The sequence below is a fragment of the Bacillus sp. FSL K6-1006 genome (assembly GCF_038593175.1).
GTDB classification, from domain to species: Bacteria; Bacillota; Bacilli; order Bacillales; family Bacillaceae; genus Bacillus; species Bacillus safensis.
Map to the genome: position 1 here is coordinate 3336800 of NZ_CP151970.1, position 57496 is coordinate 3394295.

Sequence of the window (57496 nt, forward strand, 5' to 3'; positions counted from 1 at the left end):
TGTTCCACATCATGTGTAAATAGAAGTGGTTCTGAATTCCTCTTTTGTAGAATGCGCTTCATCCTATGTGATTTATACCACGACATCTGATTCATCTATTTCAAAAGGTGCCGGATCATATGCGCGACTCCGTGTTCATCATTTGATAACGTCACGTGATCAGCGATTTCTTTTATATCCTGTCTCGCATTCCCCATTGCAACCCCAACACCAGCAGCTTGAAGCATTGATTCATCATTTAAACTGTCTCCTACAGCCGCTGCCCTACTTAAAGGAATACCTAGTCTTTCTGCTAGCCTTGTTAATGCCTGCCCTTTAGACGCGTCCTTTGAACCAATTTCAAAGTTATGATCAGCCGAACTGACCAATGTTACATCTGAATCATCACCAAACATATCCCATCCGGCTTTCAATCTGTCTTGAAAAAAAGAAAAACCTAAGATATTGTAAAATGAAAGCTTTCGATCCTCACGAAACAATTCTTTATATGTATCAATATAAGAAAAACCCGACTGGCTGTATTGAACTTCTGCCGCTTGTTTTAAGACATTTTGATCCGTTTCTGGATTTGCACTTTTTAAACGGTCCATTTCAATCGCAAGAAGCTCTCTTCCGCGATTTGGTGTGAAAATGGCTTCGTTTGTAAAGACTTCATAATAATAATCACGTTCTTCAAGCCATGACAATATATGTTTAGCCTTTTCTTCTTGTAAAGCAGCTGAATGGTACACTTGTCCAGTTGGATCATGAATCACAGCTCCATTGGCACTAATCACCCATGTATTCATACCAAGCTGGTCAAAAATAGACCTCACATCAAAATACGCTCTCCCTGTTGACACGACAACCTCAATTCCATTCGCAGCTGCTTCCTTTAATGCCTGCTCGTTTTCCTGACTCACTTTGTGTTCACTGTTCAATAAAGTTCCATCTAAATCCGTTGCGATTAATTGAATGTTTGTCATCGTTCTCTCCTTTTTGTCTTTATTTTCAACCGACATACCGTTAACAAAATCCATCATCATTATGAAATGAGTATCCACTATTTGCAAGAGCTGATCGGTTAAACAGTGAATAAAAGGGTATCCGGCCACGCAAATATGACCGGATACACACAAAGGGGATTCACAAGGGGACACATGACCTATACAAAGAAGCATTGGTTCTATATTACGCAGTGTTCATATGAACAAGGCAGCATCTATCAGCTTTAGCTAGAGGGGGGCTGTCAGATGATAGACATTACCTTTTGATTCGGGACTTGCCTCCTTTCCTTTCAGCTACCCCTAGTCTACGGAGAAAGGCCGTATGTGACAAAACAGGAAAATAGCAAAATAGGCCTTCAAATTCTCTATATCCTCATTAATTTCTGTTTTTTACCGCTTGCGTATAAAACATCATCTTGTTTTGTTTGATAAAATACTTATTTTTCATAAATTGATAAAAAATATCTGAATGAATCCAATTACTAGAAGGCATGTGAATATAATCAGATCCATCCCACGCAAACCAATAAAAACAAAGCCGGCCATCATGAACCGACAACTGAAACTCAAAACAGTCCATTTGATCCTCGGTGACATATTGAAACGTGAGTGACTCTCCTTCTTCCATATACACATCACAAAATGAAAGAATATCTCCCCACGAATAAACACGTATATCACTCTTTGCCTTGTCGTCGCCAATATGAATGTTTCTCAATTGATAGGACTCCATAAAACATCTCCTTTCACTCATGTGCAGCTAGTTCTAAGCAGGCAGCGGTTTCATTTATACAGATGTTGTATGCTATAATAATACTTACGAATAATGAACGCTTGTGAGGTGATAAATATGAAAACCTTTAGGCTGATTGATTTAAAAATTGAACTTGATCCACAGCAAGATAAAATGTCCAGCATTCCCCTTCGTGACGGTTTAATCATTAATAAAGAAGACGGTGAAAATCACTGGATGATCGAGGCACTCATTCCAAAGAAACATAGACAGGTGTTTGAGGTACTCTTTCAGCAGCACACAGAAGTGAAGATTCTTGTAACGATCACTAAAGAAAACAACCGCCCTGTTCATCTATCTGTCCAAGTCAAAAACATCGTTGCCTTAGAAGAAAACATTTCTGTGTTACTCGATGGTAAAATGATTACAAATCGTTACAGAACAGAAACTGAAGAAGTATTAAAAGACCTCGTCAAAGAGGGGCTGTCAGGAGAAAAACTACTGGATGCTTTTAAACAAAACACATAAAAAAGAGCGGGATCAGCCGCTCTTTTTCTATTGCACATCTTTAGACTGGCTTTGATTTTTCAATAAATCTCTAATTTCAGTTAGCAAAACTTCCGTTTGATCCGGCGTTTCCACAACCTCTTCTTCCTCAACCTTTTTCCGTTTTAACTTATTCAAATAACGAATAAAGATAAAAATGGAAAACGAGATAATTAAGAAATCAACCACTGTTTGAATAAAGTTCCCATATAAAATTTGAGCGGCTCCGATTTTAATGGATAAACCGCTAAAATCATGCCCTCCAATAATAATACCGACAAGCGGCATGATTAAATCATTCACAAGAGAAGTGACAATTTTGCCAAATGCTCCCCCAATGATGACACCTACTGCCAAGTCAATGACATTGCCCTTGACGGCAAACTCTCTAAATTCTTTCAGCATCCTTTATCACCTTCATCTTTTTTTGTCTAATATGACGTTTTTTTGTCAAAATTGCAAGTCCTTATCCGTTCTAACTGAACGTTTCTAAATAAAAAAGCGATTCATGCTTGATGAACCGCCAGAAAAATCATGATACTTTAGGACCAATAGAAAATGTCAGTTCTGCTTCACATGCAACCTCGCCATCTACCGTCGCTACTGCTTTTCCTTTTGCAACCGGCCCGCGGAGGCGCGTCACTTCAACCTCTAAACGAAGCTGGTCTCCAGGCTTGACCTGTCTTTTGAAGCGGCATCCGTCAATCCCTGCAAACAAACCGATTTTTCCTTTGTTTTCTTCCTTGCCTAACATAATCACACCAAAAACCTGTGCGAGTGCTTCTACTATAAGCACACCCGGCATGACTGGGTAACCAGGGAAATGGCCATTAAAAAATTCTTCATTCACTGTGACATTTTTAATTCCAACCGCTCTTTTTTCTCCCTCGACCTCTAAAATACGGTCGACCAATAAGAATGGATAACGGTGTGGAATAATGTCTTGAATTTGCTGAGCATCAAGCATATCTTGATCTCTCCTTCTTTTCTATATCGCTGATCTTCATTTGATTCCTATAGAAGTATATTATGAATGCTGGCATTTTTCAATATTCGCCTTATGCATATGGTAAAAAATAGAATCTACCATTACCAATTGTCATCAAATATAATCCACACTACACTCAATGTTTTTTCACAAATATGGTAATATATATTACATCATTGATTGAATAAGAGGGTAAAAATGAATTTTATGAGCGATAAATCCGTAAAAAAACTTCTCCATTCCTGGTATACAATGCTAAAGCATCGACATTTTTCGAAGGCTGAAGAAATCAAAAAAACACTGCTAAAATATAAACGGAAATTATCAAAAAAACAAGAACTCTATTTCCATTATCAGCTGATGCTTTTCCGTCACCAGCTCTGGATGAATCAGACAGAGGACTTAGAAAAACTCAAACATGAACTGCTGCCCCACAAAGATGAAATGAACGAAGAACTGCAATATTATTTTTATTTCTTTCTCGGATTATATGAATCTTTAAAAAGTGATCAAAATGATGCGATTCATTATCTCGAAAAGGCTGAGGAACGACTGCCATTACTTAACGATGAGCTGGAGGAAGCAGAGTTCCATTTCCGTACAAGCGGTGTTTATTATAACAACCGTTACTCGTTGTTATCGATTCGTCATGTTCAAAAAGCCATGGATATTTTTGCAAAGCACGGTGATATCCATAGCATCTATCGGTGTAAAATTGTGCTCGCTCTCAACTATAGCGACCAAAAAAAATATAAGGAAGCGGAAGATATTTTCATTGAAATTATTGATTACGTGAAAAAGATTGATGATCAAGAGCTGCTCGGTATCGTTTATTATGATGCTGGCTTTATTCAGTCAAGACAAAACCGTCATAAGGAAGCGCTGGAATACTTCAAAAAAGCGCTTCGTCTTCCAGCATACCGAAAGTCAGCACACTCCTATGTATCGTGCCTATACGAAACTGTGCGTTCCTGTTTTAAAGAAAATTTAACCGATGAAGGGATGAAGTATATTCAAAAAGGTCTGAAAGAAGCTGTTGCTTCCCAGTTTGATATATTAAGAATGAAGTTTCAAATCTTATCTCTTCTCTACAGCCAAACGCCAAAGGCAGATGAGCAGATCGCCACGCTCGTCACATGTCTTGAACGAAAAGAAGCCTGGATTGATCTTGAGGATCTTCTTGCTGATGTCTCAGATTTTTATAAAAAAAAGGGCGACTTTGAGCGAGCCGCCTTTTTTATCATGAGAGGCTGATACCAGCCTGCTGATTATCGAATTGTATTAATTAATCCCAGCATTTGATCGCCCATCGTAATCGTTCTTGAATTCATCTGATAGGAACGCTGTGTTGTCATGAGGTCTGTTAATTCTTTCGACATGTCCACATTTGATGTTTCCAGTGCACCTTGCTGAAGCTGAATCGCCTCTCGGTTTGCTCCATTTAGTGCTGTTAATGCACCTTGATAGGTTCCATCGACTGAGAACAAATTATCTCCTTCAGAGACAAGTGCTGACGAATTATTGACTTGTACAACGCCCAGATTCACTTGCTGATTGGGTTGATTGTCTCTTGAAATCGCCGTAAGCCGTCCATTTTTATCGATTGAAATATCACGGAAATTTGCATTTAAGACGATCGCATTTCCGTTTTCATCAAGAATCGGATAGCCTTCGCTCGTGACAAGCTGCACTTGATTACGATTATTGCCCGGCTGCAAGTAAAGTGAACCATCTCTTGTATAACGGATATTACCGCCGGCATTGACCTGCAAATACTGCGACGGCGCTCCGAAGGCAACATCAAGATCACGTCCTGTTTCTTTAATAGAGCCTTGCAGCGAGTTAATGGACGCATTGACCATTGTCCCCGTGCCAAGCCTTAACCCAGCAGGTGTCAGACGACTGTTTGCCACCTGCTCATTTTTTTCATCTACCTGATTAAACTGCTGTCTGATCAGCTCTGAGAAACGGGTGTTTTTCGCGCGGTACCCTGTTGTTTCACTGTTCGCGATGTTGTTGCTGATGATGTCAAGCTGCTTTTGCACTTCATTCATCGATACAGCTGCGTTTATCATCGTTCTAAGCATGAGAATCCTCCTTTCTTTTTCATTTCTTGATTAGTACACTCTGCCAATTTCATTCACTGCTTTTTCTAAGCTTTTATCATACGCCTGAACCACTTTTTGATTTGTTTCAAATGCTCGGTAGGCCGTTGTCATATCTGTATATGATTTCGTCACATCCACGTTCGAGAGCTCCGATACGCCTTGGCTTAACGTATAGGACATTTGACCGTTATTGACTGCACTTGGCAGGGGCTGGTTATCAGCTGTACGGTATAAATCATTTCCTTCACGCGCTAGGTTTCTTGTATCCATCGCAACACGTACATCGATTTGACCAAGATTTTGCCCATTTTCAGACACAGTACCATCTGCATTCACTTTGAAATTCTCACTCTGAACCGTAATCGGCTGACCCGTCACGGAAAGAAGAGCACGGCCATTAATCGTCAATTGATTTTGTGCGTTCAATGTAATGGAGCTGCTTTTCGTATAACGAACGCCTTCTGGTGTGTTGACCGCATAAAATAGCGCTGATTTCTGATTGGTCTCCGGATTGATCGGCACATTATTTTCAACTAGTGCTACATCTGTTGTTTGATCTGTTGTTTTTAAAGTTCCCTGTGTAAATTGAGGGATTAATTCCTGCATATATGTCCCAGTATTGATTCCACCAATCGGCGATTGCAGTGGAACGCTAAAGCCTTTGCCTGAGGATGTTTGGAAACGTCCTGATTCCATTCGGCTCAGCAGCATTTCTGGAAATGCACGCATTGCCCCTTCATCCGCTTTATAGCCTGGGGTATTCGCATTTGCGATATTATTTGAAAGCATTTCTGTCCGCCGCTCTTGAGCGATCATGGCAGATGTTGCGGTGTATAGTCCTTTTAACACGTGCTCACCTCATTCAAATTCTTTCACATGACCTAAACACAATCTTCTATGAAATATATCGGCTGATTAGCAGGGTTCTTTAATAAAAATCCCCCATTCTTTCTAAAAAGAATGAGGGAAATCATTAGCTGAGTTTACGCTTTGGCAGCTTGTCCATATTATCTAGCATCACGCCAGTACCAACTGCTACACAGTCCATTGGATTTTCAGCAACGAAAACTGGTACTTTCAGCTCTTCTGCAAGCAATTGATCAAGCCCGTTTAGAAGAGCTCCGCCACCTGTAATGATGACGCCGCGATCGATAATATCAGCTGATAATTCAGGCGGTGTTCTTTCAAGAACTTGTTTCGCAGCCTGAACAATCGCAGATACAGATTCACGCAATGCTTCTTCTACTTCTTTGCTTGTGACGGTAATCGTTCTTGGTAATCCTGTCACCATGTCTCGTCCACGAATCGAAATCTCTTCGTGACGTGCGTCTGGGAATACCGTTGCAACTTGGATCTTAATATCCTCAGCCGTGCGCTCACCGATCAACAGCTTGTACTCTTTTTTAATGTAGTTTAGAATTTCCAGATCAAATTTGTCTCCAGCCATTTTAATAGAAGAGGCGGTTACAATGTCACCCATTGAGATGACAGCGATATCTGTCGTTCCGCCTCCAATATCTACGACCATGTTTCCACTTGGCTGAAAAATATCCATACCAGCACCAATCGCTGCTACTTTTGGCTCTTCTTCAAGAAATACATGCTTACCACCGCTTTTTTCAGCAGCTTCTTTGATCGCCTTCTGCTCAACAGATGTAATATTTGTCGGGCAGCAGATGAGCATACGCGGCTTAGAGAACAGCCCTTTCACATTTAATTTGTTAATAAAATGCTTGAGCATCGCTTCAGTTACTTCAAAATCAGCGATTACGCCGTCTTTTAATGGACGAATCGCAACAATATTCCCAGGCGTACGTCCAACCATACGTCTAGCCTCTTCTCCAACAGCCAAAACTTTTCCGCTGTTTTTGTCAAGAGCTACCACAGATGGTTCATTTAACACAATTCCTTTTCCTTTGACATGAATCAGTACATTGGCAGTACCAAGATCAATTCCAATATCCCTAGCAAACATCTATATATATCCTCCTTGAAAATCTGTTTCCATAGCAAATACCACATTCTGCCCTAATTATATATTCTATCATAATTTGCAGAAAAAAAGATATTTCTTTACAAAAGTCTTTACAAAATTTGTGGTTAGAAACTACCGATATGAGGAAGATATATATATCATGTTTATGAACAAAGAACTAAGCTTACTGTTTCACAGGTTCGCCTTCTAAAATTTCTTCTTTTTTATACTTTAACTTGGTGGCTTCTCCTCCTCGCAAGTGGCGGATTGATTTATGATAATCCAGTATCTCCTTTACTTCATTAGCCAGATCTGGATTAATTTCTGGCAGTCTTTCTGTTAGATCCTTGTGTACAGTACTTTTAGAGACTCCAAATTCTTTCGCAATAACACGAACGGTTTTCTTTGTCTCCACGATATACTTTCCTATCTTGATTGTTCGCTCTTTGATGTAATCGTGCACACCACTCGACCTCCCTAAAATGGATGTGAGAAGTGTGAAATGAGATCCGTATGAAGATTATCCATTTTCAGCGGCGCTTGTTCGTCGTAATTTCTCATCCATTAGGTAGTAAATGCCAAACACGATCCCTCACCTCAAACACTCTCTTTGTCAGGTTTGTAACAGTGTATTAGCATTGAATAGGGAATATGCTAAAAATGAAGATGGGACAAGGGATTTATCAGAAAAGGCAAAACAAAAAATCATTTCGGGGCGCGAAAATTTTCACTTTACAAGAAAGAGTTCAGCACGTAAAATAGAAAAGGTGAATTTATTTACCTAGCTAAATATTTAAAAAAGGTGAGCATATGGATACGTTAAATAGAGAGTGTTTACATCAAATACATCAAGGCGCACGGCTGCTGTCTAAAAAGGCGAACGAAGCGCTTGCTGCTTATGACTTGTACATGTCCCAGTGGACTGTGCTTTTTTGTTTGGATACATTCGGCCCAAAAACCCAAAAAGACATCTGGACATATTTGAACGTCGAAGCACCGACCATCACCAGAACCGTCACCCGTTTAGAAGCAAACGGCTGGGTGAAACGTGTACAAGGCAAAGACAAACGTGAGAATCTGATCGTGATGACAGATGATGCAAAAGCCCGATTTGAAGAAATCAAACGCACGATGGAACAATTTGAAGAAGAATGTCTTTCAGATTTTACCTACGAAGAAAAACAACTCCTCCATACACTTTTACACAAATTATCAACTGAATAGGAAGTGACATACATCATGAACGAACGCATATGGACAAAAGACTTTATCATGATTGTCCTGGTGAATTTATTTACGTTCACCTCTTTTTATGCCCTTTTGACATTACTGCCCATTTATACAATGGATGAACTAAATGGAACAGAATCACAGGGCGGTCTCCTTGTGACGGTCTTCTTATTGTCTGCTATTGTGACAAGACCGTTTTCTGGAGCCATTATTGAGAAATTCGGCAAAAAACGGATGGCGATTTTCTCTTCTACGGCCTTTGCCTTACTCACTTATTTATACATCCTGATTGATCAATTCCAAACACTTCTTATGCTGCGTTTCGTACAAGGGATCTTTTTTAGTATTTTGACGACAGTTGCCAGTGCCATTGCGGCTGATATGATCCCGAAACATAAACGCGGGGAAGGACTCGGATACTTTGTGATGTCCATGAACCTCGCTGTTGTCATCGGTCCGTTTATCGCACTGAATCAAGTAGGTAAAATAGGATTTCATTCATTATTTCTTCTCTTTTCCATTATCGTGACCATCGGAGCCGCTTTTACGATGCTGATTAGACAGCCAGAGCCTGAAAACGGTGGAAGCATTGTCTTCCGATTCACGTTTTCTCACCTGTTTGAAAAAGGCGCATTAAAAACAGCGGCCGTCGGCATTATTATTTCCTTCTGTTATTCGCCGATTATTTCATTTATTTCAGTTTATGCCAATTCACTTCATTTGATGGGTGCAAGCAGTTATTTCTTTATTGTATTTGCGGCTGCAATGCTTGGATCACGTCCATTTACAGGCAGACTTTTTGACCGGGTTGGAGCTCACGTTGTGATCTATCCTTCGATTGCCCTTTTTGCCATTGGTTTATGGATGCTGACAGCGACACATTCAGCTACAATGCTTCTTCTATCAGGCGCTGTGATTGGACTTGGCTACGGTTCGCTCGTGCCATGTTTACAAACACTTGCGATTCAGCACTCACCAGCTCATCGTACGGGATATGCGACGGCTACTTTCTTCACCCTGTATGATACAGGTATTGCTGCCGGCTCATTTGTCTTTGGACTCCTTGTCAGTTTCACAGACTTTTCAAATGTGTACCTCATTGCGGGTATTGTGGTCTTACTGAGTATGGGCGTTTTTTATTGGAGCGAACGAAAACCTCAGGAAGCAAAAGCACAAAAGGTCTCCCTTTCAGAGTAAAAGGGTACTATTTTAAACTTCGCCGGAAACATGCTAAAATATAGGATATTCCAAATAGAGCATACAGGCTTTGTTGAAAAATAGTTAGCATTAAGCGAAAGTATAGGTGATGTTTTGAATTACGAATTGTTTAAAGTCATACACGGGATGGCTCACCATTCTGAGTTTTTAGATCAGGCCATGATCTTTATTACGAAAAAGGCCATGCTTGTGTACGCCCTTGTCTTATTGATTTGCTGGTTTTTAGGGAATCACAAATTTAAGAAGCATGTCTTCTTTTCCGGTGTAACAGGCATTGCAGCACTTATCGTCAACTTTGCCATTACATTGTTTCATTATGAAGAGCGGCCGTTTGTGGCGCATAAAGTCGACACACTCATCCCGCACTCAGCAGATGCTTCCTTCCCAAGTGACCATACAACAGGTGCATTGGCTCTTTCACTTGCCATTCGATCCCGTAATAAAAAGCTTGGCAACATCTTGCTCGTCTTTGGATTACTTACAGGATTCTCCCGCATCTGGGTCGGCCATCATTATCCATTTGATGTTTTAGGCAGCTTGGTCGTATCGATTGTGGTTGTCTTTATCATGAATAAATTATGGAAGTTCTTTGACTCTCCTATTGATCGTATCGTGACATTTTACGAGACAATTGTAGGGAAAATTTTCAGAAGGAAGACAAAGGATCAGGGCTCAGACCTGTCCAACTCTTAAGCGGACTTGCGATAACGTGATGAAGATTCTTCTTCCACTTATCGCGCCGCTTTTTTTATTGGCTTTCCCCCTCTAACCATACTCGAAAAATAAAGACTGACACCAATGCCAATAAGAGAAATGATGATCAATGTCCAGCCTAACTGCGCAAAGTGAGCACCAGCAATTTCATCCCCAAACAGCATACCAAGCACAGCAGACGACAGAATAGAACCAAGGTAGCGGCATGTTTGAAAAAGTCCAGAGGACGTGCCAATCATGTGCTGAGGACTTGCCTTGAGCATCGCAGCTTGGAGCGCAACATTCCCAATCCCATAACTGAGCCCAAGCAGAGCTAGAACCAATCCTTTCCCCCATAATGGCGCAGGAATAAAAAAGAAAGTCATGGCAGACGCTCCAGCCAGCATCAATACAGCACTCGCTAAAACTGGATGGCGTTCATCCCCGCGATCCACCCACTTTCCAGTCAGCGGTGACACAATAATACTCACCCCTGACATACACAGCATAAAAAGACCCGTCATCTCCACACGCCAGCCTAACTCATCCTGAAAATAACTCGGCAAACCAAAAAAGAGACAATAGAAAAAGATATTTAAAATGATAAATTGCACATACACAAGTGACAGCCGCTGCTTCTCCCTGAACATCCGTATTTGAATAAACGGTTCATCCACCTGATACTCCCACCAGATAAAAGCGCCTGCACTCAGGAGACAAAGAATACCCTGAACATATTGAATGCCATCACCCAGTGATAATAAAAATGAAAGCAGGAGAACAATGCAGACGGTAAAAAGAAGCATCCCTGGCAAATCGAGTGTTCGCACAGTTTCGCCTATGCGGAGCTTTTTCTTCTTCTGCTCCTTCGGAAACAAAAATAGGCCGAGAAAGAAACTGATCAAAATAAAAGGCAGATTCACTAAAAAGACAGCCGGCCAGCCGCCAATGGTCATCAAAAATCCGCCAAGCGTCGGTCCAAGCGCCGTCATCGCTGAAGCAAAAATGGATAATACCGCTAACGCCGAAGCCTGTCTTTCTTGAATATGATCCCGAATGAGTCCGACCCCAGAAGGATAAATGGCACTGCTTCCCATCGCCTGTAACAAACGGATCACAATCAGCACCGCAAACGTTGGGGCAAACGGCGCGCAAATGGCTGAGACTGCGACAAGAACCAGACCGAATAAAAATAAGGTTCTCCGGCTCATGACATGATCCCCAATCCGGCCGCTCACCGGCTGCGTCACTGCACTGGCTAAATAAAAAGAAGAAATAAGCCAAGATACGGTCGTAAACGACAAACCGAATTCATGCTGAATTTGATGCAAGGCCAAAGAAATCATTGATGAATTCAATGGATTCAACATCGTGCCAAAGGCAATAGCGGTTAAAAAAACTTTTCGGTTGTCTCTCCACTTGTTCATACACTGACCTCCTTTTTGCAATCCTTTCGTTATTATGAGATTCATTTCCCCTTTTTACCCTAATCAATTCAAGTTCTCTCTTAGAAAAGCAAGACATACATTCTAAAAAGGACGATTGTTGGAATAACACATATAAAATTGAGAATATGAGGAACAAATGGTAAGATGCTACACATATTGAAAAGCCTACTTTCTCCTTATATGGAGAACGGCTGAAAAGGGGGAGAAGCTTATTATTAAAAAAAGACGGTTTTGGGTCCCAGCCCTTTTCTCGGTTGCAGTATTACTTCTGTCTTCGTGTGGTTCAAATGAAACAAATGGGAACGGAGATAAACGTAATTCTACAGCGAAAGGGTCGCCAATTTTGGAGGATGGAAAATTTATTTTTGCAGCATCAGGTGAATTTCATCCGTTTAGTTACATGGATGGAAATCAGATGTCCGGCTTTGATATCGACGTAGGCAATGCGATTAGTGACAAACTAGGTCTCGCACCTATACAGAAAAAATATAAATTCGCAGGCATCGTCGAAGGCGTGAAAGCAGGTAAATTTGATGCGGCAGTTGCAAGTCATACCATCAATGAGGAACGAAAAAAACACGTCCTTTTTTCTAAGCCATATTACTACTCTGGTCCGCAAATTTTCACAAGACCCGGATCAGACATTCAACATGCGGATGACTTAAAAGACAAAGAAATTGCTGTATCCAAAGGGTCGTCCTACGCTGATATTGCCAAGGAACATAGCGGGCAAGAACCAAAATATTATGATAGTGATGTCGTCGCCTTAGAAGCACTGGCTAACGGAAAACACGATGCAGTCGTGACAGATTTCGCCACAGGCGCAGAAGCGATGAAGAAAAAATTAAAAATCACAGCGCAGGAAAGACTCGGACAAAGTGAGCAGGCAATTGCTGTTTCAAAAGAAAATGAACAGCTCATAAAAGAGATCAACAATGCGATTGACGCACTAAAAAAAGACGGAACATTAAAACAAATTAGCGAAAAGTACTTTGATGAAGACATCACGGTCAAACAAGATTAAAACCACGATTGTGCGCCCTTTTTATAGGCGCACTTTCTTCAAATGGAGATGATTGTTTTGCCTACCCTATCACACTTTTTTCAGACACTCATTGATTCAAGAGGTATTTTCTTAGAAGGAATGCTAATCACCTTACAGCTGACGGTGATCAGCATCTTCATCGGTATGTTCATCGGGCTTTTCTTTGCTTTATTGAAAATATCCCGCATAGCCGTTTTCGGTTATATCGCCAATGCTTATATCTTTCTTGTACGCGGAACACCACTTATTGTTCAGATTTTCATCCTATATTTCGGCCTCACAGAATTGAATATACCCGACTTCTGGGCTGCTTCCATTGCGCTCGCCTTTCATAATGGCGCCTATATAGCCGAAATATTCAGAGGCGCCATCCAATCCATTGATCACGGGCAAAAAGAGGCAGGACGATCTCTTGGTATGGGTCGTTTTTTAACAATGAGGCGTATCATTCTCCCTCAAGCGATGCGGCGTGCTCTTCCCCCTCTTGGCAACCAGTTCATTATCGGCTTAAAAGACTCATCACTCGCCGCCTTTATCAGTGTCAATGAACTATTTAACATCGCCACCACGCAAGGCTCCAACAGCTTTGACAATATGACGTATTTACTTGTTGTAGCCGTCTATTACTTAGTTCTTGTCCTGCTGTTAACATTCGCTGTCCAAACCTTTGAGAAGAAACTATCAGCCAGTGACCAATAGGAGGAGAAGCATGACAGAATCAAAGGAAATCATTCGTGTTGAAAAACTCAATAAATACTTTGGAGAGCTTCATGTTTTAAAAGATATCGATCTCACCGTATATGAAAATGATGTGGTCGTCTTAATTGGTGCAAGCGGTTCTGGAAAAAGCACCTTGCTCCGCTGTATGAACTTTTTAGAAATAAAAAATGATGGAGATATTATCATTGAGGGCAGCCCTGTTCATCCAAAGCGAGATCAATTAAACGAAATGAGACAAAAAATAGGAATGGTGTTTCAGCATTTTAATCTTTTCCCGCACAAAACTGTGCTTGAAAATATCATCGAAGCGCCTGTTATGGTGAAAAAAACAAAGAAAGCGCAAGCCATCGCTGAAGCCAGCACCTTGCTAGAAAAAGTCGGACTTGCGGATAAAGCCAACGTATATCCTTCTAAACTATCAGGCGGCCAAAAACAGCGTGTAGCCATAGCCAGATCTCTCGCCATGAAGCCTGATGTCATGTTATTTGACGAACCTACGTCTGCCCTTGACCCAGAACTTGTAGGCGAGGTGCTGCAAACGATGAAAAGCCTCGCAAAAGAAGGCATGACCATGGTCATTGTCACACATGAAATGGGCTTTGCGAAAGAAGTTGCCGATCGTGTCGTCTACATGCACGAAGGCCGCATCGTCGAAGAAGGCGTCCCTTCGGAATTGTTTGATTCTCCTAGGGAGGAACGTACAAAACTGTTTCTCAGTTCCATTTTATAGGTCAAACGCCCTTCATTTTTAGTGCTTAACTTACGTTTTTGCTCATTTTTTACGAACTTTTCATCCATTTATATTGAACTTAACCAAAAACCATGTCAGATAAACTTCCATGTATATGTTATATATGACTTTTCTCTCTATAATGAAGAATTAAGAAAACAATAATTCTGAATGATTCGGGGGAATGCAGCATGCAAATGGGTGATACAGTATTTATGTTCTTCTGCGCACTACTCGTGTGGTTAATGACACCGGGTTTAGCTTTATTCTACGGAGGACTCGTGAGAAGTAAAAACGTGTTAAGCACAACCATGCACAGCTTAACGTCACTAGCGATCGTTTCAATCGTATGGATCGTATTCGGTTATTCCTTAGCTTTTGCACCAGGCAATGCATGGATCGGAGGATTAGACTGGGTGGGCCTGAAAGGCGTAGGCTTTGAGCCTGGTTCCTATAGTGAGACCATTCCACATTCATTGTTCATGATGTTTCAAATGACCTTTGCCGTCTTAACAACAGCCATCATCTCAGGGGCCTTTGCTGAACGGATTCGCTACTCAGCAGTCGTTGTATTTACACTCCTTTGGGTCACATTTGTATACGCTCCAGTCGCACACTGGGTATGGGGCGGCGGTTGGATTGGCGAGATGGGTGCGCTTGACTTCGCAGGCGGAAACGTGGTTCACATCTCATCCGGTGTTGCAGGTCTTGTCGTGGCAATTGTGCTCGGGAAGCGTAAAGAAGCAGCAAGCTCTTCTCCGCATAACTTGATCTACACCCTTCTTGGCGGAGCTGTCATCTGGTTTGGCTGGTTTGGTTTTAACGTGGGTAGTGCTCTTACATTAGACAGCGTGGCCATGTATGCCTTTATTAACACCAATACAGCTGCTGCTGCAGGAATCATCGGCTGGCTGTTAGTAGAGTGGATGATCAACAAAAAACCGACCATGCTCGGCGCGATCTCTGGAGCCATCGCAGGTCTTGTCGCCATTACACCTGCCGCAGGCTTTGTTACACCGTTTGCTTCTATTATAATAGGAATCATTGGCGGGATCGTCTGTTTCTGGGGGGTCTTTTCACTCAAAGCCAAATTTGGCTATGATGACGCACTGGACGCATTCGGCCTTCACGGAATTGGCGGTACTTGGGGAGGAATTGCAACAGGACTCTTCGCCACAACTTCTGTCAATGACGGCGGAGCCAATGGCTTATTTTACGGAGATCCCAGCTTACTTTGGAAGCAAGTGGTCGCGATTGTTGCCACGTACGCTTTTGTTGCCGTTGTGACATACGTGATCATCAAAGTGGTCAATGTCTTCTTCAAAATTCGTGCAACCGAAGAAGAAGAATCAGTGGGTCTTGATTTAACCATGCACGGTGAAAAAGCTTATCAAGATTAAAGAAAAAGGGGTGTCTCTATGAGCAAAATGTATAAAGTGGAGATTGTCACACGTCCAGCTAATTTTGAAACATTAAAGGTGGAGCTTGGAAAGATTGGTGTCACCTCGATTACCTTTTCAAATGTACACGGCTGCGGCTTACAAAAGGGACATACAGAGCTATACCGCGGCGTCAAAAAAGAAAGCAACGTGTACGAACGATTAAAGATCGAAATCGTCCTAAGCAAAGTACCTGTCGAACAGGTCGTTGAAACAGCTCAAAAGGTACTTCGGACAGGCGAACCAGGGGATGGGAAAATTTTTATATATGAAATAGCGAATACAATCAACATTCGGACAGGTGAAGAAGGACCTGCCGCCCTATAGTGTATCCTCCGCCGAGTGGCGGAGGATCTTTTTAAGCAGAAAAAACCTCTGCATATTTATATACACAGAGGACCTTGTAAAACATTAAGATTGTTTTGTTTCTTCTGACTGACTGCTGTCTTTAGAGGAATCAGAAGACTTTTCTTGATCAGAGGATTTCCCCTTCTCATCAGACTTTTCTTCAGATTTTTCTCCAGCTGGCTCTTTGGCTTTATCTTCAGCAGCAGGTTCCTTCGTTTTTTCCTCAGTCTTTGGCTGAGCAGGTTCTTTTGCTTGTTCCGTCACTTCTTGCGCTGCTTTTTCAATTGTAGAAACAGGCTTGTCAATGAAGCTAAGCGGATTAAGCGCTAAACCTTCCATACGAATTTCAAAATGTACATGGTTGCCGCTTTCAGCACCATATAGATTTTTACCAGCAGCACCAATGACATCATTCTGCTTGACTTCATCGCCTTCTTTGACACTCACTTGTGACAACGATTGATAAACAGTCGATAATCCATCTTCATGTTCAATTTCAACAACGTGACCGAGGACTGGATCTTTTTTCGCTTGAACCACTGTTCCACTAAGAGCAGCTGTGACGTCAAACACTTTGCCATCTTTATCTGCAAGATCAATACCTTTGCTCAAGGTATAGGTGTTATTATAGTTTACAAGTGCTGCTTCTTTTTCTTTTTGGTCAGCATCTGCTTCATAGAACTTTTTCACGACAGAAACATTATCAGAATTCTGGACCGGCATTGCGACATTTTCAATTGGCTTTCCAACTTCAACGGCATCATCGCGCTGTTCTTGCCCTGTTTGATTTCCATCAGATAGTTGGTCTTTTACATCTTTTGATACAGCTTGATACCAAAGAACGGCTGTTAACACGACCGCTGCGCTGACCAAGTAAATAGCAGGGAATACCCAGCGCTTACGGAAAAATTGCTGAACTTTTGTGATTTTGGAAGTACGTTTCTTTTCTTCCTCTCTCATTTTTCATCACCTCAGCAACATTCTGAACACTTTTCAAAAAATATATACACACGAAATCATTTTTCTTTTTATTTTGCGCAATCGCATCAATAATATGTATGATAAATGAAAAAAAAGATGGGGGACTTAATTGTGAAAACTTTCAACCGCATAGCAACAGAAGATGACCTCAAAGCCATCGTTGATATCTACAATTCAACCATTGCTTCAAGAGAAGTGACCGCTGATACAGAACCAGTTTCTGTCGAGGACCGCCGGCAATGGTTTTTGAATCATTCCGAGAAAAGACCTCTCTATGTGAAAACAGATGAGGATGGAAATATCTACGGCTGGCTGAGCTTTGAAACGTTTTACGGAAGGCCTGCATACAACGGGACCGTTGAAATGAGTATCTATTTAAACCAAGACTATCGAGGAAAAGGCCTAGGATCACTTTTCTTGCAAGAAGCCATTGATTTAGCACCCTCATTAGGCATTCGAACGTTACTTGCCTTTATTTTCGGGCACAACGAAGCCAGCATTCGACTATTTAAAAAGCACGGCTTTGAGACATGGGGCCACCTGCCACGCATCGCAGAAATGGACGGCAGCAGATACGATTTAGATATCCTAGGAAAAGAATTATAAAACGAGCGTCTCCCTGAAAAAGAGACGCTTTTTTTATGACGCAAGTAACAGCTGTAAAAAAAGTGAAGTGAAGAGAGAAACAATTGAATCAATCAACATTCACTCTTCCTAAAGCACTACTTACTCAAGTATGATAAAGAGTGAATACATAAAGGAGTGAACACCATTGCAACAAACTGAGAAAATCATTCAATCTCTTCATTCAATCGTAAAGTGGGGAAAGGTTGGTAGTATCTTTCTCTATATTTCAGGCGGTCTGGCTATTCTTATTGGTTTTTGGCTTGTTCTTCCTGCAGCCCTTGGCGTCTTCCTCATTATGATGGGGATCCATGTACAAAAATCTGTAAAAGCGGCTGAACACTTGATTCAGGCTCCAGATACTTCTTACGAAGAATTATTAGAACAGTACGCTAAGATGATGAAAATGCAAACACTTTTTGCCATTTCAAGTATTGCCGCAGTTATTCTTTCATTCATTGCCATCGTTTTGATACTTATACTAGGCGGGTTAGCCTTCCTCCAAGAAATTCCTTATGATGTCCAGCAGTATGAGGATGATTACGAACAAGAACTCGGTGACTTTTATTAATGGGGAGGGGTATCAATAGTCATTCGATACCCCTTTTGTTTTTATCATTTGGCTTGGATCCTCCTCCTCTGCTTGACATTCAGTCTTGATCATTTTAAAATACAAATCGTAACTATTACGAATTAAAGGAGGATCCTATTACTTATGCGCGTGAAAATTACGTTGGCCTGTACTGAAACAGGTGACAGAAACTACATCACAACAAAAAATAAAAGAACGAATCCTGACCGATTGGAGTTAAAAAAATATTCTCCTCGATTAAAGAAATATACCCTTCATAGAGAAACAAAATAAATTTTTTAGATCATAAATCGTAATGATTACTTTTTAAGTGAGGCGGAAAACAAAATGATCGTTTTCAAAAGGACAAAAACAAATGAATAAGCGTATACCTGTTACAGTATTAAGCGGCTTTTTAGGAGCAGGAAAAACAACGATATTAAATCATGTTCTTCAAAATCGCAAAGGATTAAAAGTGGCTGTGATCGTCAATGACATGAGCGAAATTAATATTGATGCAGAACTAGTCAAACAAGGCGGCGAGCTTTCTCGATCAGATGAGAAACTCATTGAATTATCTAACGGCTGTATTTGCTGCACTTTGAGAGAAGATTTGTTAATCGAAGTAGAACGCCTTTGTAAGGCGGGTAATATCGATTATATTGTCATTGAATCAACCGGTATTAGTGAACCAATTCCCGTCGCTCAAACGTTTTCTTATATTGATGAAGAAATGGGCATAGATTTGACCCGCTTTTGCCGTCTAGATACGATGGTCACAGTAGTAGATGCAAATCGTTTCTGGACTGATTTCCAGTCAGGAGAGAGTTTATTAGATCGTAAAGAAGCGGTTTCCGATGACGACGTGCGAGAAATTTCCGATTTACTCATTGATCAAATTGAATTTTGTGACGTGCTTATTATCAATAAATGTGATCTAGTATCTTCCTCTGAATTAGATCGACTTGAGCATGTGCTGAACAAACTACAACCAGAAGCATCTATCATCAGAACCTCAAAAGGTATAGTACAGCCAGATGACATTTTGAATACTGGTTTATTCGACTTTGAAAAATCAAGTGCTTCTGCTGGGTGGATCAAAGAAATCAACGCAGGACATGTTCAGCATACACCGGAAACAGAGGAATACCAAATTTCATCTTTTGTTTACGAAAGAAGACTCCCTTTTCATACTGGCAGACTGAATGCTTGGTTAGATCAAATGCCTGAGCAGATCGTTCGTGCGAAAGGTTTTACTTGGCTTGCCACACATCATGATTTAACCATTTTAATTTCACAAGCTGGGAAATCTGTTGCGATTGAACCAATTGCATACTGGATTGCTGCTTTGCCTGAACAAGAAAAAGCACGGATATTAAATCAGGAACCAGAGCTTCTAGATGAGTGGGACGCAGAGTTTGGTGATCGCCATACAAAACTTGTGTTTATCGGTGTAGATTTACCTAAAGCAGAAATCATTCGTACTCTTGATCAATGCTTGCTTACACCTGAGGAATTTGATCAAGATTGGACTACATTTGAGGACCCCTTTCAATGGAAAATACAAAATTAGGCCAGGAGGGTTTTAATTGGCAAAGAAATCTAAGATTGCTAAAGAAAAAAAACGACAGCAGCTTGTATTGAAATATGCAGAATTAAGAAAAGAGTTAAAAGAAAAAGGTGACTATGAAGCTTTACGAAAATTACCTAGAGACTCTTCCCCTACCCGCTTAAAAAACCGCTGTGAATTAACGGGCCGTCCCAGAGGTTATTTACGAAAATTCAAAATGTCTAGGATTGCTTTTCGTGAGCTTGCCTATAAGGGTCATATCCCTGGAGTGAAAAAGTCGAGCTGGTAAAGAATGATTTGATCTTATCACAGCACTCGTAAAAGTAAAGCCGCACACAATGAGGGAAAATCTATTTTCCAATCTTATCTCAATCTTTTTGAGGTGCAAAATAGCAATTTAAAAACCAGCAGAGATTCTGCTGGTTTTTTATAGTGACTGAGTTCATAAGATAAAAAGACCTGTTTTCAAGAAAGGATTTTCAACAACGATTATGACATTTTCTCTTCTTTTCAAAAATACAAGATCATGATACTTTATTGTCATTACCCACCGATGTATGACATCTCAACCTTTTTCTGATCTTTTTTCTGCTCTCTCTCGGCCGAATATTGGTCATGTCTGTTCGACCATAATTTCTTTAACCTGTTCGTTAATTCTTCATTATTTTTTGTCGTACGAATCATCTGTTTCAGATCAAAACCCGATGAAGCAAACAGACATGTAAACAATTCCCCCCGTGCAGACAGCCTTGCTCTGTTACATGTGCCACAAAAAGCATCTGAAACGGAAGAAATAATACCTATCTCTCCTGAACCATCTTTGTAAAAAAATCGTTTGGCTACTTCACCTGTATATTGAGGAGGTTCTGGTTTGATAGGATATGTTGAATCAATTAATTCAATTATTTCTTTCTTTGTCATGACATGTTCTAGATTCCATTTATTCGTATTACCGACATCCATAAATTCAATAAATCTGAGAACGTGTCCTTCTTTTTTGAAGTAAGCTGCCATTGGTAAGACATCCTGATCATTCACACCTTTTTGAACAACCATATTAATCTTGATAGCAAGTCCAGCCTTTTTTGCAGCCTCAATACCATCAAACACTTTTTGGATAGAAATATGCCTTCCGTTCATTTGCTTAAAACGGTCGGGATTTAATGAATCTAAACTAATGGTGACTCTATTGAGACCAGCTCTCTTCAACTGATCAGCATATAAAGGTAAAAGTGTTCCGTTGGTTGTCATCGCAATGTCTTCAATCCCTGGAATGTTTGCGAGCTTTTCTATTAAGACAGGCAGATCCTTCCGCATTAACGGTTCTCCGCCCGTGATGCGTATTTTTACCACTCCTAGGTTCTTTACAAAAAGGGTAGCAAGTCGTTCAATTTCTTCGAAACTAAGCAGTTCTTCTTTTTTCAAGAAAGGATAATCCGGCCCAAAAATTTCAGCAGGCATACAGTACGTACATCTAAAGTTACAGCGATCAGTTACTGATATTCTTAAATCGCGCAATGGTCGATGTCTTTTATCTAAAATACTGACCATACTTTGCCTCCTATTCTGTAATACGATGAGGATGCGTGTAAATGTTAAAGGATTTTCCTCTGACGAATCCAACTGTCGTAATATTTAATTCTTCTGCCATTTTAAGCGCCAGCTCAGTAGGTGCTGATTTTGAAATGACGATAGACACTCCTAGTTTTGCTGCCTTCAATAGAACTTCTGACGATATCCGGCCGCTAAAAACAAGGATTTTATCTCTAAGTGGAATTCGCTGAAGTAAACAGTATCCATAAATTTTATCTAAAGCATTATGTCTTCCTATATCAGTTCTAGTGATGAATAGCTTCTCTGTGTCACACAGTCCAGCATTATGCACTCCGCCAGTATGTTGAAATAATTGGCTTTCTTCTTGCAAACACTTCATGAGATGCATACAGGTTTCAGCAGAAATACTGATTCGATCAATGGCTGTTTTTGCCGTCTTCACATCTTGAAGGAAATAAAAGTGTCTTCCTTTCCCGCAGCATGAACCAATCACTCGTTTTGTAAAATCTGATGAATCAAATCCACTTGAGTGAACTAAATCAACATAGGCAAAACCCATACTTTCATCTATTGTAAACCTTTTAATCTCTTTTTCAAATCGAATGACCCCTTCTGAAGCCAAAAAGCCGATAACCAATTCTTTCAAGTGCTCTGGTGAACAAACAAGGGTCACAAATTCTTCTCCATTTACCATCACAGTTAAAGGATATTCTTCTACAATTTCATCAGTTTTGCAGGTAAACTGGCCTTCATTGTATTGGTGTATGACTCGTTTCTTTTTAACAGAAGGATTCATTGTATGATCTTCCTTTCAATGCAAATTTAGTTATATGATCCAATCAAATTGTGATATTATTTTAAAAAGTCATAAAAATGTAACATATTTCTATCTTATCAAACTTCTTGACTGCTTTATATGGGGGGAACAAAATGAACAAATCGAAAAATCGCTGGCTCATCGCAGCAAGTGCTGTAGGAATTCATTTATCTATTGGGTCTGTTTATGCTTGGAGTGTTTTTACGAATCCTTTACATGAAGCCTTTCAGTGGTCATTAACAGAAATAAGTCTCACCTTCAGTATTGCTATTTTATTTTTAGGTTTATCTGCTGCTTTTATGGGACATTTCGTTGAAAGGTATGGTCCAAGGGCATCGGGGCTCTTCTCAGCTATTTTCTTCGGCATCGGAATGACTGGGTCAGGATTCGCTGTCCACATGTCATCACTGCCTCTCCTCTATTTATTTTATGGTGTACTCGCTGGAATAGGGTTAGGGGTAGGCTATATTGCACCTGTATCAACTCTAGTCAAATGGTTTCCGGATCGAAGAGGTCTTGCAACCGGCTTAGCCATTATGGGGTTTGGGTTTGCTTCTCTTATATGCAGCCCAATTATTCAATATCTCATTGAAAAAGTGAATATCGCAAATACTTTTTATATTCTTGGAATCTCCTATTTTATCATCATGGTGATCTCATCTCTTTATTTATCACCACCAACACCTGATGACGTCAAACAATTTGATGTATTCAAAATAAAGAAAAGAAAAATCCCTCAAGATTTATCACAGCTTACAGCAAATGAAGCGATCAAAACAAGACGTTTTTATTATTTGTGGCTTATGCTTTTTATTAATATCACATGCGGAATCGCTATTATTTCAGTAGCGTCACCTCTTGCTCAAGAAAGTGTTGGGTTCACTGCAGGTGCTGCAGCTACTCTTGTGGGCATTTTAGGTGCTTTTAATGGTTTAGGACGCATTGGCTGGGCATCGTTTTCAGATTATATAGGAAGACCGAATACGTATACGATTTTTTTCAGTATCCAGCTCATTGCTTTTCCTTTACTCCCCTATTTAAAAGAACCGTTCATCTTTTCAATCGTCATGGCGATCATTTATACGTGCTATGGAGGAGGATTTGCTTCAATTCCAGCCTATATTGGGGATTTGTTTGGTACAAAGCAGCTTGGTGCCATACATGGTTATATTTTGACTGCTTGGGCCGCTGCGGGATTAGCAGGACCACTATTTTCATCCTTCATCCGAGATATAACAGGTAATTACACACAAAGCCTTATGGTGTTCTCTGGCTTATTTTTCATTGCTTTTATCATATCACTTCTGATTCGAAAGGATATTCAGCAGCTAAGAGAAAAAAACCTATCTGCTGCTTCCTCTGTCTCAGCCCGATCTTAATTTGAATTTGACAGAATCACAATCTAAAGGTAATTTTTAGATATGAAAACGCTTTACAAAGTATTAGGAGGGTGATGATCTCATGGGGAAAACAAAACATAAGGGGCCTGTAAAACTCAATAAAAAACCCTCACCAAAGCTATGGGCGTCTTTTGTACCAATGGGGCTTGGCAAAGTGAAACCGAAACACATTCGAGATACGATGAAAGTGGCATGGGAGAACAAAGATAACCTTCCCTACGCGTACCGTATTTTAACGCAGGGTGTTTGTGACGGCTGTGCCCTTGGCGTCTCAGGACTGTATGATCAAACGCTCGCAGGACCTCATATATGCACCACAAGACTAAATGTGCTTCGTCTTAACACAATGCCAGCTATTGATCCAAAATGGTTTGAAGATATTCATCAGCTAAAGCAAATGGACAGCACCTCTCTTCGCAAGCTTGGGCGGATTCCTTATCCATTGATCCGAAAAAAAGGTGACAATGCCTTTACACGTATTTCTTGGGATGATGCACTAGATCAAATCGCAGCTAAAATCCAATCAATTGATAAACGGCAGCTTGCTTTCTATTTAACCGCCAGAGGAATTACAAATGAAGTTTATTATACGGCTGCAAAGGCTGCTCGATTTATAGGGACGAATCATATTGATAATGCTTCTCGCATTTGCCATTCACCAAGTAAAACCGCTCTTAAACGGTCCCTTGGCATCGGTGCTTCCAGCTGTAATTACAGTGATTGGATTGGAACGGATGTATTAATTTTTTGGGGATCTGTCGCAGCAAACAATCAGCCTGTTTCCACTAAATATATGTACGCTGCTAAAAAGAAGGGAACAAAAATTATCGTCATCAATCCGTATAAAGAGCCTGCTATGGAAAAGTATTGGGTTCCTTCTATTCCAGAGAGTGCTTTATTCGGTACAAAAATTGCAGATGATTTTTACCAAGTCAATATAGGCGGAGATATTGCGTTTATGAACGGCGTCATCAAGCATTGGTTTGACATGGAGCAGCATGCTCCCCATTCGGCTCTTGATCACGAATTTATTCAAAGACATACAACAGGCATACAGGATTTAAAGCAGCATGTCGCACAATTGAAGTGGGAGGACCTAGAAGCATCATCAGGTTTATCAAAAGAAAGAATGAAGGAATTTGCGACACTTCTTGCCAATGCTAATTCAGGCGTTTTTATTTGGAGTATGGGCCTTACTCAGCACCGCTTTGCAACTGATAATATATCACAGGTTGCCAACCTTGCCATGCTGCGCGGATTTATCGGCAGAAAACATTGTGGTGTCATGCCAATTCGGGGACATAGCGGCGTCCAAGGTTCTGGTGAAATGGGCGCTGATCCATTCGTTTTGCCGGGTAGTGATTTTGATGAAGAGAATATTGAAAGAATCGAACGTATATGGGGGTTTGACATTCCTAAATGGCATGGTGACACCATTGGGCAATCCTTTGAGAAGATGGCTCTCCCAAAAGACCATCCACAAAAACTCAAAATGCTGTTTACGAGTGGCGGAAACTTTTTAGAAACGATGCCAAATCCGGAAGCGATCGAAAAAGCATTATCTGAACTTGAACTCCGTGTTCACCAAGATATCATTTTGAATACCTCTACGCTGGTAGACGCTGAAGAGGCGGTGATTGTGCTGCCTGCTATGACAAGGTATGAACAACCAGGCGGCGGCACATCAACCAGTACGGAACGCATGGTATATTTCAGTCCAGAAATTGAAGGACCTCGTATTGAGGAAGCCAGAGCGGAATGGGACATTTATGTTGATCTTGCGAAAAGAGTCCGGCCAGAAGATGCCGAGCTGATACATTTTGAAACAGCTGAAGACATTCGTCGTGAGATTGCGGTCGCCAACCGAAATTATGATGGCATCCAGCATTTACGTCACAAGGGAGACGTTTTTCAATGGGGAGGCGCATGGCTTTGTGAAGATGGCGTGTGTCCAACACCAGACGGCAAGGGACATCTTCTTCCTGCCCAGCTGCCTCAATATCGAAAAACCGAAGGACATTTCAATATCACGACAAGAAGAGGAAAGCAATTCAACTCCATGATCTACAGTGAAAAGGATGCCTTTAATGGTGGAAAACGTCATTCTATCCTAATGAATGAAGAAGATGCAAAAGAGCTTTACGTCCAAGAAGGTGATCCAGTTGTTCTCTTTAATCAATATGGATCCTATCAAGGAGTGGCTCAATTCGGAGAGTTGAGACGCGGCAATATCGCAGTTTATTGGCCGGAAGGGAACGTTTTAATTCCTAAAGGTGTGTATGAGAGCTACTCACAGATTCCCGAGTATAATACGGCTGCCATATTAGAAAAAGCCGAAACCTTCCATGCAAGAAAGGATCAGCATTATGTGGAGAAACGAATTGATGAATTAGAAACGACTTTGAATTAATCGTCAACTTAAAAACAGCTGGGGTTGTTTTCCCCAGCTGCCATTCACTCTCTACCGACCAAAAGCGCTCGCTTCCTGTTGAAGAATATGGTTCAATTCTTCGGCATTTGCAGCCGGTCGATATTGTCCTCCACCCGCTTTTGCAACAGATTTAAGACTTTTTGCTTCCTTTTCATTCACATCGAAGCCAATGATATTGACGATTGTATCTATTCCGTCTTCATGTAATTCCTTTGCTGCTTGTGAAGGGCTTCCACCACAAGTTTCTTCACCATCACTGACAACATAGACAATATTTTTCCCTTCAGCTTGGTGATCTTCAAAATCTTGTTTCGTATCCGTTAATGCTTTTGCAAGTGGTGTCCAGCCAGTTGGCTTATACACATTCAGTGCTTGCTGAAAGGTTGATGGCTCATATGATCCAAATCCGTAAACAGCTTCAGAACTTGAACAAGAAACAGCTTTCCCTGCATTTTTATTGGTTCCTTCATGACCAAACACACGAAGCAGAACTTGTGTATCTTCTGATAAAATGCTTGCAAAGCTTTGAATAGACCGTTTGGCGATTTCAATTTTCTTTTCACCTTCAACTGATTGTGCCATGCTTCCGCTTAAATCGAGTAATATCACCACATGCGCAGGCGGCTCCTGTTTTGTTACAGCATGAGCTGGTGAAGAAAGAAGCAGGACAAGACTAGCCAAAATGGTTAATACGATGTTTTTTTTCATCAATAAAAACCTCCCTTTTTTACTTTTGTACAGAAAAAGAGAAACGAAAGCATGAATCAATCGTTTCCCTTTTGTTCAGCAAGTTATTCGTGTAGTTTTAATGATTCTGCTGAAAAGATAGAACCCATTTCTTTACCAGTGCTTGCTTGGTAGTAATGGCCTTTACCAGCTTTGGCTACTTGCTTCAATTGACCTTCATAGCCATCGTTAAAGTCTAATCCGATCACATTTACAACAGTTGATCCTTTTGAGTTATGCAATTCTTTTGCTACTTTTACTGGATCTCCGCCACAAGTTTCCTCACCATCAGTGATTAAGTACACAATATGCTTTGTTCCTGCAGTAAGCTGCTCATCCGCTTGCTTTGCATTTTCAAGTGCACGTGCAATCGGTGTCCAGCCAGTTGGCCCAAGTCCGTTTAAAGAGTTTTCGAAGCTGTCCTTTTCATAAGGCTGTACGCCGTAAACGCCTCTAATGACTTCACATGATTGAGCTTTACCTGAATTTTTGTTGTTTCCTTCAGAACCAAACAAGCTCATACGAATTTTAGCGTCTTTTGGAAGTGACTGAGCAAATTTAAATACCTCTTGTTTAGCGAGATCAAATTTGCGCTCTCCCTCTACTTTTCTTGCCATGCTTCCGCTTGCATCAAGCAAGATTGTGACTCTTACATCTTTATTATGTTTTTTGACTGTAGATGCTTCTGCAAATACTGGTGAAGAGATTGACATAGATAATGTCAATACAGCTAAGGTTACGAGTGAGAATACTTTTTTCAACATAATTTTCCTTCCTCCTTATGTATTTGATTGAAACATCTTAATCGTAAATTATTCTGTCTTGGAATGGTATAGGACTCGGTCCCTTTTTCTCTTTCATCAAAATCACTAAAATTCTGTCAGATGTCTAGATATTTTCACCTAACACACCCATTATTCTCTCGTTTTCTCTGTCTTTCGAGGGACTTTGTATCAGCCATCAGTTCTTGTCAGGACATAAATGTTTAAGATTTCCTGGTCTGCGTCTTAAGTCGCGATTTGACACATTCTGTTCAAATCTCTTTGAACACACAAAAAAATGCCTCATTTCTGAGGCACCTTTGCTTTATTTTTTAGCCATATACGTGTTGAGAAAACGATCGGCTGATTCGATTTGAATTCCTTTATAATAATGCTTCACGATGGCATCTACTTTTTTGCCTGCCTGCGCCATATAATGCGCACCATATTGACTCATGCCTACACCATGACCATATCCTTTTGTTGTAATGACAATCTGCTGGCCCTGGCGTTCCCATGTGAAGTCCGCTGAATGAAGGCCTAGTGATTCTCGAATGTCTCGGCCTGACATTGTTTTACCGTTGATCACGGCTTTCGCTACCTGATTTCCTGGTGTCCGTTCTACAATCTGTCCGACCTGAGCCTGCTGAGTGAGCGTCACACCTAATTTTTGCTGAAATTCACTGACCGAGATGGTTTTCTTATTTTGAAATTTTGGCGATTTTTCGTCCCATTTACTTGAGACACTTTTCAAATAAGGGATTTCGTTTTTCCAATAGGCTTCGGCATTTTCCGTTTTTCCGTTACTTGTTGAAAAGAATGAAGCATCAATTGGTTTCTCGTCATAAGTCAGCACTTTTCCTTGTGTGCTGGCGACAGCTTCCGTGACCTTTTTTAATTTCCAATTGTACGCTTTCCCCCAAATTTTCTTGAGTTCCTGTTTGTTTTTGTAAACTTGGAACATTTGGGTATCATCTACAAGAGAGCCCTTAGGTGATTTGACAGTCTTATCACTGATCATTTGTCTGACGATATACGTTCTTGCTGCGAGCGCCTGTGCCTTGAGTGCTTCCATTTCAAAATCAGCTGGCATTTCAGATGCGACGACACCGATCACATACTCTTCTAAGGGGATGTTTTCTACCTGCTGATGAGCTGAGCGATAGACGGGGATAGCGACGGGTGATTGCTTCAATTTGACTGAACCCTTCACTTCTTTTTTAACTGATGGTTCTGCTGCTACGTGCTGGCTGGCCTCCGGCTTTCCTTGGAACGTCGGCAACACAAGTAATGTTGGAATCATTAAAATGATGATGCATATTCCTGCGATTGTCCATATCATTGGTTTCATATTTGGCTGCCCCCATTTGTCATTGAATCTCTTTTATCTTATGGGCAGGGACAAGCTAATATGACAGCTTCTTTCATTTAGTGGACAAGTCTTTTATGAAGATATGAGGCTGTTCTTCGATGGATTTTACTGTTCGTCTGTATGAATAAAATTTAAGATGGTTGGATACACTAATGATAAGCTTCGTGAAATGAGGCATTCTATGATTCTAAAAAAAAATCAGCATGCCCCAATGGACACACTGATTTCTTTCATGATTAAGCGTTCAGATCTGATACAACTTGTTCTTGTGTCACATCTGCTGATTCATCGTTTACTCTTTCAATATCTGCACCGATTGCTGCAAGCTTTTGGTGGAAGTTCACATAACCACGGTCAATATGCTTCAACTCAGTGACACGTGTATGACCTTCTGCCACTAATCCAGCAAGTACAAGTGCTGCTCCTGCTCTTAAATCAGTCGCTGCCACTTCAGCACCTTGAAGTTGAACCGGCCCATTGATAATGACAGAGCGACCCTCAATTTTAATATCGCCATTCATGCGGCGGAATTCTTCAGCATGCATAAAGCGGTTTTCAAACACCGTTTCTGTGATCATGCTTGTTCCGTTCGCACGAAGCAATAGCGCCATCATCTGAGATTGCATATCCGTTGGGAACCCAGGATGCGGCATTGTTTTTAGATCGATTGGCTTGAGCTCAGATGGTCCAATGACTCTTAAACCTTCTTCTTCTTCAATGATCTGAATACCCATTTCTTCCATTTTTGCCACAAGTGATGTCATGTGCTCTGGCACTGCGCCTTTTACAAGAACATTTCCTTCTGTAATGGCTGCTGCCACCATGAAAGTACCTGCTTCAATTCTGTCAGGGATGATGTTGTGTTTTGCACCGTGAAGTGTTTCCACACCTTCGATTTTGATTGTACCAGTACCAGCACCGCGAACCTTACCGCCCATGGCATTGATGTAGTTTGCTAAATCAACAATTTCAGGTTCTTTTGCTACGTTTTCTAAAATCGTTGTTCCTTCAGCTAATGCTGCTGCCATGATGATGTTTTCAGTTGCCCCTACACTTGGGAAATCCAAATAGATTTTTGCACCTTTTAAACGGCCTTTTACTTCAGCCTCGATGAAACCATTACCTACTTGAATTTTAGCTCCCATTGCTTCAAAGCCTTTTAAATGCTGATCAATTGGTCTTGAACCAATCGCACAGCCTCCAGGTAATGCAACTCTTGCATGACCTGTTCTTGCTAAAAGTGGTCCCATGACAAGCACGGATGCTCGCATTTTACGGACATACTCAAACGGAGCCTCAGTTTCTAGTGCATGAGATGCATCAACTGATACTTCGTTATTTTCAAAATGTACTTCTGCTCCTAAATGACGTAACACTTCATTGATTGTATATACATCGGAGAGCGTAGGTACATCACAAATTACGCTTTTTTCTGTACTTGCTAACAAAGATGCAGCGATTACTGGTAAAACGGCATTTTTTGCGCCTTCTACTTTAACTGTGCCGTTTAACTTTTGACCGCCGCGGACGATGATTTTTTCCAAGGTCTTCCCCTCCGCGTCCCAAATTCTCTATATTAATATTCAGTCGTTACGATTGGTGTGCCAACCGTAATCGTATGATTTTCGTTCATTTCCGAACTTCTGATGGCAATTTGAACATTCATTTTATCATTTGAAGTCATAATGAACTGTTCCCACTTATCTGTGTAAGCGGAAAGCGACACAAAATTAGACTCAACGAGATACTCAACTGGTTTTGCTTGAAATTCATTTGCTAACATTTCAGCTTTTTTTTGCAAAACAACATCCATCATACCATTTACATGACCATCGAGACAAGTAAAAATTACAATTTTCTCTTGTAATATGCTTTTTGCATGACGTACGAACTGATCATATGTATGCTCCCAGGTATTCAGTGGGCGAGCACCTTTTTGCTCATATAATAAATACGACTTTTGATTGGATTTTGTGTCGGTCTTCACGAGTAAAATTTTCGATTCTGTATCATTTTTTTCATCTTTGTAAATTCCTGTGACTTTGGTGACATGTTGTTCTTTTTTTTCGGTCCACTCATACTGTCGTAGTTCGTCTTTCAAACGTTTCACTTTTTTTGAAAATTGTTCGGATGTAATATCTACATTTGTCTTGGCATGAAGGGTCCATCCATCGACTTCAATTTGCTGGTTTTTTAGACCTTCTGCTATTTGAGCGAGCGGGGAAGATTCTTCCGCACGAACACCTTGAATCATCAGAACAAAAAAAAGAATAAACGCAAATAATGGCCAACCTTTCAAATACTTTCTCACTTGTCATTCCCCCTTGCTACAAGTGTTGCCGCAAGGAGGTCAATGCATACGTGGAAAAGTCAACAAAAGGCGAGCCTTTTGACCCTTCTTTTTACGTTCCCGCAGAAGGCTGTGACCAAACCTTTTATGTTAGAACATATAAGGAATTTGTCTCGAGAAATTTAAGTAATCAAGGAAGAAATTGCTGACTGCAGATGCGATAGCAATGGTAATGAGCATCATCAGCAGCCTTGCTTGAACGATTTTCCCTTTTTTAATGAGTGGATCAATATTTACAGCAAGCAGTGCCCACCATGTAACCGCGATGAAAAATAGGTGGATCACAATGCCCACGATTGCTTGTTGTCCTACGTCTTCCATACAGTTGAATCCTCCTTTTATTTATTTCTGTAAAGGAAAACTCCCTTTCATTATATCCTCGAAAATCGGAAAGATGAATCATTTGGAAAAAAGAGCTACATTTAGTGTGAATCCCCTCTTATCCTGATGCCAAGGAGATGATATACTGCGTGTGGAAGGAGCTGAACACATTGAAAGATTCTTTTCCTGACTTTGTTGATTTGTACGGAGAATTGGTTCCCTCATTTGATCATGAATGGGAGGCCATTGCTTTCTACTTTGATTATAGACAGACACAGCTAGAAGAATTAGCACAATTGTGTCATTTTCATAACATTTCTTTGGATTACTCTGAGGAAAGCTTGTATCAGTTAGAATCACTATACTTTGATGCATTGACCAAGCAGCTGTTCGCTGAGTGGAAAATGCCGATAGATGCATTAGAAGCGATGATGAGTGTGTATATAGGAGAGGTTGTCATCCGTCATCATTCAGATGCTGACTGGGTGGTGCGGCCTTATATGGATTCTCCGCACAAATATACGCTTGGCTTACGCAGAAATAATAAAACATGGCATTGTAGTACGCAATTTTGCGAGCACTTATATCTAGAAAAGCAAGCATCTCATCCTTATGTGTCGATGTATCAATCTCTCATGTCATCCTAAAAAAAATCCTTCTTATCACAGTGATAAGAAGGATTTTCTGTTTTATTTCCCTGCTACATTTAAACGGTTTAACGCCCGTTTTAATGCGAGTTCCGCCCGGCGTACATCACTTTCATTCGGGTGGTTCAAATGCTCTTCAGCACGCTGCTTCGCTGATTTAGCACGATCGACATCAACTTTATCTGATGTTTCAGCGGCCTGAGCAAGAATCGTTACTTGTTCAGGGCGGACTTCAACAAATCCGCCACTTACTGCAACCAATTCAGTTGATCCACTATGTTTTAAGCGAACTGCACCGATTTTTAGCGGAGCAACCATTGGAACGTGGCCAGCTAAAATACCAAGCTCACCGCTTTCTGCTCTTACACTGACCATTTCCACATCCGCTTGATACACTGGGCCGTCGGGAGTAACGATATTGACTTGAACGGTCTTCATGCTTTTACCCTCCTAAGGACCAGATTAGGCCTCTACACCCATCTCTTTGGCTTTTTCAATCACTTCTTCAATGCGTCCAACTAAGCGGAATGCATCTTCTGGAAGGTGATCGTATTTACCAGACAAGATTTCCTTGAAGCCTTTAACAGTTTCTTTCAATGGCACATAAGAACCCTTTTGGCCAGTGAACTGCTCTGCTACGTGGAAGTTTTGAGATAGGAAGAATTGAATACGACGCGCTCTGTGTACCACAAGCTTATCGTCCTCAGATAATTCATCCATACCTAAAATGGCAATAATATCTTGAAGCTCTTTATAACGCTGCAATGTTTGCTGCACTTCACGCGCAATCGCATAATGCTCTTCACCAACGATCTCAGGTGCAAGTGCACGAGATGTTGAAGCAAGAGGATCAACCGCTGGGTAAATACCCATTTCAGTCAGCTTACGCTCAAGGTTTGTCGTTGCATCAAGGTGAGCGAATGTCGTTGCTGGAGCTGGATCCGTATAGTCATCCGCAGGTACATAGATCGCTTGAATCGATGTAACCGATCCTACGTTTGTAGACGTGATACGTTCTTGCAGCTGACCCATCTCTGTTGCAAGTGTCGGCTGATAACCTACCGCTGAAGGCATACGTCCAAGAAGGGCTGATACTTCAGAACCTGCTTGTGTAAAGCGATAGATATTATCGATGAAGAACAATACGTCTTGACCTTGTTCATCACGGAAATGCTCTGCCATTGTCAAACCAGTTAGGGCAACACGCATACGTGCACCTGGCGGCTCGTTCATTTGACCGAAGACCATGGCTGTTTTTTCGATAACGCCAGAATCTTTCATTTCGTAGTAAAGGTCGTTTCCTTCACGTGTACGCTCTCCAACACCAGCGAATACAGAAATACCGCCGTGTTCTTGTGCGATGTTGTTGATCAATTCTTGAATCAGAACGGTTTTACCTACACCAGCTCCACCGAATAGACCGATCTTTCCACCTTTGATGTAAGGAGCAAGCAGGTCAACAACTTTGATACCTGTTTCAAGAATTTCAACTTCTGTAGAAAGTTGATCAAAAGAAGGCGCTTGTCTGTGGATTGGATCTCTTTGAGCTTCCACACCAAGTGGCTCATCTAAGTCAATGTTATCTCCCAGTACGTTGAATACACGTCCAAGTGTTACGTTACCAACTGGTACTGAAATTGGTTTTCCAAGGTCTACAGCTTCCATACCGCGCTTCACACCGTCTGTTGATGCCATTGCGATGGTTCTCACTGTATCGTCACCTAAATGTAGTGCTACTTCTAAAGTTAAGTCGATATCAACTTCACTTTCGCTTTCCGCTTTATGCGAAACTTTGATCGCATTATAAATCTCAGGCAAGTGACCGTCTTCAAAACGAACGTCTACGACTGGTCCCATGATCTGACTGATGCGTCCTGTTTTCATTGCATTCCCTCCTGACAATTATTTCTATTCTAAGGCAGCTGCTCCGCCGACAATTTCTGTAATCTCTTGTGTAATCGCTGCTTGACGAGCACGGTTGTAAGAGAGTGTCAGGCTGTCGATCAATTCTTTTGCGTTGTCTGTTGCACTCTTCATTGCTGTCATTCTTGCAGCATGTTCACTTGCTTTGCTGTCAAGAAGCGCACCGAAAATCAAACTCTCTGCATATTGAGGAAGGAGAACTTCAAGAATTTCTTCTTCAGAAGGCTCAAACTCATAAGATGCGGAACGTTTATTTGGTGTCGCTGCGGCCGAAAGGTCCGTTAGCGGCAATAATTTCTTCTCTGTTACTTCTTGTGAAATCGCACTGACAAAGTGGTTGTAGAACATATAAAGTTCGTCAAACGCTTCATCAGAGAACATTTGAACTGTACTGCTTGCTAATTCTTTAATATCAGCAAACGCTACTTCGTCTCCAAGCCCTGTTACTTCAGAAATAACTGGAATACCACGCTTTTTGAAGAAGTCGCGTCCGATTTTACCAATGACAATCACCGCATATTCATCAGCGGATTGATGACGAGATTGAATGGTTTGGTAAGCGGCACGCAAAATCGAGCTGTTAAAAGGTCCTGCAAGCCCTCGATCAGATGTAATGACGAGATACCCTGTTTTCTTGACAGGTCTTGAAAGAAGCATTGGGTGCTTAGCACTTGTTCCAGTTGCGATTGCAGCAACCACTTCCTGGATTTTCTCCATGTAAGGAACAAAAGACTTCGCATTGTTTTCAGCACGATTCAGTTTCGCAGCTGATACCATTTGCATCGCTTTTGTGATCTGACTCGATTTTTTCGTTGACGTGATCCTTGACTTTATATCGCGTAATGAGGCCAAAGATTTCACCACCTTTTTTCAGGAATCCGTGTTCATTTACGTGAAAAGAGAGAAAAAGAGAATCTTTTTCTCTCGGAAAGATTACTAATTAGTTGCTTGGTGCAAACGTACGTTTAAAGCCTTCGATTGCTGTCTTCCACTCTTCATCAGCAGGCATATTTCCTGTTTGAGAGATTGTGTCAAACAAGCCTTTATGGTTTTCTTCAATGTACAAGAATAACTCAGCTTCAAAACGTTTAACATCAGCAATGGCTACATCGTCTAAATATCCTCTTGTTAGTGCGTAAAGAATCGCTACTTGTTTTTCAACTTTAAGCGGTTTGTTCAAGTCTTGTTTTAAGACTTCAACTGTTCTTGCACCACGGTTTAATTTCGCTTGAGTGGCTTGGTCTAGATCAGATCCAAACTGAGCGAATGCTTCAAGCTCACGATAAGAAGCAAGATCCAGACGAAGTGTACCTGCTACCTTTTTCATCGCTTTGATTTGTGCAGAACCACCTACACGGGATACAGACAATCCTGCGTTTACCGCTGGACGTACGCCTGAGAAGAAGAGGTCAGATTGTAAGAAAATCTGTCCATCTGTGATTGAAATAACGTTTGTTGGGATATATGCAGAGATATCGCCAGCCTGCGTTTCTACGAAAGGCAATGCTGTGATAGAACCGCCACCCTTTGCGTCACTAAGCTTCGCTGCACGTTCTAATAAACGAGAGTGAAGATAGAAAACATCACCAGGGAATGCCTCACGACCTGGAGGACGACGAAGCAATAATGAAAGCTCACGGTAAGCTGCCGCTTGTTTAGAAAGGTCATCATAGACAACAAGTACATGCTTGCCGTTATACATGAATTCCTCACCCATCGTTACACCTGCATAAGGAGCAAGGTAAAGAAGTGGAGCCGGCTGTGATGCAGAAGCTGTGACAACGATTGTGTAGTCAAGCGCACCATGCTTACGAAGTGTTTCAACAACACCACGAACCGTAGATTCTTTTTGTCCGATAGCTACATAAATACAGATCATGTCTTGATCTTTTTGGTTTAGAATTGTATCGATTGCAACAGATGTTTTACCTGTTTGACGGTCACCAATGATCAATTCACGCTGTCCGCGGCCGATTGGAATCAAGGCATCAATTGCTTTAATTCCTGTTTGAAGCGGCTCATGTACAGATTTACGATCCATAACGCCAGGTGCTTCACTTTCGATTGGACGTGTTTTGCTTGTTAAGATTGGACCTAGTCCATCAACAGGCTGACCAAGCGGGTTCACAATACGTCCGATTAACTCTTCACCTACTGGAACCTCCATGATACGACCTGTACGTTTTACGTCGTCACCTTCGCGGATATCTTTGTAAGGTCCTAAAATAACGATACCTACGTTAGACTCCTCAAGGTTTTGAGCCATACCCATTACACCGTTAGAGAACTCAACCAGCTCTCCTGCCATAATGTTGTCAAGGCCATGTACACGCGCGATACCGTCCCCTACTTGAATGACTGTACCGACATCTTTTACTTCAATTTCTGATTGATAGTTTTGGATTTGCTGCTTTATCAGCGCGCTAATCTCTTCAGCTTTGATACTCACTAAGGTTTCACCCCTTCTAACGATTTTCGCCTGCAAGCTGACGTTCAATGCGGGAAAGCTTTCCGCTGACACTGCCGTCATAAATGCGGTTTCCGATACGGATTTTCACTCCGCCTATTAGATCCTTGTCAATCACATTTTCAACACGCAGTGATGTGACTCCGGCTTTTTTGGCAAATACTTCAGATAAAGATTGAATTTCAGCACCGCTCAGCGGCTTCACTGAATACACGACCGCATCGTCTATTTGTTTCGTGCGGTTTGCAAGTTTCACAAACTCCGACGTCATTTCAGAGAAAATATTCGTGCGTCCGCGGTCAATCAGTAAATACATTGTGTGCAATACATAAGTAGAAACACCTTTGAAAGCTTCTGTAATCAACTGTTTCTTTTTGTCTGCAGTAATCTTTGGATGAACAAGGAAGTCATTGAGTTCTTGATCAGCCTTTAGAACTTTTTTGATCTCATTCAGCTCTTTTTCAGTTTCGTCTACTGCCGAAGAAGCAAGAACGATGTCAAAAAGAGCAGAAGCGTAACGCTTAGAGACAATAGTTACGCTCATCGGCTTTCGCCTGCCTCTTTAAGGTACTCTTGAATCAATTTCTCTTGTGCCTGCTCATCAAGTTCTTTTTCAATCACTTTAGACGCAATCAGCACAGATAGTGATGCAACCTGCTCACGCAGTGCAGCCACAGCTTGTTCTTTTTCTTTCACGATTTCAGTTCTAGCAGACTCTTTCAAGCGCTCTGATTCTTGACGTGCTGCTTGAATGATCTCTTCTTTTTGTTTCTCACCAATCTTTTTCGCATTTTCGATGAGTGTATGTGATTCTTCGCGTGCTTCTTTCAATAAGACACGTTGTTCTTCAAGAAGCTTTTCAGCTTGAACGTGCTTTTCTTCAGCACTTGAAATTTCATTTCCTATATAATCTTCACGCTGTTTCATAATCCCTAATAAAGGCTTAAGCGCAAATTTCTTTAAAAGTGCAAGCAAGATGAGCATAGCGATAAGCTGAAATAACATATCACCGGCGTTGAAGCTTAAGCCCCCTGCTCCTAAAACCACTGGTAACTGAGACATTTAGTACGGCAACTCCCTTCTTTAAATAATATGTTAAGAAACAAAACATAAAGGAATGGCGAAGTTTCGAACTAATCTGATCTTCGCCATTAAAATTCATATTAGAACGCTTCTCACATATTAACCAAAGAATGCCAAGAATGCGATAACGACAGCGATAATTGGAAGTGCCTCAACTAAAGCGACCCCGATGAACATAAGTGTTCTTAGTTCTCTACCAGCTTCTGGCTGACGAGCGATTCCTTCAACTGTTTTAGATACGATTAGACCGTTACCAATACCTGCTCCTAGTGCTCCTAAACCGATTGCAATTGCTGCTGCTATTAAATTCATTAAAAAGCTCCTCCTTTAAAATAACGTCCTTTTTGGACTCTCAATTTTTTAGTGTTCGTCGCTGACTTTATGGGAAATGTACACCATTGTCAGCATGGTGAAGATAAATGCCTGGATTGTTCCGACAAACAAACTGAATGCCTGCCATACAATCATCGGCACGATGGCACCTAATGTACCAACGATACCAAGCGCAATATTTTGCGTGTAGAAATTGGTCGCAAGTCCTGCAAGTAACCCAAGAAGAATCTCTCCAGCGAAAATATTTCCGTAAAGACGCAAACCAAGTGTTAGCGTGTTTGCAAATTCTTCAATAAGTTTCAATGGTACTAAAAGCGGAATTGGTCTAAAGTAGTCTTTCGTATATTCCTTGACTCCTTTTGCCTTGACACCGTAGAAGTGTGTAAGTCCCATGACCATAATTGCTAGTGTCATTGTGATTGCAGGATCAGCAGTTGGTGATTTCCACCACAAGTTGTGATCGACCGTAATCGAGAACGGCAGTCCAAGCATGTTTGAAACAAATATGTACATGAGTAATGTAACGCCAAGCGCTAGAAATGGGGCTCCTGTTTTCATGTCCATCGAACTACCTATGATATTTCGAACAAAATCAACGATCCATTCCATGAAGTTCTGCGCCTTAGTCGGACGAATAGACAGAACACGAGTAGTCAGCACCGCTATGAGAAGAACGATGATACTAGCAATCGTAATCATGAGAACATTGGATAAGTTGAACGTTAACCCTAAAAATTCTGTAGTTTTTGAACTGTGACCCAAAGAGTATTCACCTCTCTTCCATAGTAGAACGTTTAAGTTGAATGAAGGAATCTATCATAATGACAGGATATATTGTCATTAATCCTATAACAACACCTGCCAGATGAACTTCATTAGGGTAACGCCAAGCAATCGCTACTGCGAGAATCGCGTTGGCCCACCTGGCTGTACTTCCCATTGAACGAATGGATTTTCCTTTTTTAACCGCTCGATCAAAAGCGTGCATTCTCCGTATAAGTAGGAATAAATTAAAGAAAGCAAAAATTGTGCCGATAATGAAACCAAGAAACAGTGGTTTAAAACCAGGCATGGCATAGCCAAACACAAAAATTGCCAATAGATAGAACATGTATTTACTCTGTCTGCGGAAAATCGCGTTTGGATCGTTCATTCATCTGACTCCCGATGAAAAGTATTGTAAAAAAGGTGATAAATGGTGATGAAAACTGCGTAGAAGACGCTTATGATAAGCCGTCCTATTCGAAAAAAATCAATCACCCATCGGTCTAATTGCACAATCAGACTTGAAATCTTTAGATCTATGGGATGCTGCTTCATTCGTTGATACAAACCCTGATTATTAAAGGGTTCACAATGAGGATTAGTAGAGTGCTATAGGCTATGAAAACCTTACCATAATACCCTCGTTTAGCATACAATAGCGTCTATGATGTGTCAATCGGTTGAAAGTTAAAAAACTTTTCTATAGTGATAGAGCACACAAAATGTTCACAATTTCATCAAACTTTAGGAGAGATGTGACAATCATTGAAAAAAACAGCCAATGTTCAGTATACATTGATTTTTCTAAGAACGGTATCAACCGTTTGTCATATATTTCAAAAAGCCCACATGCACGTTTGCATGTGGGCTTTTATTAAGACTTTCTTATTTCGTTCCGTACATACGGTCACCAGCATCACCAAGACCTGGGATGATGTAACCTTTTTCGTTTAGTTTCTCATCTAATGCTGCAATGTAGATATCAACATCTGGATGATGCTTTTGCATTTCCTCTACACCTTCAGGGGCAGCAATCAGACACATAAAGCGAATGTTTTTCGCACCGCGTTTTTTCAAGCTGTTTAACGCTTCGACTGCTGAGCCGCCAGTTGCAAGCATTGGGTCTACTACGATAAATTCACGTTCTTCCACATCAGATGGAAGCTTCACATAATATTCAACAGGCTTTAATGTTTTCGGATCACGGTATAAACCAACATGTCCCACTTTAGCAGCTGGAATGAGTTTCAAAATCCCGTCTACCATTCCAAGACCTGCTCTTAAAATTGGCACAACACCGAGTTTCTTCCCTGAGATCACGTTTGATTTCGCTACTTGTACAGGTGTTTCTACATCTACCTCTTCAAGCGGTAAATCTCTTGTGATTTCAAATGCCATTAATGTTGCGACTTCATCCACTAGCTCTCTAAATTCTTTAGTTCCTGTATGAACGTCACGAATATATGTAAGTTTGTGCTGAATAAGCGGGTGATCAAATACATAAACCTTTGCCATTGCTTGCTACAACTCCTTTTCTGTCATCTTCCGGTGAACTTTGCACACTTCCTACAATTCTACATAAAAAGACATCATCTTTCAATATGATTCGCAAATCCTACAAAAAAAACCCACATGCCAAATATAGGCAAATGGGTCTGTTTTTTAATAATCTAATTCGTTATATAGAGGGAAACGGGCCGTAAGATCAGATACACGCTTTTTCGCCTCTTCTAATTTCGCTTCATCTTCATGATGCTTTAGCGCAAGTGCAATAATGGAACCGACTTCTTTCATCGCTTCTTGATCAAAACCGCGGCTTGTTACTGCTGCTGTACCTACACGTACACCACTTGTGACAAATGGTTTCTCTGGATCATAAGGAATTGCATTTTTGTTCACTGTAATACCGATTTCATCAAGAACGTTTTCTGCAATTTTTCCTGTGATGCCAAGAGAACGCAAGTCGATGAGAACAAGATGGTTATCTGTTCCGCCAGATACAAGCTGAATATCTTCAGATAAAAGAGTTTCAGCTAGTTGTTTTGCATTATCAATGACGTTTTGTGCATATGTTTTGAAATCTCCGTTCAATACTTCACCGAAAGAAACAGCTTTTGCAGAGATGACATGCATCAGTGGTCCACCTTGAATACCAGGGAAAATCGATTTGTCGATCTTTTTACCAAACTCTTCACGGCATAGAATCATTCCGCCGCGAGGTCCGCGTAATGTTTTGTGAGTTGTCGTTGTCACAAAATCTGCGTAAGGAACTGGATTTGGATGAAGACCTGCTGCAACAAGACCAGCAATGTGAGCCATGTCGACCATAAAGTAAGCACCGACTTCATCAGCAATCTCACGGAACTTTTTGAAATCAATTTGACGTGGGTATGCACTTGCACCCGCAACGATAAGTTTCGGCTTATGTTCACGTGCTTTTTCAAGTACATCTTGATAGTCGATATGCTGAGTTTCTTTATCTACACCATATTCTACAAAGTTGTACTGTACACCACTAAAGTTTACAGGGCTTCCGTGTGTTAAATGCCCGCCATGTGATAAGTTCATGCCCAGTACTGTATCGCCATGCTCAAGAATTGTAAAGTATACGGCCATGTTCGCTTGAGCACCTGAGTGAGGCTGTACGTTCACATACTCAGCGCCAAAAATTTCTTTTGCGCGGTCACGTGCGATATCTTCCACAACGTCTACATGTTCACAGCCGCCATAGTAGCGTTTACCAGGATAGCCCTCAGCGTATTTGTTAGTTAATACAGAGCCCTGTGCTTCCATGACTGCTTCGCTTACGAAGTTTTCTGATGCAATTAATTCGATTTTGTCCTGCTGGCGTTTCCGCTCTAGTTGAATTGCTTTGAATACTTGTGCGTCTTGCTCAGGTAAATGTTTCATCAGCGAAATCCTCTCCAATCTATTTCCATTCGATGTTTTCACCATCTCATTGTACACGGTTTTTGAGTAAAATGTAAAAGTTTTTTTTGGAAAATCGACTTCTTTTTTATGAAAACCCGAATATTCAAGTGGTAAAGCGTCTTCATCATTCAACATTATATTAGAAATATATCGAAGCTATGATCTTGTATAAACGGCTCGTTCTCCGCCAATCAGCTTCGGACGCGTTTTCGCAAAAGTCACATGTGCATGTCCTAATCGATGACGACTGAGGCGGACAGGTACAGCGACTCTCTTTAAGTGCATCCCAATTAACGTATCGCCGATATCAATTCCAGCATGTGCCTCAATGCATTCGACTAATACAGGATGTTCCATTTGCTGATAAGCATGAGCCGCCATCGAACCACCCGCCTTGCGGACAGGTACTGCAGCTACGATCTCCAGGTTAAAACGGAAAGCCGCTTCTTCTTCAACAACAAGGGCACGATTTAGATGTTCACAGCATTGAAAGGCGAGCTCGATGCCGGTCTCTCGTCTTAACTGATCCAATTCTTGATAGATAGAGGCAGCAATTTGCTCACTTCCTGCAGTACCAATATGCTCACCAGCCACTTCTGACGTACTGCAGCCAATGACTAAGATTTGCCCGGCACGCAATTCAACTGTTTGATGAAACTCTTTTAACATTTCAAGCCAATCTTGACCAATGTTCATGTTAAGCGCTCCTTATAGGTGCTTTTCTTCGTAATCAGCAATTTTGCCAATCCGCACAGCATGGCGTCCTGCTGTAAACTCTGTCGTCAGCCAAATGTGCGCAATCTCACGTGCTAATCCTGGCCCAATCACTCGCTCTCCCATCGCAAGAACGTTCGTATCATTATGTTCTCTCGTTGCTTTCGCACTAAATGTATCATGAGCCAATGCACAGCGAATTCCTTTTACTTTATTTGCTGAGATGCTCATGCCGATGCCTGTCCCACAAATTAAAATGCCGCGGTCGACTTCTCCGTTTGCCACCATATTGGCTACAGGGAAAGCATAATCTGGGTAGTCTACAGAACCTGATCCGCATTCACAACCCATATCAATGTATTCAATCTTCAATTCATCCATCAGTTGTTTGATTTCTTCACGAATATTCGTTCCGCCGTGATCGGATGCAATGGCTACTTTCATCGGGCAATTCCTCCTAAGGGTGAGTTGATCTGTTATGTCTTACATTCATTCTTTATTTACAGTTATATTTTAACCTCTGCCTAGTGATTTGCAAACAATAGCAGAAAAACCGTTGAGGCAACGGTTTTACAGGTTATCTATTATGATGATCTTTTTTCAGCTTCTCAGCAAGCTGATACAGTAAGGCTTCTAGTTCATCTCGTGTTTCCTGATAAACAGAAAGACTTCCTCCAAACGGATCGGATACATCGCCTTCTGTTCCTGTCGCAAATTCCTTTAAAGTGAAGACCTTGCCTTTTGCATGCGCATATTGCTCCGCAATCAACTGTTTATGCTGCATCGTCATCGTGAAGACGTAATGAGCTTCGCGCAGAAGATCCTCTGTCAATTTTGATGATGAGTGATTTAGTGGAATGCTTTTCTCAAATAATGCTTCGATCGCTTGAGGAGAAGCCTTTCCTTCATCGGAGGCAAAAATGCCCGCTGATTTTACAGTGACCTCTAAACCTTTTTCATCTGCAATTGAAGCAAAAAGGGCTTGAGCCATTGGACTTCTGCATGTATTTCCCGTACAAACAAATAAGATTTTCATCTTTCGCCCTCCTTTTCTTCTATTATATAGCATTTCATTCTACATGTTATGTAAGGAGATTGGCTAGAGCGGAAATAATAATTTGATACCAAAGGCTAGTAAAATGATTCCGCCAAGCGCGCCGCTATATGAACCAACCCATGACCGAACCTGTTTACCGAGTAATAATCCGAGCCATGTGAGGAGCATACTAAAAAAACCAAACAATAATATAGTCATCCACACCTGGGAACCGTAAATCCCAAGACTTAAACCAACGGAGAAGCTGTCTAGGCTTACACTTGTAGCAAAAAGAACGAGACCAGCCCCAACAGGTGCGATAAAGGGCTTATCCTCTTTGCGGATAGAAGCAACAATCATTTGCAGTCCCAGCACCAAAAGCAGCGCCCCGCCGATATAGGTGGCAAGTAGACCGAGCCATCCGGATAAGAGCTGACCTGTCAGCATGCCAAAAAGCGGCATAAACATATGAAATATCCCAATGACAAGTCCAATATAAATGATCTGGCGGAACCTCAGCTGAATCATCCCCATACCAAGTCCAACCGAAAAAGCATCCATCCCAAGTGCAAAAGCCATGATGCTGAGTGTCAGCAATTCGCCAGCTAGTTCGTTCATGTAAATCCCCCTTGGACACACATTCTTCTTTAACCTATGTTTGTCCAAGAAAGGTTAGAACTATTGGAACGAAGGGAGTGTACGCCCTCCTGCGGCTTTTTGCAGACGGTTCATAATGGCAGAACCAACTCCCTGCTCTGAGAAGGCTTCTGAAATAATCAAGTCTACATCTGTTTCATCAAATTGTCTCAGTACACGATAAAGGTTTGCAGCAACCGTTTCAGGTTTTTCTCTATATCCACAGCTGTACACAACATCTGCCGCAAACAGCGATTTCTTTTCTTCTGTTGTCAGCACTCCGACTTTTAGACCTTCAGCTTTGTATTTCTGAATGTGACGCTGCATGTCTTCATCACTTCCATGAAAGATATACATCTGGGCTTCAGGTGCATAATGTGTGTATTTCATTCCCGGCGATACAGGCGCTTCGTCCTTTTTTGTCAGCCCTGGGTCCACACTCACCGTCCCCACGACCTCTTCTAATGCTTCTTTTGTAATTCCGCCTGGTCTTAAAATCACTGGGGTCTCACCGGCACAGGATACAACCGTTGACTCAACGCCAATTCCAGTTGAACCGCCATCCACAATCCCAGCGATTCTCCCTTCGAGATCACTCGCTACATGGTCAGCTTGTGTTGGTGAAGGTTTTCCCGAACGATTGGCACTTGGTGCAGCAATTGGCAGACCAGCTGCTCGAATCAGCTCAAGCGCAATGGGATGGTCAGGCATTCTCACACCTACTGTGGATAAACCTGCTGTAACCTGCTTTGATAAAGTGCCCGGCTTACACGGAAGAACGATGGTTAAGGCGCCCGGCCAAAAGGCATCCATCAGCGCCTTCGCTTTTTCGCTTTCTATTTGTGCAAATTCGTGAAGCTGCTGAACCTCCGCAATGTGAACAATCAACGGATTATCACTCGGACGCCCTTTCGCTTCATAAATTTTCATAACGGCTTCTGTCTCTTTCGCATTTGCCCCGAGTCCGTAAACGGTCTCTGTCGGGAACGCAACCACTTCATTTTGCTGCAGCAGATCGGCCGCCTGTTTAATTTGTGGATAGTATGTGGATAAATCCTTTTCTACATCCACAGACCACCTTTTTGTATTTAACATCATACAAACTCCTTTTAAAAAAAGATAAAACTGTTGATATATCTCAATTATCCTTTTGAAAGTATAAAAGATGATGATCAATAAAACAAGCGTTGTCCACAATTTGTGGATAACGCTTGTTTAGTAGTGGATAAGTATGTGTATAAGTCCATCATTTTGTGATTAACTGCCTTTTTTTTGCAGGACCACAGCCTGTTCTTTCCCCAATGTCTCTTTTGCATGTGCTGAGCTCCATATGCTTTCTGGAATTTCCTCTAAAGGCGTAAAGCCCATTAATGCCAAAAAATCATGGGAAGCGGAATGGTTTGCGACGACATAAAAAGTATCCACACCCATTTTTTCACCGAGCGTTTGAACACTTTGGAACAAAGAGACAATGTGTCCCTGACCGAGCTTATCTGATATGACAAGAGACCGCAGCAATCCCTCTTGTTCATTGAGCTGTTCAAGACCTAAGCAGCCTGCCAGCTGACCATCCGCATCTTCCATCACTACAAATGCCGTTCGCTCCGCAAGCGTTACTCCGCCTTTTGCTTGTCCCTTTTCAAGAAAAGCATTGATCGCCGGGACATCTTGTTCTGTGGCTATTCTTAATTGATAATACATGCTTTCACCTCTTTTTGTTCTCTTACTTCAACTCTATGAGGCAAAAACCGATTTATACCTTTTTTAAGAGAAAAGACTAGAGACCCATTCAAACAAAAAGAACTTCACTTCACCTGTCTCTTCTTCCTCTTCTTTCACCACTTCATTAACAGACTCTTTCGTTTGCTGCGCTGTCACTTGTTTATCATCCTCCCCTTCTGGTGAGGCGATGGCTTCTCCGTTTGAAAAATCGATAAAGCAGAGCGGCGGAAATAACACACACCACCAGTTGGCTCCGTCTCCTTCTCCAAGCGTAATTAAAATGGCTTCATATTTCCCAGCAGGGTAGACGAAATTTCCATAGAGCTTTGTTGGAAATGAAGCTTTTTGAAAACTGACCGATACGGATTGATCTATGTGCTGTTCCTTCAATTTCGCTTTGGCGATACGATTGATTTCTGGCAGCTTTGATCGAATGACACGTCTTGCTTCTTCAATGGATGTGAGGTCTTTGACCCACTCTGTCATACTCGCATTGACCTCGTCACGAATACTTCTTTTCACATCCTGATCCGCTGAACGATCACTATTTGCTAAAATGCGTAATCGAATCGCTTCATCTGGTATGACAACAGGCTGATTTGCAGAAGCAGCCGCTGTCTCCTCTCTGCCAAGATTTGCAAAAGCACCGCATAATAATAGAAACATATAAAGACAAATCATCGTTTTACTTTTCAACATTGTGTGTTCCCCCCACTTTTTCTCTTCGCTACAAACATTGTGTCCAGGAAACCCATCTCATAAACAGTCAACATGATTTTTTTAATAGATTATGAGTCAAAAACAAAAAAGCCGTTCTCATTAAGAACGACTTTTGAGTGAGGATTGGTAGTCAGAAGGGTATAGTCTCCCATCCCAATCTCGGCTGATTTTTAAACCAGATTCTGTTTTGATGACAGTCATGGCTCCTTTTTTCTCGATTTCTTTTTTGACTTTTCCTTTTTGATCGATAAATTGGATCACCATTTCATAGTTAAATTCAATTCTATCATCGCTTTCATCTGAAGGCGTAAACATAATTTTCTTCAGCTTAATTTGACAATCTTGATCCTTAGCCGCTTCTAATATGCTCGGGAACATGCTGTCTTGTGTATATTCTTGATATTCATGTTCGGTTAAATAAACCTTCAGCTTCTCTTTCATGTCAGATAGGTCATCCGTTCGATTCACTGTGTATTGTGCTTTTTTATAGCTTTCTCCAAATGCTGCTGCCTCTTTTTTAAAGCTCGGTTTACCACAAGCACTCACAATCAATAGTACACTGACGATGACCAACACCATCGCATACCTTTTGTTCACACCATTCGCTCCTTCAAAACAAATTTATGTAAAAAATCATGATCAGAATGTTCATTCTTCTATATATACGTTTCTCTTTTACCATAAGTTTCATCTTTACATAATAAAATAGTCCGGCTTTCTTCAGCCGGACTTTCCGTTTTGAATGTGTGCACAAACAGCTCGATCTTTTCCGTTAATATCTTTGACGATACAGACATCCGCTTTAGGAAATGCCTGCTCAAGAAGCGCTGTGACATCTTGACCTTGCGTATGTCCAATTTCAAAGACAACAACTGCCTGATCACTCAGCACGCTGGGAAGATCATGAACGAGGCGCTGATAAAACCACAAGCCATCACGTCCGTCTGTCAGCGCATTCGCCGGCTCATGCTTTGTCACAACCTCAGACAAACTGTCCATTTCTTCCGCCGCAATGTAGGGTGGATTGGAAATAAATACGTCCACTTTCATGCCTTGAGCTATAACAGGTTCAAGTAAATCCCCATGTAAAAAATGAACGTCTGCACCGAGCGCTTGTTGATTCCGTTTTGCTACCGCAAGTGCTTCTTGCGAGATATCAGTCGCTGTGACAGATAGTGATTTTTTTTCAAGAGCCAGCGTAATCGCAATGGCCCCGCTTCCTGTGCCAACGTCAACTGCTTTGAGCGGCTGATCGGGCGGGAAAACGTCACCTACTAAATGGAGCGCCGCCAAAACAACTTCTTCCGTTTCAGGACGAGGGATGAGAACATGCTTGTTCACCTCGAAAGGACGTCCGTAAAAGAATTCAACTCCCGTTAAATGCTGAACAGGAACACCCGCCTTGTGCTGCGTCACAAATTTGCTGAACAGGTGATCTTGCTCCTCAGGCAGCGAATCATGAAAACGTGCAAGAAGCTCACTTCTGCTCCAGCCAAGTACATGCATCAAAAGAAGCTCTGCTGCATTTTGGTCTCTTCCAGCTTCCATTAACAAAGAAGAAGCCCATTTAAGGGCTTCAAAAATTGTTCGCTCTTTATTTTGCATTTTGAAGCTTTCTTGCTTGGTCTTCCATAATTAATGCATCAATGACCTCGTCAAGTTTTCCTTCTAAAATTTGATCAAGCTTTTGAATCGTCAAACCGATACGGTGATCTGTTACACGGTTTTGCGGGAAGTTGTACGTACGGATACGCTCTGAACGATCCCCTGTTCCAACCGCAGATTTACGCGTTTGATCATATTCAGCCTGTGCTTCACGCTGGAATTTATCATAAATTCTCGCACGCAGTACTTTCATGGCTTTTTCTTTGTTTTTGATTTGCGACTTCTCATCCTGACAGGATACAACCACACCTGTTGGAAGGTGAGTTAATCGAACTGCAGACATGGTCGTATTGACACTTTGTCCGCCAGGTCCGCTAGATGTGAAAGTATCTACACGGATGTCTTTTTCATGGATATCAATTTCAACTTCTTCAGCCTCAGGCAATACAGCAACTGTCGCTGTTGATGTATGAATTCGTCCGCCTGATTCCGTTTCCGGAACACGCTGCACGCGGTGTGCGCCGTTTTCAAATTTCAGTTTGGAGTATGCGCCTTTCCCGCTGATCATAAAGATAATCTCTTTATAACCGCCTGTGCCTGTGACACTCGCTTCCATCACTTCCGTTTTCCAGCCTTGCATTTCAGCATAACGACTGTACATGCGGTAAAGGTTTCCGGCAAAAAGAGCAGCTTCTTCTCCACCCGCTGCACCACGAACCTCCACAATAACGTTTTTGTTGTCATTCGGATCTTTCGGGATCAGCAAGATTTTCAGCTCGTCTTCTAAACGTTCCGTTTCCTCTGTGAGCTCTGAAATTTCTTCTTTGACCATGTCGCGCATCTCGGCATCCAGCTTCTCTTCCAGCATTGCTTTCGCGTCATTCAGCTGGTCGTATGCCGCACGATATTGTCTATATACCTCAACAGTTTCTTGAATATCGGATTGCTCCTTTGAATATTCACGAAGCTTCGTAGGGTCGTTCACCACTTCAGGGTCACTTAAATATTCATTTAGCTTTTCATAGCGTTCTTCAATTGATTTTAAACGGTCTAACATGGTCTTCACCTCTGTTTTGTGCGTAACAGTCTAATTATAGTATAGCGGGGTATGACAGTCAAAAAAATTTCCAAAACAATTGATTTCCTGCAATTTTTCGCTAGAAAACACGATCTTTGGCGATTGGTTACTTGTTTTGTCTAACGTGAAGGAACAGGTCCTCCTTAAAGAGAATGGTACTTGTAATTGAAAAAAGGGAGGGCATTTGGTTTGAATACAAATGAGGTTGCAAAGGAAATTGGTGTTTCTTCAAAGACGATTCAGCGTTGGGTCAAACAGCTCAACATCCCTGTCGCCCGGAATGAACTTGGACATTATGAATTTCATGAAGACATTGTACAGCTGCTCAAAGAGGTCAAACACCAGATGAGTGAAGGTGTAATCCTCCAAGACATTCAACTGCCAATCCATAAGGAAACCGTCCGTCAATCAGCACCTGCTGCCCAAACTGATGTCTCCATACAACGGATTGAAGCATTAGAAAAACAGGTGAAAGAGCTTATTCAGCAGCAATTACACGTCAATGATGCAGAAGACCGCCTGCAAGAGCTTGAACGGAAATTGGCTAAAAAAGCAGATGAAGGTGTATCGTATCAGCTGCTTCAGCACCGCAGAGAAATTGAAGATTTATCCACTAAATTTGACCGCCTCACCGCAGCCTTGAAACAACCATCACAAGTAGAAGAAAAAAAGGAAATTGCACACCCTGACATCAAAAAAAAGCGTGTACTCTTCCCTCTGTTTCATTCATTTCGTTAAGAAAGGCTGCCTCGATAGGCAGCCTTTCTACTATATTATACGGTAAGTGCAATAATGATCGGTAATGTGATGAGTGACATGATGGCACTGATCACAAATGCGGATGCAGTTTCCGCCTCTTGTTTTTCAAATCGTGTTGCGATCATCGCTGCAACAGCTGAACCTGGGAAGGCAACAAGCAATACAGCTTTTGTAATTTCATCAGCCGAAAGACCCATAAGAACGGCAATAAAATACATAAGTAATGGTTGTACAGCTACTTTTAGCAATGCAATACTGAAGGCTGGCAAGCTTAATTTAATTTTTCGGATACCAACAGTGACACCGACTGCGAATAGCGCAACCCCTGATGTAACGCTGCCAATTTCCTCCAACATTTCATGTCCGATTGCAGGAAGTTTAAATCCTAAAAGAACAAGAATGATACTGGCTAACGGCGCAAGTGCAAGCGGCTCTGATAAACCGTGCAAAATTGCTTTTGTCGTCATTTTTAGGAAACTTTCGCCTTCTTTAGCTTTTCCTTTTGTTTTTTCACCGACAGTTGACACAATAATAGCAATTGGATCAAGCAATGCATTTACAACTATTCCGGTAATCGCAATCGGAATTGCGACTTCTTGAGCCCCAAATAAACTGCCCAAGACCGGAATCCCCATAAATGCAAAGGTCGGTTGTGCTGAGTTTAATGAGAAAACAGAAGAATCTGTTAAATCATATTTAAAAGCAAATTTTGTAACTAAAAGGATAATGATATAAAAACCAACGATTCCGAAAATCAATGCAACGAAAAATGGAATTTGACTATAGAATTTATCTTTTGGTGTTGACAGAATACTGGCGATAAAGTGCGCTGGTAAAGCATACTTTGTAACAAGTGTACTTACACCTTTTGCAGATTTAGCGTCATAGCTGCCGAAGTTCCCTGCGAACCAACCCAGCGCGATAACGAAAAAAATCGGTGCTAGGAGGATCAAAATATTTAAAAAGTCCACCTTACTCTTCCTCCTTAAATCCTTTACGTGTTTCTTTTTTTATTGCGGCATTGCTTAAATTACCCGAAGCAATGCCGCGTTACACATTTTATTATGCTCTTACAATTTTTTTATATTCAGGAATCCACATTGCGTCTTTCACAGCTTGTTCGATGTTATCAGGTGTTCTTCTAGCGACACCATCTTTAATTGCTGCTTTCGCTACTTCAACAGCCACATGAATTGACACTTCTTGCAATTTATCAATACTTGGAAGAAGACCAGCACCTGGTTTCTCATGATCAACCATTTCAGCAATTGCATTCGCAGAAGCAACGAACATGCCTTTTGTGATGATTTTTGATTCTGTTACGATTGAACCAAGACCAAGTCCAGGGAAAACGAACGCATTGTTGGATTGTCCGATTTCATGTTCAATTCCGTTATACTCAACGTTTTCGAACGGGCTTCCTGTTGCAACAAGCGCACGGCCGTCAGTCCATTTGAATAGATCCTCTGGCACAGCTTCAGCAAGCGGTGTTGGGTTAGACATTGGCATGATCACTGGACGCTCTGTATGAGCTGCCATTTCTTTAATGATTTCTTCAGTGAATGCGCCGCCTTGACCTGATGTACCGATAAGGATCGTCGGCTTCACCCTGCGAACAGTTTCAGCAAATGAGATTTGTCCTTTTTCATCGCGTGCCCAGCCTTCTACTTCATCAGAAGTACGAAGGTATGGTTTTTGGAAATCAAGCACTTCATCTTCAAATTGATCTGTTAGCAATCCTCTGTAGTCTAATGTCCAGAATGCATTGTTTGCTTCTTCTTCTGTTAGACCTTCAAGAACCATTGTGTCACGCATTTGATCTGCAATTCCGATACCAGCTGATCCAGCTCCGAAGATGACAACACGGTGATCTTTCAATTCAGTACCAGTTTTCTTGACAGCTGCAAGAACACCCGCTAAAGTAATGGCACCAGTACCTTGAATATCATCGTTGAACGTTAAGATGTTATCGTTGTATTTTTTCATGATGTTACGCGCATTTTTGTTTCCAAGGTCTTCCCAGTGAAGCAATGCTTTCGGGAAGAATTTAAGTGCTGCTTTCACGTAAGCATCAATGAATTCTTCGTATTTTTCACCTTGTACACGTTTGTGATGGTTCCCGATGTATAATGGATCATTCAATAATTTTTCATTGTTTGTTCCAACATCTAATACAACTGGAATCACGCGGCTAGGATCAATACCTGCTGCAGCCGTGTAAACAGCTAATTTACCGATTGCGATATTGATACCACCAACACCCCAGTCACCAATTCCAAGAATACTCTCAGAGTCAGTTGCAACGATGAGGTCAATATCTCCAGCAGTTGCGTGCAAGTTTTCAAATGCTTTCTCGATTCCGTCAATATCGTCGATTGAAAGATAGACACCATGAGGTCTTCTGTATTCATGGCTGTATTCTTGAATCGCTTCACCAACAGTTGGTGTGTACACAACTGGAAGCATTTCACGAAGCTTTTCTGTTAGAAGCTTGTAGAACAATACTTCGTTACGGTTTTGCAAATCACTTAAGTATACGTTTTGACGAAGACGATCCGGCTGAGCTAGAAACTGCTTGTACGCTCTTTCTGCTTGCTGTTCTAAAGTTAGAACCGTTGGAGGTAGTAAGCCTTCTAGTCCAAGCTCTTGTCTTTCTTCTTCAGAGAAAGCAACGCCTTTGTTCAACGTTGGAATCGATAATACATCTTTACCTGTCAAAGTGGTTTCGAGGTACCCTTCTTTTGTTTTCTTCACGTTGTTCATCAAAAACTACCCTCTTTCTAAAATATAAATAAAGTGAACTATTAATCCAAAGAACGATTAAGGAGAAAAATCCTTAATCAAAAAAATTATGACAAGAAATCGAACTTTTCGTTTAAATGCTTTACACTACAGTTAGTCATTTTATGCCTGCTTATGACAAAACGCAAGCGTTGAAAATTAGATAATTTAATCGTAGTGTTATTTAATTTATTTAAGTACAAATGATGGGTGTTCAGCCAAAATCTCGAAAAACGAAACACAGCGGCATTTGCTATTTTTTATTTGTCAAGTGTTGTACCAACATCAAGTCTTGGTACTTCATGGTGATGTCTGCATCGTGCTTCGTATGATTCCTGCGCACCTACTAAAATAATAGGATCATCATAGGATGCGGGTTTACCGTCGATCAAGCGTTGTGTTCTACTCGCTGGGGAGCCGCATACCGAACAAACTGCTTGAAGTTTTGTTACAAGCTCTGCACATGCCATTAAATGCGGAACAACACCAAATGGCTCTCCTCTGAAGTCTTGATCCAGGCCTGCAACAATGACTCGGTAGCCTTGGTCAGCCAATTGAGTGACAATGTCAATGATTGTCTCATCAAAAAATTGCACCTCATCAATGCCAATGACATCGGTTCTTTCTGATATGTGCGTTATTATGTCTTTTGGTGAGGCTACTGCAATCCCATCTAATGATGAACCGTTATGTGACACAACTGAGCTTGTACTATATCGGTTATCAATTGCTGGTTTGAATATTTTTACTTCTTGTTTGGCAAAGGTGGCCCTTTTGGCTCTCCGAATCAATTCTTCCGACTTTCCAGAAAACATACTGCCGCAGATGACTTCAAGCCAACCGCTTTGTTTCATCACATACATAAGGTCTTCTCCCCCGTTTTAAAGTTCCATCAATCCACGTAAAAAAACAGGCAAGAACGGATTCCTGCCTGTTTATTGTATCTATTATTACTTAAGACCGTATTTTTTGTTAAAGCGGTCAACACGTCCATCAGCAGAAGCGAATTTTTGACGGCCTGTATAGAAAGGATGGCACTCAGAGCAAATCTCGATGCGTACCTCTTCTTTTACTGATCCAGTTTCAAACTCATTTCCACAAGCGCATTTGACTGTAGCTTTTTTGTAGTTAGGATGAATTCCTGTTTTCATCTACTGTCATCTCCTTCCGCCCTGAATCCAATTCGGAAACAGAGTTAATATCTCAGAAATAAATTCTGAAACGCACATGATAAAATTATAACAGTGTGAGTCTATGATTGCAAATGTATTTTTTCAGGGAAGCTATCTTCTTGATGCAGACATATTGGCTTGTTTCCATTCTTGCGTTAAAATATCGAAAAATTCTTGGTTTGTCTTTGTTTTTCTCATTTTGCGCATGAACTTCTCAGCGAAGTCAGGTGTATCTGACATCGATTTTCTCATCGCCCATAAACGATCAAGATGCTCTTTTGGCACAAGCAGTTCTTCTTTTCTCGTACCAGAACGGCGAATGTCGATCGCAGGGAAAATTCTTCTTTCGGCCAAAGAACGGTCCAAATGAAGCTCCATGTTTCCAGTTCCTTTAAACTCCTCATAAATCACGTCATCCATACGTGATCCTGTATCAACAAGTGCAGTGGCTAAAATCGTCAAGCTTCCGCCTTCTTCAATGTTACGCGCAGCACCAAAGAAGCGTTTTGGACGATGAAAAGCCGCAGGATCAATACCGCCTGAAAGCGTTCGGCCGCTTGGCGGAATCACAAGGTTGTATGCACGAGCAAGCCTTGTGATGCTGTCCATTAAGATGATGACATCTTTCTTATGTTCAACAAGACGCATAGCACGCTCTAAGACAAGCTCTGCTACTTTAATGTGGTTTTCCGGTACTTCGTCAAAGGTTGAACTAACAACATCCCCTGCAACAGAACGTTCGATATCTGTTACTTCTTCTGGGCGTTCGTCAATCAAAAGGACAATCAGCTCTGCCTCTGGGTGATTTTCAGAAATGCTGTTGGCAATTTCTTTAAGCAAAATGGTTTTTCCAGCCTTAGGCGGTGCAACGATTAAACCACGCTGTCCAAATCCAACTGGCGCCATCATGTCCATAATTCTAGTAGACAGGTGATTAGGCTGTGTTTCAAGAATCATTTGGCGGTCAGGAAATAGCGGTGTGAGTGCAGGAAAGTGAACACGTTCCTTTGCTGATTCTGGGTCGTCCCCATTTACCGCTTCTACATGAAGGAGGCCATAGTAGCGTTCATTTTCTTTTGGAGGTCGTACCTTTCCAGACACTTTATCTCCATTTCGTAAATCAAAGCGTCTGATTTGTGAAGCTGAAATATAAATGTCTTCAGAACTTGGGGAGTAGTTAATCGGTCTTAAGAAACCAAATCCCTCAGACTGAATAATTTCAAGAACCCCTTCCATAAATAAGAGATCCTCTTGCTCAGCGTTCGCCTTTAAGATGGCAAAAATTAATTCTTTTTTTGTTAGTTTGCTGTAATAAGAGATTTTGTATCGCTTTGCTAACTCATACAGCTCTTTTAATTTCATATTTTCCAAAGATGAAATCGAAACATCTTTCAATATGGACACCACACTTTTCTAGTCAATGTATTTCTTTACAAATGCATGACCATTGTATTTGATTAGCTTTTAATTCCGTTGTTGTTGGAATGACCTCGCTCTGATGGTAACGCTCCCACTCGTTTTATCGTGAAAGATAGGAACAATGTGAAATAGAGCTTTGTCAACATAGAGAAGGATAATGAGTATATCGTCATGATGCGGCAGTATTTAAACTTGTTGAAGCTTAAAAGAAGTAAATTCGCAGAAAATTTCGCAGCACTCTTTAGTTTTACCTCATTTGCAGAGAATATTCAACTTTTAAAAGAAAATGATATACATTTGACACCTATATGAAAAGCGGGTAATGAATACCCGCTTTCAGATTACGGACGAATGACAAGATTCGGTTTTTTCTTTAAGCTGTGTCTGCCGTCTACGAAACGAACCGTACCTGATTTCGCACGCATGACAACACTATGTGTTGTTCCAACAGAGCCTTTGAATTGAACACCTTTAAGTAATTCGCCGTCCGTTACACCTGTCGCTGCAAAAATGGCGTCATCTCCTTTTACGAGATCTTCCATTCTGAGGACTTTCCCAACATCCAGCCCCATTTTCTCACAGCGTCTGAGTTCTTCTTCACTTTGAGGAAGAAGCTTACCATGAATTTCGCCACCAAGTGCCTTTAACGCAACAGCAGAAAGGACACCCTCAGGCGCTCCGCCTGAACCAAATAGAATATCAACACCTGTGTGATCAAATGCTGTATTAATGGCTCCTGCAACGTCACCATCGTCGATCAGTTTAATTCTTGCTCCTGCTTCTCTCAGTTCAGCAATAATTTTCTCATGTCGATCTCTGTTTAAAATCGTTGCAACCACATCTTCAATATCTTTGTTTTTTGCTTTTGCAACAGCGCGAAGATTATCAATGACAGGCGCTTCAATGTCGATGCAGCCTACCGCTTCTGGACCTACTGCGATCTTATCCATGTACATATCAGGTGCATTCAGCAGGTTGCCATGATCTGCAACTGCAATAACAGCTAAGGCATTCCAGCCGCCGCTTGCCACAATGTTTGTTCCTTCTAATGGATCAACAGCGACATCCACGCGAGGTCCATATCCGTTCCCAAGCTTTTCCCCAATATAAAGCATTGGTGCTTCGTCCATTTCTCCTTCGCCAATGACCACTGTCCCCTTCATCGGAATGGTGTCAAATACATCACGCATTGCACTTGTTGCAGCATCATCCGCTTCGTCTTTTAATCCTCTTCCCATCCAACGGGCAGATTTTAATGCAGCTGCTTCTGTCACCCGTACTAGTTCCATCGATAAACTTCTTTCCATTTTTGTCCAAATCTCCTCTCACAGTCAAAGCCTTATGAATTTTGAAGTTCTTCTATTTCTTGGTCATTCAGCTTTTCACGCCAGATGGTTGCACCCAAGCCTTCAAGCTTCTTCTCAAGCAAACTATATCCTCTGTCTATATGTTCAAGCCCTGTGATTTCGGTCACACCGTCTGCCATTAACCCTGCGACAACAAGACAAGCGCCTGCACGCAGATCACTTGCTTTGACCTTTGCTCCTTGGAGCTGCGTTTGTCCGGTAATAATAGCAGATCTTCCTTCGACCTTCATGTTTGCACCCATTCGACGCAATTCGTCAATGTGCTTAAAGCGTGCTGAGTAGATCGTATCTGTGACCACACTCGTTCCTTTCGCTTTTGTTAACAGTGCCGTCATCGGCTGCTGAAGGTCAGTTGGAAAGCCCGGATACACAAGGGTTTTGATATCGACAGGCTTGAGTCCTTCGTTTCTGCCAACGATCAGCATCTGATCGTTGCTCGTTTCAATGGTGAACCCCATTTCTCTAAGTTTCGCCGTAATTGATTCTAAATGAGTTGGGATCACATTATCAAGTACAACTTCATCCCCCATCGCTGCACCAGCTATTAAAAATGTTCCTGCTTCGATGCGGTCAGGGATGATTGAATGCTTACAGCCATGAAGAGATTCTACACCTTCGATTCGAATGACATCGGTACCCGCACCTTTGATTTT

General features: G+C 41.4%; 65 protein-coding genes (1 of these 65 only partly in view). 19 read left to right on the forward strand and 46 right to left on the reverse strand.

Annotated features, from left to right (window positions below; all coding sequences use genetic code 11):
* Positions 1–95: 95 nt before the first annotated feature.
* Both NSS65_RS17350 and NSS65_RS17355 read right to left on the reverse strand, forming a co-directional pair.
* Complete coding sequence (locus tag NSS65_RS17350; protein WP_286072017.1) at positions 96–956, reverse strand: Cof-type HAD-IIB family hydrolase; 861 nt, start codon at positions 954–956, stop codon at positions 96–98.
* A gap of 406 nt (positions 957–1362) precedes the next feature.
* A complete protein-coding gene (locus tag NSS65_RS17355; RefSeq protein WP_034281192.1) occupies positions 1363–1719 on the reverse strand; it encodes a hypothetical protein in 357 nt (118 codons plus the stop codon).
* Positions 1720–1836: 117 nt separating this feature from the next.
* On the opposite strand from NSS65_RS17355, the gene NSS65_RS17360 reads away from it, so the two are divergent.
* Positions 1837–2247 (forward strand): YwpF-like family protein, encoded by a 411-nt coding sequence (locus NSS65_RS17360; RefSeq protein WP_024423692.1) that lies wholly within the window; start codon positions 1837–1839, stop codon positions 2245–2247.
* 27 nt (positions 2248–2274) lie between these two features.
* Here the strand turns inward: NSS65_RS17360 and mscL are convergent, their stop codons facing one another.
* Together mscL and fabZ are read right to left on the reverse strand one after the other, a co-directional pair.
* Complete coding sequence (gene mscL, locus NSS65_RS17365; RefSeq protein WP_024423693.1) at positions 2275–2670, reverse strand: large conductance mechanosensitive channel protein MscL; 396 nt, start codon at positions 2668–2670, stop codon at positions 2275–2277.
* A gap of 127 nt (positions 2671–2797) precedes the next feature.
* Positions 2798–3232: a 3-hydroxyacyl-ACP dehydratase FabZ gene (fabZ, locus tag NSS65_RS17370; protein WP_012011512.1), complete on the reverse strand. Its 435-nt coding sequence runs from the start codon at positions 3230–3232 to the stop codon at positions 2798–2800.
* A gap of 219 nt (positions 3233–3451) precedes the next feature.
* Between fabZ and NSS65_RS17375 the strand changes: the two genes are divergently transcribed.
* Positions 3452–4507, forward strand: a complete 1056-nt coding sequence (locus NSS65_RS17375) for a tetratricopeptide repeat protein (RefSeq protein ID WP_034281195.1) — start codon at positions 3452–3454, stop codon at positions 4505–4507.
* A gap of 14 nt (positions 4508–4521) precedes the next feature.
* Here NSS65_RS17375 and NSS65_RS17380 read toward each other — a convergent pair whose 3' ends face one another.
* From NSS65_RS17380 to spoIIID, 4 genes are all read right to left on the reverse strand, one after another.
* Positions 4522–5340 (reverse strand): flagellar hook-basal body protein, encoded by an 819-nt coding sequence (locus NSS65_RS17380; protein WP_034281197.1) that lies wholly within the window; start codon positions 5338–5340, stop codon positions 4522–4524.
* A gap of 30 nt (positions 5341–5370) precedes the next feature.
* Complete coding sequence (locus NSS65_RS17385; protein WP_061110178.1) at positions 5371–6210, reverse strand: flagellar hook-basal body protein; 840 nt, start codon at positions 6208–6210, stop codon at positions 5371–5373.
* A gap of 124 nt (positions 6211–6334) precedes the next feature.
* Positions 6335–7336, reverse strand: a complete 1002-nt coding sequence (gene mbl / locus NSS65_RS17390) for a cell shape-determining protein Mbl (protein ID WP_007497573.1) — start codon at positions 7334–7336, stop codon at positions 6335–6337.
* A 184-nt stretch (positions 7337–7520) separates the two neighbouring features.
* On the reverse strand, positions 7521–7799 hold the full coding sequence (spoIIID, locus tag NSS65_RS17395) for a sporulation transcriptional regulator SpoIIID (protein ID WP_008343327.1): 279 nt from the start codon (positions 7797–7799) through the stop codon (positions 7521–7523).
* 347 nt (positions 7800–8146) lie between these two features.
* Between spoIIID and NSS65_RS17400 the strand changes: the two genes are divergently transcribed.
* The 3 genes from NSS65_RS17400 (at position 8147) to NSS65_RS17410 (ending at position 10477) form a co-directional block, all read left to right on the forward strand.
* Positions 8147–8560, forward strand: a complete 414-nt coding sequence (locus NSS65_RS17400; protein WP_024423697.1) for a MarR family transcriptional regulator — start codon at positions 8147–8149, stop codon at positions 8558–8560.
* A gap of 15 nt (positions 8561–8575) precedes the next feature.
* Positions 8576–9763, forward strand: a complete 1188-nt coding sequence (locus NSS65_RS17405; RefSeq protein WP_101676544.1) for an MFS transporter — start codon at positions 8576–8578, stop codon at positions 9761–9763.
* 114 nt (positions 9764–9877) lie between these two features.
* Positions 9878–10477 carry an undecaprenyl-diphosphatase gene (locus tag NSS65_RS17410; RefSeq protein ID WP_326135245.1) on the forward strand — a complete coding sequence of 200 codons (600 nt, stop codon included), beginning with the start codon at positions 9878–9880 and terminating at the stop codon, positions 10475–10477.
* Between the two features lie 38 nt (positions 10478–10515).
* Here NSS65_RS17410 and NSS65_RS17415 read toward each other — a convergent pair whose 3' ends face one another.
* Positions 10516–11904, reverse strand: coding sequence for an MFS transporter (locus NSS65_RS17415; protein ID WP_081124950.1), 1389 nt, complete (start codon positions 11902–11904; stop codon positions 10516–10518).
* A gap of 199 nt (positions 11905–12103) precedes the next feature.
* Between NSS65_RS17415 and NSS65_RS17420 the strand changes: the two genes are divergently transcribed.
* From NSS65_RS17420 to NSS65_RS17440, 5 genes are all read left to right on the forward strand, one after another.
* On the forward strand, positions 12104–12949 hold the full coding sequence (locus NSS65_RS17420) for a transporter substrate-binding domain-containing protein (protein ID WP_240491058.1): 846 nt from the start codon (positions 12104–12106) through the stop codon (positions 12947–12949).
* 42 nt (positions 12950–12991) lie between these two features.
* A complete protein-coding gene (locus tag NSS65_RS17425) occupies positions 12992–13669 on the forward strand; it encodes an amino acid ABC transporter permease (RefSeq protein WP_081338887.1) in 678 nt (225 codons plus the stop codon).
* Positions 13670–13679: 10 nt separating this feature from the next.
* Entirely contained in the window at positions 13680–14420 is a 741-nt protein-coding gene (locus tag NSS65_RS17430) for an amino acid ABC transporter ATP-binding protein (RefSeq protein WP_034281207.1), read from the forward strand.
* Between the two features lie 191 nt (positions 14421–14611).
* Positions 14612–15820, forward strand: a complete 1209-nt coding sequence (locus NSS65_RS17435; protein WP_034281208.1) for an ammonium transporter — start codon at positions 14612–14614, stop codon at positions 15818–15820.
* A gap of 18 nt (positions 15821–15838) precedes the next feature.
* Positions 15839–16186, forward strand: coding sequence for a P-II family nitrogen regulator (locus NSS65_RS17440; protein WP_034281209.1), 348 nt, complete (start codon positions 15839–15841; stop codon positions 16184–16186).
* A gap of 84 nt (positions 16187–16270) precedes the next feature.
* Here the strand turns inward: NSS65_RS17440 and NSS65_RS17445 are convergent, their stop codons facing one another.
* Positions 16271–17167: a M23 family metallopeptidase gene (locus NSS65_RS17445; RefSeq protein WP_065214872.1), complete on the reverse strand. Its 897-nt coding sequence runs from the start codon at positions 17165–17167 to the stop codon at positions 16271–16273.
* 117 nt (positions 17168–17284) lie between these two features.
* Here NSS65_RS17445 and NSS65_RS17450 point away from each other — a divergent pair, with 117 nt between their 5' ends.
* The 5 genes from NSS65_RS17450 (at position 17285) to rpsN (ending at position 20242) form a co-directional block, all read left to right on the forward strand.
* A complete protein-coding gene (locus tag NSS65_RS17450) occupies positions 17285–17794 on the forward strand; it encodes a GNAT family N-acetyltransferase (protein ID WP_029706351.1) in 510 nt (169 codons plus the stop codon).
* Positions 17795–17960: 166 nt separating this feature from the next.
* On the forward strand, positions 17961–18383 hold the full coding sequence (locus NSS65_RS17455) for a DUF5362 family protein (protein WP_041115525.1): 423 nt from the start codon (positions 17961–17963) through the stop codon (positions 18381–18383).
* 144 nt (positions 18384–18527) lie between these two features.
* Positions 18528–18677: a 50S ribosomal protein L33 gene (gene rpmG / locus NSS65_RS17460; RefSeq protein WP_003214771.1), complete on the forward strand. Its 150-nt coding sequence runs from the start codon at positions 18528–18530 to the stop codon at positions 18675–18677.
* An 82-nt stretch (positions 18678–18759) separates the two neighbouring features.
* Complete coding sequence (locus NSS65_RS17465; RefSeq protein ID WP_326135244.1) at positions 18760–19956, forward strand: GTP-binding protein; 1197 nt, start codon at positions 18760–18762, stop codon at positions 19954–19956.
* A gap of 16 nt (positions 19957–19972) precedes the next feature.
* Positions 19973–20242 carry a 30S ribosomal protein S14 gene (rpsN, locus tag NSS65_RS17470; protein ID WP_025093900.1) on the forward strand — a complete coding sequence of 90 codons (270 nt, stop codon included), beginning with the start codon at positions 19973–19975 and terminating at the stop codon, positions 20240–20242.
* A gap of 254 nt (positions 20243–20496) precedes the next feature.
* Here rpsN and moaA read toward each other — a convergent pair whose 3' ends face one another.
* Both moaA and fdhD read right to left on the reverse strand, forming a co-directional pair.
* Positions 20497–21504 (reverse strand): GTP 3',8-cyclase MoaA, encoded by a 1008-nt coding sequence (gene moaA, locus NSS65_RS17475; protein ID WP_326135243.1) that lies wholly within the window; start codon positions 21502–21504, stop codon positions 20497–20499.
* 10 nt (positions 21505–21514) lie between these two features.
* Positions 21515–22303 (reverse strand): formate dehydrogenase accessory sulfurtransferase FdhD, encoded by a 789-nt coding sequence (fdhD, locus tag NSS65_RS17480; RefSeq protein WP_034281213.1) that lies wholly within the window; start codon positions 22301–22303, stop codon positions 21515–21517.
* Between the two features lie 134 nt (positions 22304–22437).
* Here fdhD and NSS65_RS17485 point away from each other — a divergent pair, with 134 nt between their 5' ends.
* Together NSS65_RS17485 and NSS65_RS17490 are read left to right on the forward strand one after the other, a co-directional pair.
* Positions 22438–23703: an OFA family MFS transporter gene (locus tag NSS65_RS17485; protein ID WP_326135242.1), complete on the forward strand. Its 1266-nt coding sequence runs from the start codon at positions 22438–22440 to the stop codon at positions 23701–23703.
* Positions 23704–23785: 82 nt separating this feature from the next.
* The gene (locus tag NSS65_RS17490) at positions 23786–26134 is read left to right on the forward strand and encodes an FdhF/YdeP family oxidoreductase (RefSeq protein WP_065214876.1); all 2349 of its coding nucleotides are present in this window, start codon (positions 23786–23788) and stop codon (positions 26132–26134) included.
* 51 nt (positions 26135–26185) lie between these two features.
* On the opposite strand, the gene NSS65_RS17495 is transcribed toward NSS65_RS17490, so the two are convergent.
* From NSS65_RS17495 to NSS65_RS17520, 6 genes are all read right to left on the reverse strand, one after another.
* Complete coding sequence (locus NSS65_RS17495; protein WP_065214877.1) at positions 26186–26863, reverse strand: VWA domain-containing protein; 678 nt, start codon at positions 26861–26863, stop codon at positions 26186–26188.
* An 83-nt stretch (positions 26864–26946) separates the two neighbouring features.
* Entirely contained in the window at positions 26947–27645 is a 699-nt protein-coding gene (locus tag NSS65_RS17500; RefSeq protein ID WP_065214878.1) for a VWA domain-containing protein, read from the reverse strand.
* Positions 27646–27967: 322 nt separating this feature from the next.
* Positions 27968–28993 (reverse strand): stage II sporulation protein D, encoded by a 1026-nt coding sequence (gene spoIID / locus NSS65_RS17505; RefSeq protein ID WP_326135241.1) that lies wholly within the window; start codon positions 28991–28993, stop codon positions 27968–27970.
* A 257-nt stretch (positions 28994–29250) separates the two neighbouring features.
* A complete protein-coding gene (gene murA, locus NSS65_RS17510; protein ID WP_024423722.1) occupies positions 29251–30558 on the reverse strand; it encodes a UDP-N-acetylglucosamine 1-carboxyvinyltransferase in 1308 nt (435 codons plus the stop codon).
* A gap of 32 nt (positions 30559–30590) precedes the next feature.
* On the reverse strand, positions 30591–31325 hold the full coding sequence (locus NSS65_RS17515; protein WP_061110186.1) for a YwmB family TATA-box binding protein: 735 nt from the start codon (positions 31323–31325) through the stop codon (positions 30591–30593).
* Between the two features lie 129 nt (positions 31326–31454).
* The gene (locus NSS65_RS17520) at positions 31455–31685 is read right to left on the reverse strand and encodes a DUF1146 family protein (protein ID WP_024423724.1); all 231 of its coding nucleotides are present in this window, start codon (positions 31683–31685) and stop codon (positions 31455–31457) included.
* A 170-nt stretch (positions 31686–31855) separates the two neighbouring features.
* On the opposite strand from NSS65_RS17520, the gene NSS65_RS17525 reads away from it, so the two are divergent.
* A complete protein-coding gene (locus NSS65_RS17525; RefSeq protein WP_024426339.1) occupies positions 31856–32332 on the forward strand; it encodes a hypothetical protein in 477 nt (158 codons plus the stop codon).
* Between the two features lie 42 nt (positions 32333–32374).
* On the opposite strand, the gene NSS65_RS17530 is transcribed toward NSS65_RS17525, so the two are convergent.
* The 21 genes from NSS65_RS17530 to prfA form a co-directional block, all read right to left on the reverse strand.
* A complete protein-coding gene (locus tag NSS65_RS17530; protein WP_003214592.1) occupies positions 32375–32770 on the reverse strand; it encodes a F0F1 ATP synthase subunit epsilon in 396 nt (131 codons plus the stop codon).
* A gap of 24 nt (positions 32771–32794) precedes the next feature.
* Complete coding sequence (gene atpD / locus NSS65_RS17535) at positions 32795–34216, reverse strand: F0F1 ATP synthase subunit beta (RefSeq protein WP_024423726.1); 1422 nt, start codon at positions 34214–34216, stop codon at positions 32795–32797.
* 24 nt (positions 34217–34240) lie between these two features.
* Positions 34241–35107, reverse strand: a complete 867-nt coding sequence (locus NSS65_RS17540) for a F0F1 ATP synthase subunit gamma (RefSeq protein ID WP_024423727.1) — start codon at positions 35105–35107, stop codon at positions 34241–34243.
* Positions 35108–35195: 88 nt separating this feature from the next.
* Complete coding sequence (gene atpA / locus NSS65_RS17545) at positions 35196–36704, reverse strand: F0F1 ATP synthase subunit alpha (RefSeq protein ID WP_034281219.1); 1509 nt, start codon at positions 36702–36704, stop codon at positions 35196–35198.
* Positions 36705–36720: 16 nt separating this feature from the next.
* Entirely contained in the window at positions 36721–37266 is a 546-nt protein-coding gene (locus NSS65_RS17550) for a F0F1 ATP synthase subunit delta (protein ID WP_061110187.1), read from the reverse strand.
* Entirely contained in the window at positions 37263–37784 is a 522-nt protein-coding gene (gene atpF, locus NSS65_RS17555; RefSeq protein ID WP_034281220.1) for a F0F1 ATP synthase subunit B, read from the reverse strand. Before atpF ends, NSS65_RS17550 begins: the two co-directional genes overlap by 4 nt.
* Before the next feature lie 120 nt (positions 37785–37904).
* Complete coding sequence (gene atpE, locus NSS65_RS17560; RefSeq protein ID WP_003214968.1) at positions 37905–38117, reverse strand: F0F1 ATP synthase subunit C; 213 nt, start codon at positions 38115–38117, stop codon at positions 37905–37907.
* A 48-nt stretch (positions 38118–38165) separates the two neighbouring features.
* Positions 38166–38900, reverse strand: coding sequence for a F0F1 ATP synthase subunit A (atpB, locus tag NSS65_RS17565; RefSeq protein WP_024426341.1), 735 nt, complete (start codon positions 38898–38900; stop codon positions 38166–38168).
* A 7-nt stretch (positions 38901–38907) separates the two neighbouring features.
* Entirely contained in the window at positions 38908–39291 is a 384-nt protein-coding gene (locus NSS65_RS17570) for an ATP synthase subunit I (RefSeq protein WP_024423731.1), read from the reverse strand.
* A gap of 497 nt (positions 39292–39788) precedes the next feature.
* A complete protein-coding gene (gene upp, locus NSS65_RS17575) occupies positions 39789–40418 on the reverse strand; it encodes a uracil phosphoribosyltransferase (RefSeq protein WP_003214553.1) in 630 nt (209 codons plus the stop codon).
* Between the two features lie 147 nt (positions 40419–40565).
* On the reverse strand, positions 40566–41813 hold the full coding sequence (gene glyA, locus NSS65_RS17580; protein WP_034281450.1) for a serine hydroxymethyltransferase: 1248 nt from the start codon (positions 41811–41813) through the stop codon (positions 40566–40568).
* Between the two features lie 177 nt (positions 41814–41990).
* Positions 41991–42530 (reverse strand): TIGR01440 family protein, encoded by a 540-nt coding sequence (locus NSS65_RS17585; RefSeq protein ID WP_034281221.1) that lies wholly within the window; start codon positions 42528–42530, stop codon positions 41991–41993.
* Between the two features lie 12 nt (positions 42531–42542).
* Positions 42543–42992: a ribose 5-phosphate isomerase B gene (gene rpiB / locus NSS65_RS17590; protein WP_003214714.1), complete on the reverse strand. Its 450-nt coding sequence runs from the start codon at positions 42990–42992 to the stop codon at positions 42543–42545.
* Between the two features lie 133 nt (positions 42993–43125).
* The gene (locus NSS65_RS17595; RefSeq protein ID WP_024423734.1) at positions 43126–43584 is read right to left on the reverse strand and encodes a low molecular weight protein arginine phosphatase; all 459 of its coding nucleotides are present in this window, start codon (positions 43582–43584) and stop codon (positions 43126–43128) included.
* Positions 43585–43647: 63 nt separating this feature from the next.
* Positions 43648–44202, reverse strand: a complete 555-nt coding sequence (locus NSS65_RS17600) for a manganese efflux pump (RefSeq protein ID WP_024423735.1) — start codon at positions 44200–44202, stop codon at positions 43648–43650.
* Positions 44203–44262: 60 nt separating this feature from the next.
* Complete coding sequence (locus NSS65_RS17605) at positions 44263–45315, reverse strand: L-threonylcarbamoyladenylate synthase (RefSeq protein ID WP_120207866.1); 1053 nt, start codon at positions 45313–45315, stop codon at positions 44263–44265.
* 162 nt (positions 45316–45477) lie between these two features.
* Positions 45478–45921 carry a hypothetical protein gene (locus NSS65_RS17610; protein WP_061110189.1) on the reverse strand — a complete coding sequence of 148 codons (444 nt, stop codon included), beginning with the start codon at positions 45919–45921 and terminating at the stop codon, positions 45478–45480.
* 63 nt (positions 45922–45984) lie between these two features.
* A complete protein-coding gene (gene spoIIR / locus NSS65_RS17615) occupies positions 45985–46638 on the reverse strand; it encodes a stage II sporulation protein R (protein ID WP_286072021.1) in 654 nt (217 codons plus the stop codon).
* A 123-nt stretch (positions 46639–46761) separates the two neighbouring features.
* Positions 46762–47241, reverse strand: a complete 480-nt coding sequence (locus NSS65_RS17620; protein WP_024423739.1) for a hypothetical protein — start codon at positions 47239–47241, stop codon at positions 46762–46764.
* 141 nt (positions 47242–47382) lie between these two features.
* Complete coding sequence (prmC, locus tag NSS65_RS17625) at positions 47383–48267, reverse strand: peptide chain release factor N(5)-glutamine methyltransferase (protein WP_061110191.1); 885 nt, start codon at positions 48265–48267, stop codon at positions 47383–47385.
* Complete coding sequence (gene prfA / locus NSS65_RS17630; protein WP_034281226.1) at positions 48257–49324, reverse strand: peptide chain release factor 1; 1068 nt, start codon at positions 49322–49324, stop codon at positions 48257–48259. Before prfA ends, prmC begins: the two co-directional genes overlap by 11 nt.
* A gap of 210 nt (positions 49325–49534) precedes the next feature.
* Here prfA and racA point away from each other — a divergent pair, with 210 nt between their 5' ends.
* Positions 49535–50083, forward strand: a complete 549-nt coding sequence (gene racA / locus NSS65_RS17635; protein WP_034281227.1) for a chromosome-anchoring protein RacA — start codon at positions 49535–49537, stop codon at positions 50081–50083.
* Positions 50084–50118: 35 nt separating this feature from the next.
* Here the strand turns inward: racA and NSS65_RS17640 are convergent, their stop codons facing one another.
* From NSS65_RS17640 to NSS65_RS17670, 7 genes are all read right to left on the reverse strand, one after another.
* Entirely contained in the window at positions 50119–51075 is a 957-nt protein-coding gene (locus NSS65_RS17640) for an AEC family transporter (RefSeq protein WP_024423743.1), read from the reverse strand.
* Positions 51076–51166: 91 nt separating this feature from the next.
* Positions 51167–52867, reverse strand: a complete 1701-nt coding sequence (gene malS / locus NSS65_RS17645) for an oxaloacetate-decarboxylating malate dehydrogenase (RefSeq protein WP_034281228.1) — start codon at positions 52865–52867, stop codon at positions 51167–51169.
* Between the two features lie 278 nt (positions 52868–53145).
* A complete protein-coding gene (locus NSS65_RS17650) occupies positions 53146–53748 on the reverse strand; it encodes a thymidine kinase (RefSeq protein WP_024423745.1) in 603 nt (200 codons plus the stop codon).
* A gap of 87 nt (positions 53749–53835) precedes the next feature.
* A complete protein-coding gene (gene rpmE, locus NSS65_RS17655) occupies positions 53836–54036 on the reverse strand; it encodes a 50S ribosomal protein L31 (RefSeq protein WP_003215407.1) in 201 nt (66 codons plus the stop codon).
* A 132-nt stretch (positions 54037–54168) separates the two neighbouring features.
* Entirely contained in the window at positions 54169–55452 is a 1284-nt protein-coding gene (gene rho, locus NSS65_RS17660) for a transcription termination factor Rho (protein WP_008354975.1), read from the reverse strand.
* 365 nt (positions 55453–55817) lie between these two features.
* Positions 55818–56783 carry a class II fructose-bisphosphatase gene (gene glpX, locus NSS65_RS17665; protein WP_012011567.1) on the reverse strand — a complete coding sequence of 322 codons (966 nt, stop codon included), beginning with the start codon at positions 56781–56783 and terminating at the stop codon, positions 55818–55820.
* Between the two features lie 32 nt (positions 56784–56815).
* Positions 56816–57496: the 3' portion of a UDP-N-acetylglucosamine 1-carboxyvinyltransferase gene (locus tag NSS65_RS17670; RefSeq protein WP_024423746.1), read on the reverse strand. 609 nt of this gene lie beyond the right edge of the window; only the last 681 of its 1290 coding nucleotides appear in the window; the start codon falls outside the window, past its right edge; it ends in the stop codon at positions 56816–56818.

Excerpts from the sequence above, each read along its gene's own strand:
- NSS65_RS17355 (WP_034281192.1), bottom strand. The coding sequence starts at position 1,719 with ATGGAGTCCTATCAATTGAGAAACATTCATATTGGCGACGACAAGGCA.
- NSS65_RS17360 (WP_024423692.1), top strand. The coding sequence starts at position 1,837 with ATGAAAACCTTTAGGCTGATTGATTTAAAAATTGAACTTGATCCACAG.
- mscL (WP_024423693.1), bottom strand. The coding sequence starts at position 2,670 with ATGCTGAAAGAATTTAGAGAGTTTGCCGTCAAGGGCAATGTCATTGAC.
- fabZ (WP_012011512.1), bottom strand. The coding sequence starts at position 3,232 with ATGCTTGATGCTCAGCAAATTCAAGACATTATTCCACACCGTTATCCA.
- NSS65_RS17375 (WP_034281195.1), top strand. The coding sequence starts at position 3,452 with ATGAATTTTATGAGCGATAAATCCGTAAAAAAACTTCTCCATTCCTGG.
- NSS65_RS17380 (WP_034281197.1), bottom strand. The coding sequence starts at position 5,340 with ATGCTTAGAACGATGATAAACGCAGCTGTATCGATGAATGAAGTGCAA.
- mbl (WP_007497573.1), bottom strand. The coding sequence starts at position 7,336 with ATGTTTGCTAGGGATATTGGAATTGATCTTGGTACTGCCAATGTACTG.
- NSS65_RS17400 (WP_024423697.1), top strand. The coding sequence starts at position 8,147 with ATGGATACGTTAAATAGAGAGTGTTTACATCAAATACATCAAGGCGCA.
- NSS65_RS17405 (WP_101676544.1), top strand. The coding sequence starts at position 8,576 with ATGAACGAACGCATATGGACAAAAGACTTTATCATGATTGTCCTGGTG.
- NSS65_RS17415 (WP_081124950.1), bottom strand. The coding sequence starts at position 11,904 with ATGAACAAGTGGAGAGACAACCGAAAAGTTTTTTTAACCGCTATTGCC.
- NSS65_RS17425 (WP_081338887.1), top strand. The coding sequence starts at position 12,992 with ATGGAGATGATTGTTTTGCCTACCCTATCACACTTTTTTCAGACACTC.
- NSS65_RS17430 (WP_034281207.1), top strand. The coding sequence starts at position 13,680 with ATGACAGAATCAAAGGAAATCATTCGTGTTGAAAAACTCAATAAATAC.
- NSS65_RS17435 (WP_034281208.1), top strand. The coding sequence starts at position 14,612 with ATGCAAATGGGTGATACAGTATTTATGTTCTTCTGCGCACTACTCGTG.
- NSS65_RS17440 (WP_034281209.1), top strand. The coding sequence starts at position 15,839 with ATGAGCAAAATGTATAAAGTGGAGATTGTCACACGTCCAGCTAATTTT.
- NSS65_RS17445 (WP_065214872.1), bottom strand. The coding sequence starts at position 17,167 with ATGAGAGAGGAAGAAAAGAAACGTACTTCCAAAATCACAAAAGTTCAG.
- NSS65_RS17450 (WP_029706351.1), top strand. The coding sequence starts at position 17,285 with ATGGGGGACTTAATTGTGAAAACTTTCAACCGCATAGCAACAGAAGAT.
- rpmG (WP_003214771.1), top strand. The coding sequence starts at position 18,528 with ATGCGCGTGAAAATTACGTTGGCCTGTACTGAAACAGGTGACAGAAAC.
- NSS65_RS17465 (WP_326135244.1), top strand. The coding sequence starts at position 18,760 with ATGAATAAGCGTATACCTGTTACAGTATTAAGCGGCTTTTTAGGAGCA.
- moaA (WP_326135243.1), bottom strand. The coding sequence starts at position 21,504 with ATGGTCAGTATTTTAGATAAAAGACATCGACCATTGCGCGATTTAAGA.
- fdhD (WP_034281213.1), bottom strand. The coding sequence starts at position 22,303 with ATGAATCCTTCTGTTAAAAAGAAACGAGTCATACACCAATACAATGAA.
- NSS65_RS17485 (WP_326135242.1), top strand. The coding sequence starts at position 22,438 with ATGAACAAATCGAAAAATCGCTGGCTCATCGCAGCAAGTGCTGTAGGA.
- NSS65_RS17490 (WP_065214876.1), top strand. The coding sequence starts at position 23,786 with ATGGGGAAAACAAAACATAAGGGGCCTGTAAAACTCAATAAAAAACCC.
- NSS65_RS17495 (WP_065214877.1), bottom strand. The coding sequence starts at position 26,863 with ATGAAAAAAAACATCGTATTAACCATTTTGGCTAGTCTTGTCCTGCTT.
- NSS65_RS17500 (WP_065214878.1), bottom strand. The coding sequence starts at position 27,645 with ATGTTGAAAAAAGTATTCTCACTCGTAACCTTAGCTGTATTGACATTA.
- spoIID (WP_326135241.1), bottom strand. The coding sequence starts at position 28,993 with ATGAAACCAATGATATGGACAATCGCAGGAATATGCATCATCATTTTA.
- NSS65_RS17520 (WP_024423724.1), bottom strand. The coding sequence starts at position 31,685 with ATGGAAGACGTAGGACAACAAGCAATCGTGGGCATTGTGATCCACCTA.
- NSS65_RS17530 (WP_003214592.1), bottom strand. The coding sequence starts at position 32,770 with ATGAAGACCGTTCAAGTCAATATCGTTACTCCCGACGGCCCAGTGTAT.
- atpD (WP_024423726.1), bottom strand. The coding sequence starts at position 34,216 with ATGAAAACAGGACGCATCAGTCAGATCATGGGACCAGTCGTAGACGTT.
- NSS65_RS17550 (WP_061110187.1), bottom strand. The coding sequence starts at position 37,266 with ATGAGCGTAACTATTGTCTCTAAGCGTTACGCTTCTGCTCTTTTTGAC.
- atpF (WP_034281220.1), bottom strand. The coding sequence starts at position 37,784 with ATGTCTCAGTTACCAGTGGTTTTAGGAGCAGGGGGCTTAAGCTTCAAC.
- atpE (WP_003214968.1), bottom strand. The coding sequence starts at position 38,117 with ATGAATTTAATAGCAGCAGCAATTGCAATCGGTTTAGGAGCACTAGGA.
- NSS65_RS17570 (WP_024423731.1), bottom strand. The coding sequence starts at position 39,291 with ATGAACGATCCAAACGCGATTTTCCGCAGACAGAGTAAATACATGTTC.
- upp (WP_003214553.1), bottom strand. The coding sequence starts at position 40,418 with ATGGCAAAGGTTTATGTATTTGATCACCCGCTTATTCAGCACAAACTT.
- glyA (WP_034281450.1), bottom strand. The coding sequence starts at position 41,813 with ATGAAACATTTACCTGAGCAAGACGCACAAGTATTCAAAGCAATTCAA.
- NSS65_RS17585 (WP_034281221.1), bottom strand. The coding sequence starts at position 42,530 with ATGAACATTGGTCAAGATTGGCTTGAAATGTTAAAAGAGTTTCATCAA.
- rpiB (WP_003214714.1), bottom strand. The coding sequence starts at position 42,992 with ATGAAAGTAGCCATTGCATCCGATCACGGCGGAACGAATATTCGTGAA.
- NSS65_RS17595 (WP_024423734.1), bottom strand. The coding sequence starts at position 43,584 with ATGAAAATCTTATTTGTTTGTACGGGAAATACATGCAGAAGTCCAATG.
- NSS65_RS17600 (WP_024423735.1), bottom strand. The coding sequence starts at position 44,202 with ATGAACGAACTAGCTGGCGAATTGCTGACACTCAGCATCATGGCTTTT.
- NSS65_RS17605 (WP_120207866.1), bottom strand. The coding sequence starts at position 45,315 with ATGTTAAATACAAAAAGGTGGTCTGTGGATGTAGAAAAGGATTTATCC.
- NSS65_RS17610 (WP_061110189.1), bottom strand. The coding sequence starts at position 45,921 with ATGTATTATCAATTAAGAATAGCCACAGAACAAGATGTCCCGGCGATC.
- NSS65_RS17620 (WP_024423739.1), bottom strand. The coding sequence starts at position 47,241 with ATGGTGTTGGTCATCGTCAGTGTACTATTGATTGTGAGTGCTTGTGGT.
- prmC (WP_061110191.1), bottom strand. The coding sequence starts at position 48,267 with ATGCAAAATAAAGAGCGAACAATTTTTGAAGCCCTTAAATGGGCTTCT.
- prfA (WP_034281226.1), bottom strand. The coding sequence starts at position 49,324 with ATGTTAGACCGTTTAAAATCAATTGAAGAACGCTATGAAAAGCTAAAT.
- malS (WP_034281228.1), bottom strand. The coding sequence starts at position 52,867 with ATGAACAACGTGAAGAAAACAAAAGAAGGGTACCTCGAAACCACTTTG.
- NSS65_RS17650 (WP_024423745.1), bottom strand. The coding sequence starts at position 53,748 with ATGTATGTGATGAAACAAAGCGGTTGGCTTGAAGTCATCTGCGGCAGT.
- rpmE (WP_003215407.1), bottom strand. The coding sequence starts at position 54,036 with ATGAAAACAGGAATTCATCCTAACTACAAAAAAGCTACAGTCAAATGC.
- glpX (WP_012011567.1), bottom strand. The coding sequence starts at position 56,783 with ATGGAAAGAAGTTTATCGATGGAACTAGTACGGGTGACAGAAGCAGCT.